The 55588-nt window shown below is 57.9% G+C and carries 58 protein-coding genes and 1 tRNA gene (2 of these 59 only partly in view); 37 read left to right on the forward strand and 22 right to left on the reverse strand.

Translation table 11 applies throughout. The features are described 5' to 3' along the window. The 7 genes in view from ABD720_RS04780 to ABD720_RS04810 are tightly spaced (at most 42 nt apart) and all read left to right on the forward strand, a layout consistent with a single transcriptional unit that may run on beyond the window. Positions 1-682, forward strand: the 3' portion of a protein-coding gene (locus ABD720_RS04780; protein WP_344762093.1) for a branched-chain amino acid ABC transporter permease. 359 nt of this gene lie to the left of the window's left edge; the window shows 682 of its 1041 coding nt (coding positions 360-1041); its start codon lies beyond the left edge, outside the window; the stop codon is at positions 680-682. A 24-nt stretch (positions 683-706) separates the two neighbouring features. Next, the gene (locus ABD720_RS04785) at positions 707-1879 is read left to right on the forward strand and encodes an ABC transporter substrate-binding protein (protein ID WP_344762094.1); all 1173 of its coding nucleotides are present in this window, start codon (positions 707-709) and stop codon (positions 1877-1879) included. A 28-nt stretch (positions 1880-1907) separates the two neighbouring features. Next, positions 1908-2705 (forward strand): ABC transporter ATP-binding protein, encoded by a 798-nt coding sequence (locus ABD720_RS04790; protein ID WP_344762324.1) that lies wholly within the window; start codon positions 1908-1910, stop codon positions 2703-2705. Between the two features lies 1 nt (position 2706). Then, complete coding sequence (locus tag ABD720_RS04795; RefSeq protein WP_344762095.1) at positions 2707-4521, forward strand: AMP-dependent synthetase/ligase; 1815 nt, start codon at positions 2707-2709, stop codon at positions 4519-4521. A gap of 5 nt (positions 4522-4526) precedes the next feature. Further along, positions 4527-5255 (forward strand): TetR/AcrR family transcriptional regulator, encoded by a 729-nt coding sequence (locus ABD720_RS04800; protein ID WP_344762096.1) that lies wholly within the window; start codon positions 4527-4529, stop codon positions 5253-5255. Between the two features lie 42 nt (positions 5256-5297). Continuing rightward, positions 5298-6083 (forward strand): enoyl-CoA hydratase/isomerase family protein, encoded by a 786-nt coding sequence (locus tag ABD720_RS04805; protein WP_344762097.1) that lies wholly within the window; start codon positions 5298-5300, stop codon positions 6081-6083. 38 nt (positions 6084-6121) lie between these two features. Next, positions 6122-7297 carry an acetyl-CoA C-acetyltransferase gene (locus ABD720_RS04810; RefSeq protein ID WP_344762098.1) on the forward strand — a complete coding sequence of 392 codons (1176 nt, stop codon included), beginning with the start codon at positions 6122-6124 and terminating at the stop codon, positions 7295-7297. 33 nt (positions 7298-7330) lie between these two features. Here ABD720_RS04810 and ABD720_RS04815 read toward each other — a convergent pair whose 3' ends face one another. From ABD720_RS04815 to wrbA, 6 genes are all read right to left on the reverse strand, one after another. Beyond that, positions 7331-8326 carry an aldo/keto reductase gene (locus tag ABD720_RS04815; protein WP_344762099.1) on the reverse strand — a complete coding sequence of 332 codons (996 nt, stop codon included), beginning with the start codon at positions 8324-8326 and terminating at the stop codon, positions 7331-7333. A 31-nt stretch (positions 8327-8357) separates the two neighbouring features. After that, entirely contained in the window at positions 8358-9146 is a 789-nt protein-coding gene (otnI, locus tag ABD720_RS04820; protein ID WP_344762100.1) for a 2-oxo-tetronate isomerase, read from the reverse strand. Between the two features lie 109 nt (positions 9147-9255). After that, positions 9256-9699: a hypothetical protein gene (locus tag ABD720_RS04825; RefSeq protein WP_344762101.1), complete on the reverse strand. Its 444-nt coding sequence runs from the start codon at positions 9697-9699 to the stop codon at positions 9256-9258. 14 nt (positions 9700-9713) lie between these two features. Further along, entirely contained in the window at positions 9714-11120 is a 1407-nt protein-coding gene (locus tag ABD720_RS04830; protein ID WP_344762102.1) for an FAD-binding oxidoreductase, read from the reverse strand. Continuing rightward, positions 11117-11536 carry a DUF2069 domain-containing protein gene (locus ABD720_RS04835; protein WP_344762103.1) on the reverse strand — a complete coding sequence of 140 codons (420 nt, stop codon included), beginning with the start codon at positions 11534-11536 and terminating at the stop codon, positions 11117-11119. Before ABD720_RS04835 ends, ABD720_RS04830 begins: the two co-directional genes overlap by 4 nt. Then, positions 11536-12144, reverse strand: coding sequence for an NAD(P)H:quinone oxidoreductase (gene wrbA / locus ABD720_RS04840; RefSeq protein WP_344762104.1), 609 nt, complete (start codon positions 12142-12144; stop codon positions 11536-11538). Before wrbA ends, ABD720_RS04835 begins: the two co-directional genes overlap by 1 nt. An 82-nt stretch (positions 12145-12226) precedes the next feature. On the opposite strand from wrbA, the gene ABD720_RS04845 reads away from it, so the two are divergent. Beyond that, on the forward strand, positions 12227-13528 hold the full coding sequence (locus tag ABD720_RS04845; RefSeq protein WP_344762105.1) for a YihY family inner membrane protein: 1302 nt from the start codon (positions 12227-12229) through the stop codon (positions 13526-13528). A gap of 6 nt (positions 13529-13534) precedes the next feature. On the opposite strand, the gene ABD720_RS04850 is transcribed toward ABD720_RS04845, so the two are convergent. Together ABD720_RS04850 and ABD720_RS04855 are read right to left on the reverse strand one after the other, a co-directional pair. Beyond that, positions 13535-14347 (reverse strand): alpha/beta fold hydrolase, encoded by an 813-nt coding sequence (locus ABD720_RS04850; RefSeq protein ID WP_344762106.1) that lies wholly within the window; start codon positions 14345-14347, stop codon positions 13535-13537. Position 14348: 1 nt separating this feature from the next. Beyond that, positions 14349-15668 (reverse strand): O-acetylhomoserine aminocarboxypropyltransferase, encoded by a 1320-nt coding sequence (locus ABD720_RS04855; protein WP_344762107.1) that lies wholly within the window; start codon positions 15666-15668, stop codon positions 14349-14351. Between the two features lie 175 nt (positions 15669-15843). Between ABD720_RS04855 and ABD720_RS04860 the strand changes: the two genes are divergently transcribed. The 3 genes from ABD720_RS04860 (at position 15844) to ABD720_RS04870 (ending at position 19352) form a co-directional block, all read left to right on the forward strand. Beyond that, complete coding sequence (locus ABD720_RS04860; protein ID WP_344762108.1) at positions 15844-16290, forward strand: CBS domain-containing protein; 447 nt, start codon at positions 15844-15846, stop codon at positions 16288-16290. 148 nt (positions 16291-16438) lie between these two features. Further along, entirely contained in the window at positions 16439-17443 is a 1005-nt protein-coding gene (locus ABD720_RS04865; protein WP_344762109.1) for an NAD(P)/FAD-dependent oxidoreductase, read from the forward strand. Positions 17444-17465: 22 nt separating this feature from the next. Continuing rightward, complete coding sequence (locus tag ABD720_RS04870) at positions 17466-19352, forward strand: MFS transporter (RefSeq protein WP_344762110.1); 1887 nt, start codon at positions 17466-17468, stop codon at positions 19350-19352. A gap of 42 nt (positions 19353-19394) precedes the next feature. Here ABD720_RS04870 and ABD720_RS04875 read toward each other — a convergent pair whose 3' ends face one another. The 4 genes from ABD720_RS04875 to ABD720_RS04890 are packed head-to-tail and all read right to left on the reverse strand — an operon-like array spanning position 19395 to position 21761. Beyond that, positions 19395-19739 carry a hypothetical protein gene (locus ABD720_RS04875; RefSeq protein WP_344762111.1) on the reverse strand — a complete coding sequence of 115 codons (345 nt, stop codon included), beginning with the start codon at positions 19737-19739 and terminating at the stop codon, positions 19395-19397. 1 nt (position 19740) lies between these two features. Beyond that, positions 19741-20184, reverse strand: coding sequence for a hypothetical protein (locus tag ABD720_RS04880; RefSeq protein ID WP_344762112.1), 444 nt, complete (start codon positions 20182-20184; stop codon positions 19741-19743). Between the two features lie 40 nt (positions 20185-20224). Continuing rightward, the gene (locus ABD720_RS04885; protein ID WP_344762113.1) at positions 20225-20827 is read right to left on the reverse strand and encodes a hypothetical protein; all 603 of its coding nucleotides are present in this window, start codon (positions 20825-20827) and stop codon (positions 20225-20227) included. A gap of 31 nt (positions 20828-20858) precedes the next feature. Next, positions 20859-21761 (reverse strand): hypothetical protein, encoded by a 903-nt coding sequence (locus tag ABD720_RS04890; RefSeq protein WP_344762114.1) that lies wholly within the window; start codon positions 21759-21761, stop codon positions 20859-20861. 292 nt (positions 21762-22053) lie between these two features. Here ABD720_RS04890 and ABD720_RS04895 point away from each other — a divergent pair, with 292 nt between their 5' ends. Both ABD720_RS04895 and greB read left to right on the forward strand, forming a co-directional pair. After that, positions 22054-22971 carry a 23S rRNA (adenine(2030)-N(6))-methyltransferase RlmJ gene (locus ABD720_RS04895; protein ID WP_344762115.1) on the forward strand — a complete coding sequence of 306 codons (918 nt, stop codon included), beginning with the start codon at positions 22054-22056 and terminating at the stop codon, positions 22969-22971. An 80-nt stretch (positions 22972-23051) separates the two neighbouring features. After that, positions 23052-23615, forward strand: a complete 564-nt coding sequence (gene greB / locus ABD720_RS04900; RefSeq protein WP_344762116.1) for a transcription elongation factor GreB — start codon at positions 23052-23054, stop codon at positions 23613-23615. Positions 23616-23617: 2 nt separating this feature from the next. Here greB and ABD720_RS04905 read toward each other — a convergent pair whose 3' ends face one another. The 4 genes from ABD720_RS04905 to ABD720_RS04920 form a co-directional block, all read right to left on the reverse strand. After that, positions 23618-25915 (reverse strand): RelA/SpoT family protein, encoded by a 2298-nt coding sequence (locus ABD720_RS04905; RefSeq protein WP_344762117.1) that lies wholly within the window; start codon positions 25913-25915, stop codon positions 23618-23620. A gap of 39 nt (positions 25916-25954) precedes the next feature. After that, entirely contained in the window at positions 25955-26158 is a 204-nt protein-coding gene (rpoZ, locus tag ABD720_RS04910) for a DNA-directed RNA polymerase subunit omega (protein ID WP_326939487.1), read from the reverse strand. Positions 26159-26180: 22 nt separating this feature from the next. Continuing rightward, positions 26181-26825 (reverse strand): guanylate kinase, encoded by a 645-nt coding sequence (gene gmk / locus ABD720_RS04915; protein ID WP_344762118.1) that lies wholly within the window; start codon positions 26823-26825, stop codon positions 26181-26183. A 107-nt stretch (positions 26826-26932) separates the two neighbouring features. Then, positions 26933-27844 carry a YicC/YloC family endoribonuclease gene (locus ABD720_RS04920; protein ID WP_344762119.1) on the reverse strand — a complete coding sequence of 304 codons (912 nt, stop codon included), beginning with the start codon at positions 27842-27844 and terminating at the stop codon, positions 26933-26935. Positions 27845-27995: 151 nt separating this feature from the next. On the opposite strand from ABD720_RS04920, the gene ABD720_RS04925 reads away from it, so the two are divergent. Genes ABD720_RS04925 through hemW form a run of 5 tightly spaced genes read left to right on the forward strand, consistent with a single transcriptional unit; the run spans position 27996 to position 32540 of the window. Further along, the gene (locus ABD720_RS04925; RefSeq protein WP_344762120.1) at positions 27996-29003 is read left to right on the forward strand and encodes a serine/threonine protein kinase; all 1008 of its coding nucleotides are present in this window, start codon (positions 27996-27998) and stop codon (positions 29001-29003) included. Positions 29004-29038: 35 nt separating this feature from the next. Then, entirely contained in the window at positions 29039-29968 is a 930-nt protein-coding gene (locus ABD720_RS04930) for a PP2C family protein-serine/threonine phosphatase (protein ID WP_344762121.1), read from the forward strand. A gap of 6 nt (positions 29969-29974) precedes the next feature. Beyond that, positions 29975-30709, forward strand: coding sequence for a ribonuclease PH (gene rph, locus ABD720_RS04935; RefSeq protein ID WP_344762122.1), 735 nt, complete (start codon positions 29975-29977; stop codon positions 30707-30709). Further along, positions 30706-31290, forward strand: a complete 585-nt coding sequence (gene rdgB / locus ABD720_RS04940) for an RdgB/HAM1 family non-canonical purine NTP pyrophosphatase (protein ID WP_344762123.1) — start codon at positions 30706-30708, stop codon at positions 31288-31290. The genes rph and rdgB overlap by 4 nt, the downstream gene beginning before the upstream one ends. Next, positions 31287-32540 carry a radical SAM family heme chaperone HemW gene (hemW, locus tag ABD720_RS04945; RefSeq protein WP_344762124.1) on the forward strand — a complete coding sequence of 418 codons (1254 nt, stop codon included), beginning with the start codon at positions 31287-31289 and terminating at the stop codon, positions 32538-32540. Before rdgB ends, hemW begins: the two co-directional genes overlap by 4 nt. A gap of 24 nt (positions 32541-32564) precedes the next feature. Here the strand turns inward: hemW and ABD720_RS04950 are convergent, their stop codons facing one another. Both ABD720_RS04950 and ABD720_RS04955 read right to left on the reverse strand, forming a co-directional pair. Then, positions 32565-33413 carry a transporter gene (locus tag ABD720_RS04950; protein WP_344762125.1) on the reverse strand — a complete coding sequence of 283 codons (849 nt, stop codon included), beginning with the start codon at positions 33411-33413 and terminating at the stop codon, positions 32565-32567. A gap of 110 nt (positions 33414-33523) precedes the next feature. Beyond that, a complete protein-coding gene (locus tag ABD720_RS04955) occupies positions 33524-33886 on the reverse strand; it encodes a translation initiation factor Sui1 (RefSeq protein ID WP_344762126.1) in 363 nt (120 codons plus the stop codon). Between the two features lie 239 nt (positions 33887-34125). Between ABD720_RS04955 and ABD720_RS04960 the strand changes: the two genes are divergently transcribed. From ABD720_RS04960 to ABD720_RS04990, 7 genes are all read left to right on the forward strand, one after another. Further along, on the forward strand, positions 34126-35271 hold the full coding sequence (locus ABD720_RS04960; RefSeq protein ID WP_344762127.1) for a sensor histidine kinase: 1146 nt from the start codon (positions 34126-34128) through the stop codon (positions 35269-35271). Between the two features lie 404 nt (positions 35272-35675). After that, on the forward strand, positions 35676-36938 hold the full coding sequence (locus ABD720_RS04965; RefSeq protein WP_344762128.1) for a tyrosine-type recombinase/integrase: 1263 nt from the start codon (positions 35676-35678) through the stop codon (positions 36936-36938). 74 nt (positions 36939-37012) lie between these two features. Beyond that, positions 37013-37927 carry a helix-turn-helix domain-containing protein gene (locus tag ABD720_RS04970; RefSeq protein ID WP_344762129.1) on the forward strand — a complete coding sequence of 305 codons (915 nt, stop codon included), beginning with the start codon at positions 37013-37015 and terminating at the stop codon, positions 37925-37927. A 90-nt stretch (positions 37928-38017) separates the two neighbouring features. Next, positions 38018-38206 carry a helix-turn-helix transcriptional regulator gene (locus tag ABD720_RS04975; protein WP_344762130.1) on the forward strand — a complete coding sequence of 63 codons (189 nt, stop codon included), beginning with the start codon at positions 38018-38020 and terminating at the stop codon, positions 38204-38206. Positions 38207-38221: 15 nt separating this feature from the next. Beyond that, a complete protein-coding gene (locus ABD720_RS04980; RefSeq protein WP_344762131.1) occupies positions 38222-40576 on the forward strand; it encodes a DNA primase family protein in 2355 nt (784 codons plus the stop codon). Between the two features lie 204 nt (positions 40577-40780). Further along, a complete protein-coding gene (locus ABD720_RS04985) occupies positions 40781-41218 on the forward strand; it encodes a hypothetical protein (protein ID WP_344762132.1) in 438 nt (145 codons plus the stop codon). Further along, positions 41215-41913 carry a hypothetical protein gene (locus ABD720_RS04990; protein WP_344762133.1) on the forward strand — a complete coding sequence of 233 codons (699 nt, stop codon included), beginning with the start codon at positions 41215-41217 and terminating at the stop codon, positions 41911-41913. The genes ABD720_RS04985 and ABD720_RS04990 overlap by 4 nt, the downstream gene beginning before the upstream one ends. Positions 41914-41973: 60 nt before the next feature. Here the strand turns inward: ABD720_RS04990 and ABD720_RS04995 are convergent, their stop codons facing one another. Next, a complete protein-coding gene (locus ABD720_RS04995; RefSeq protein ID WP_344762134.1) occupies positions 41974-42474 on the reverse strand; it encodes a CC0125/CC1285 family lipoprotein in 501 nt (166 codons plus the stop codon). A gap of 582 nt (positions 42475-43056) precedes the next feature. On the opposite strand from ABD720_RS04995, the gene ABD720_RS05000 reads away from it, so the two are divergent. Next, positions 43057-43362 (forward strand): hypothetical protein, encoded by a 306-nt coding sequence (locus ABD720_RS05000; RefSeq protein ID WP_344762135.1) that lies wholly within the window; start codon positions 43057-43059, stop codon positions 43360-43362. Between the two features lie 177 nt (positions 43363-43539). On the opposite strand, the gene ABD720_RS05005 is transcribed toward ABD720_RS05000, so the two are convergent. From ABD720_RS05005 to ABD720_RS05015, 3 genes are all read right to left on the reverse strand, one after another. Further along, a tRNA-Ser gene (locus ABD720_RS05005) sits at positions 43540-43629 on the reverse strand. Positions 43630-43804: 175 nt separating this feature from the next. Next, positions 43805-44368: an RNA polymerase sigma factor gene (locus ABD720_RS05010; RefSeq protein WP_344762136.1), complete on the reverse strand. Its 564-nt coding sequence runs from the start codon at positions 44366-44368 to the stop codon at positions 43805-43807. A gap of 329 nt (positions 44369-44697) precedes the next feature. Beyond that, positions 44698-45261 (reverse strand): RNA polymerase sigma factor, encoded by a 564-nt coding sequence (locus ABD720_RS05015; protein ID WP_344762137.1) that lies wholly within the window; start codon positions 45259-45261, stop codon positions 44698-44700. A 201-nt stretch (positions 45262-45462) separates the two neighbouring features. Here ABD720_RS05015 and ABD720_RS05020 point away from each other — a divergent pair, with 201 nt between their 5' ends. The 11 genes from ABD720_RS05020 to sctR all read left to right on the forward strand — a co-directional run. Beyond that, a complete protein-coding gene (locus ABD720_RS05020) occupies positions 45463-46695 on the forward strand; it encodes a hypothetical protein (RefSeq protein WP_344762138.1) in 1233 nt (410 codons plus the stop codon). Beyond that, a complete protein-coding gene (locus ABD720_RS05025; protein ID WP_344762139.1) occupies positions 46695-47063 on the forward strand; it encodes a hypothetical protein in 369 nt (122 codons plus the stop codon). The genes ABD720_RS05020 and ABD720_RS05025 overlap by 1 nt, the downstream gene beginning before the upstream one ends. Beyond that, complete coding sequence (locus ABD720_RS05030; RefSeq protein ID WP_344762140.1) at positions 47060-47494, forward strand: hypothetical protein; 435 nt, start codon at positions 47060-47062, stop codon at positions 47492-47494. Before ABD720_RS05025 ends, ABD720_RS05030 begins: the two co-directional genes overlap by 4 nt. Next, positions 47494-47817 (forward strand): hypothetical protein, encoded by a 324-nt coding sequence (locus ABD720_RS05035; protein ID WP_344762141.1) that lies wholly within the window; start codon positions 47494-47496, stop codon positions 47815-47817. The genes ABD720_RS05030 and ABD720_RS05035 overlap by 1 nt, the downstream gene beginning before the upstream one ends. Next, positions 47810-49906 carry a type III secretion system export apparatus subunit SctV gene (gene sctV, locus ABD720_RS05040; RefSeq protein WP_344762142.1) on the forward strand — a complete coding sequence of 699 codons (2097 nt, stop codon included), beginning with the start codon at positions 47810-47812 and terminating at the stop codon, positions 49904-49906. The genes ABD720_RS05035 and sctV overlap by 8 nt, the downstream gene beginning before the upstream one ends. 63 nt (positions 49907-49969) lie before the next feature. Further along, on the forward strand, positions 49970-51100 hold the full coding sequence (locus tag ABD720_RS05045) for an FHA domain-containing protein (protein WP_344762143.1): 1131 nt from the start codon (positions 49970-49972) through the stop codon (positions 51098-51100). Next, positions 51097-52476: a FliI/YscN family ATPase gene (locus tag ABD720_RS05050; protein WP_425547909.1), complete on the forward strand. Its 1380-nt coding sequence runs from the start codon at positions 51097-51099 to the stop codon at positions 52474-52476. Before ABD720_RS05045 ends, ABD720_RS05050 begins: the two co-directional genes overlap by 4 nt. Further along, positions 52473-52973, forward strand: coding sequence for a hypothetical protein (locus ABD720_RS05055; protein WP_344762144.1), 501 nt, complete (start codon positions 52473-52475; stop codon positions 52971-52973). The genes ABD720_RS05050 and ABD720_RS05055 overlap by 4 nt, the downstream gene beginning before the upstream one ends. 3 nt (positions 52974-52976) lie before the next feature. Further along, positions 52977-53540 carry a hypothetical protein gene (locus tag ABD720_RS05060; RefSeq protein WP_344762145.1) on the forward strand — a complete coding sequence of 188 codons (564 nt, stop codon included), beginning with the start codon at positions 52977-52979 and terminating at the stop codon, positions 53538-53540. Between the two features lie 24 nt (positions 53541-53564). Then, positions 53565-54956: a type III secretion system cytoplasmic ring protein SctQ gene (gene sctQ, locus ABD720_RS05065; RefSeq protein WP_344762146.1), complete on the forward strand. Its 1392-nt coding sequence runs from the start codon at positions 53565-53567 to the stop codon at positions 54954-54956. A gap of 2 nt (positions 54957-54958) precedes the next feature. Beyond that, positions 54959-55588: the 5' portion of a type III secretion system export apparatus subunit SctR gene (gene sctR, locus ABD720_RS05070; protein ID WP_344762147.1), read on the forward strand. It continues 24 nt past the right edge of the window; the window shows 630 of its 654 coding nt (coding positions 1-630); it begins with the start codon at positions 54959-54961; its stop codon lies beyond the right edge, outside the window.

A 55588-nucleotide genomic window follows, 5' to 3' on the forward strand; every position in this document is an offset into this window, starting at 1 on the left:
GCGGGTCAAAGGCCTGTACCTGGCAATTGCCACGATCGCCGCCGGATTCATGACGCATTTTGCGTTCTCGCACTGGGCCGGTATCACCGGTGGCAGTGGCGGCATGACGGTGCCGCCCGCACGGCTGTTCAGCTTCGAGCTCGATACCTCGTTTCGTTTGTACTGGGTCATCATGCCCGTCATGATCCTCATGGTATTCGGCGCGGCCAATCTGTTTCGCACCCGGATCGGTCGTGCCTTCATTGCAATTCGTGACCGCGATATTTCGGCCGCCGTGCTCGGCATTCCGCTGATGCCCTACAAGCTGATGTCGTTCGCCATTTCGTCGTTTTATGCCGGCGTCGCCGGTGGCCTGTTTGCGTATTTCTTTCGCGTCGTCACACCGGAAAGCTTTCCGCTGCTGATGTCGATCTTCTTTCTTGCGGCCGTCATCGTCGGTGGCATGGGCACCATCAGCGGCAGTATTTTCGGCGCGATTTTCATGACGCTGGTCCCTGAATTGCTCAAGCTGATCGTCGGCTGGTTACCGCTCGGCGACAACGCGACGCTGGTGCTGTCGCCGGTGCGCACGATAGTTTTTGGTTCGATGATCGTGCTGTTCCTGATCTTCGAGCCGCATGGTCTGGCGGAGATCTGGCGTCGCATCCGCCGTCTGTTTCATCTATGGCCGTTCCGGACATAGCAATCATAAAAAAATGGAGACAACATGTTGCGCATTCACTTGAAAAACTGGATCACCTCATTGGCCGTTACCAGCGTGCTGGCCGCGTCGTCAGCGGCCTGGGCGCAGGAAGACATCGTGCTCGGTGGCTCCATCCCGCTCACCGGCGTATTCGCCTTCGCTGGTATCGGCATTGATGCCGGCATCAAGGATTACCTGAAAATCGTCAATGATGCCGGTGGCATCAAGGGCCGCAAGATGCGCTACGTGCCGGAAGATACCGGCTACAAGGTCGATGCCTCCATGGCGGCCTTCAAAAAAATTACCAGCCAGAACAAGGTCAACCTGTACTACGCCGACTCGACCGGATTCTCGAAGACCGTCAATCCCGAACTCGAACGCTCGGGCGCGATGCTGATGACCGGCGCCTCGTTTGGCAAGGAACTCAACGATCCGAAAAAATATCCGCTGCAATTCATGGTTGGTCCCGACTACAGTGAAATGGTCGGCATCCTGCTCAACTACATCGCCAAAACCAAGCCGGGCGCAAAAGTCGCCATCGTCTATTCCGATACCGAATTCGGCAGGGACCCGATCGACGCCGCACGTGCCAGCATCAAAAAGCTCGGCCTGAACCTGGTCACCGAAATCGTCACCGCACCGGGCAGTGTCGATGTCTCGTCGGAAGTCATCAAGCTGCGTCGCGCCGATCCGGACTACACGATTTTTCATGGCTATGTCCTCGCGCCGATACCCGAGTTCATCAGCCAGTCCAAGGCGCTCGGCATGAAGACTGCGTTCATGGGAACGTTCTGGAGCATGGATAACTCGACCGTCATGAAAATGGGCGACAGCGCCGATGGCTTCATGGGCGTCATGCCGTACCGCTACTACTACGACACCGAGGGCAAGTCGCCGATGCTGGATAAAATCCGCCAGATGCGCCCCGACTACCAGAGCACAGCCTACACGCAGGGCTTCCTGTCGGCGATGCTGATGACCGAAGCAGTCAAGCGCACGCTGGATGCCGGCAAGCCGCTCGATGGCAAGAACATGAAGGCCGCACTCAACTCCATCAGCAACTTCGACACCGGCGGCCTGATCGGCACACCGATCACGATCAAGGGCAATTCGATTCCGGTCGGACGCATCTACAAGGCCGACATGAAGCAGAAAAAAATGCTGCCGGTGTCCGACTGGATCACGCTGGAACAATAAGGAATCCATTGTGACCACTCGCCCCGACATGGTCCTCGAAGTCAACAATATCGAGGTGGTCTACAACAAGACCGTGCAGGTCCTGCGCGGCCTGTCGCTGGCGGTGCCGCGCGGCAAAATCGTTGCGCTGCTCGGCAGTAACGGTGCCGGCAAGTCGACCATGCTTAAAGCCGTGTCGCGTTTGCTGGCGCTGGAAGATGGTGCCATGACCCGGGGTGAAGTGCGCTTTGACGGGCACGACATCAGTCACAGCGAACCGCACGAGCTGGTGCGTGCCGGCCTGTTTCACGTGATGGAAGGACGGCGGGTGTTCGAAGACCTGACCGTTGAAGAAAACCTGGTGGCCGCGACCTATGCGCTGTCCGGCCGGGGCGCGGTAAAGCCGGCGTTCGATCTGGTGTACGAGTATTTTCCGCGCCTGTTCGAACGGCGTACCGGGCTGGCCGGTTACCTCTCCGGTGGCGAGCAGCAAATGCTGGCCATCGGTCGTGCTCTGATCGCACAACCGACATTGATTCTGCTTGATGAACCCTCGCTGGGCTTGTCGCCGGTACTGGTGGAAACCATCTTCGAGATCATCGCCCGGATCAATGCCGAACGCGGTGTCTCGATGCTGGTGGTCGAGCAGAATGCCTCGGTCGCGTTGGCCGTGGCGGATTACGGTTACATCATGGAGACCGGCAAAGTCGTCATCGATGGCACGGCAGAAAAGCTGGCTACCGATCCTGATGTGCGCGAGTTTTATCTGGGCATCGGCGCCGAGGGTGGCACCAAGGGTTTCCGCGAATTGAAACATTACAAGCGCCGCAAGCGCTGGCTGTCCTGACATGAATGACATCCCCAACTACACACTGACGCAGGCGCAAATGCTGCGCCTGCACGCGCAACGCCGTCCTGATGCACTGGCCATCCGGCAAAAGAAATTCGGTATCTGGCAACCGGTATCGTGGGCTGCCTACTACCGTCGCGCCTGCCATGTCGGACTCGGGTTCAGGGCGCTGGGACTCGGGCCGGGTGCGCACATCGCGATCCTGTCCGAGAACCGGATTGAGTGGGTACTGTCGCAGCTCGGGGCCGGTCTGGTCGGGGCGATTACGGTGGGCGTGTATTCGACCAGTCCGTCGAACGAGATTGCCTATGTGCTTAACCACGCCGATGCCGAAGTCATCATTTGCGAAGATCAGGAACAGGCCGACAAGGTACTGGCCGTGATCGACCAGTTGCCGCTACTGAAAAAAATCATCGTGCTCGAAAAGAAGGGTTTCGAAGAAACCCGCGTCCTCGATCTGCAGCGCGTCATGAGTTTCCGTGCGCTGGAGGAAGCGGGCGTGCAACACGGCCAGCTGCATCCCCGTCTGGTCGATACCTGTCTCGATGCCCAGCAACTGGACGACACCGCGCTGCTGATCTACACCTCCGGTTCCACCGGCAAGCCCAAGGGCGCAATGATCAGTTACGCCAATATCGCCGCCATGGCCGAAGGCGCTGCCGAACGGCTGAACCTGAACAACCGAACGACCCATTTGTCGTACCTGCCGCTGTGCCACGTCGCCGAGCAGATGCTGACCGCGTTCGTACCGCTGTACCTGGGCTCGCGGGTCGACTTTGGCGAATCGATCCGTACCGTCCAGGAGGACCTGCGCGAAGTCGGGCCGTCGATGTTCCTCGGCGTGCCGCGCATCTGGGAAAAATTGCACTCCGCCATTTCGATCAAGATGCATGAGTCGGGTGCCATTCGGCGCTGGCTGTTCGCCACCGGCATGCGCACCTGCGCACCGTTCGCCGAAAAAGCAGCGCACCAGCGCAACCCGATGCAGCAGCTCGCATTTTCCATTTACTACCTGCTGATTTTCCGGGCACTGCAGAACTTCATCGGGCTGCGCCGGGCAAAGATAGCGCTGACCGGCGCGGCACCGATTTCACCGGTGATCGTGCAGTTTTTCCGGACGCTGGGGGTGCCGCTGGTGGAGGTGTACGGCATGACAGAATCGAGCGGGATGGTGCTCGGGCAGCGCCTCGATGATGTGTATATCGGCCGGGTCGGCTTGCCCATCATCGGCGTCGAGCATCGGCTGTCGGCGCAGGGTGAATTGCAGATCCGCGGTGCCGTGGTGTTCCAGGGTTATTACAAGAACCCGGAGGCCACTGCATCGACCATCATCGACGGCTGGCTGCATACGGGCGATGTGGTCAGTGCCGGCGAGGGCGGGCTGAAGATCGTCGATCGCCTGAAAGACATCATGATCACTGCCGGCGGCAAAAACCTCACGCCATCCGAAATCGAAAACACCATGAAGTCCAGCCACTTCATCAAGGAATGCATCGTCATCGCCGATGCCCGCAAATACGTCGCCGCGCTGATCCAGATCGACTACGACGCGGTCGCGCAATGGGCCGAAGCGCGCAACATGGCGTTCACGCATTACCGGTCGCTGATCGACGCGCCCGAGGTGCGTGACCTGGTACAGGCCGAGATCGACATCGGTAATGCGCGTCTGGCGCAGGTCTCGCAAATCCGTAAATTCCATTTGCTGACCAAGGAGCTGGACCACGACGACGGTGAAGTCACCGCCACCATGAAAGTGCGGCGCAGCAGCATCACCAGGACGTACGCCGGTGACATCGACGCGATGTATCGCTGAACATCATGGCCATCAAACCTGTGCCACCGACATCCTCGCCATGGAGCAAGAAACGCGACCTCGACCAGGAACGTGAAGTCAAACGCGCAGCGGTGCTGCATACCGCTGCGCAGCTGTTCAACGAAAAGGGCTTTCACGCGACCTCGCTCGATCAGGTGGCCGAGCGACTGCACATCACCAAGCCGACGCTGTATTACTACATCAAGAACAAGGACGACATCCTGTTTCAGTGCGTCAGCCGCGGACTGGAGATGATGCAGGAAGCCATCCGCGTTGCCGGTCTGTCCGGCGGCAGCGCGCACGACAAGCTGGTTGCGGCCATGCGGCAATACGCCGAAATCACCACGATGGACTTTGGCATGTGCGTGATCCGGGTCGGTGAAGATCCGTTGCCGCCCGAGAGCCGCAAGGCATTGCGTCGCATCAAAGGCGGCATCGACCGCGAGTTCCGCGAACTGATCCGGCAGGGCATCGCCGAAGGCTCGATGATCGAATGCGATCCCCGGCTGGCGGCTTTTGCGATTGCCGGTGCGTTGAGCTGGATCGGGCGCTGGTATCGGCCGGATGGACCCGAGTCGCCGACCGCGATCGCGGATCAGATGATCCATTTGCTGACTGCGGGACTGAGCAGGAAGCCGGTGGCAGCGAACGGCAGCGCGGTGACAAAGACGACCCGGGCGACCGGCAAGACGCCCGTGGTTGCAACGCGCAAGAAAAAAGCAGAACCGATTTAGTGACGCATTCAAGCCGATCAACCCAGCCAACCAGGAACCACCATGCAACCATCCGAGCCGCTCGTCATCCTGCAACGTGACGGCGCCATCGCCACGCTGATCCTGAACCGCCCGGGCAGCATGAACGCGCTGGACATTCCCACCGCACAGGCCTTGCTGGCGTGCTGTACCGAACTGGCCGCCGACGAGAGCGTGCGTGCGGTGGTGCTCAAAGGCGCCGGCAAGGTCTTCGGCGTCGGTGGCGATCTGTCGTCGCTGCGCACCGATTCGGCTGCCACGGCGATGACGCTGATCGCACCGTTGCATGCATCGATCCGGTTGCTGACATCGATGAACGCGCCGGTCATCGCCTGCCTGCACGGCACCGTGGCGGGTGGCAGCCTCAGCCTGGCGATGGCGTGCGACCTGGCGATTGCCGCCGATGACACGCGCTTCAACCTGGCCTATGTCAACGTCGCGGCCAGTTGCGACCTGTCCGGTTCGTGGCATTTGCCGCGCCTGGTCGGACTGCGCAACGCGATGGCCATCGCGCTGCTGGGCGACACTTTCGATGCAGCCGAGGCGTTGCGACTCGGTTTGCTGAACCGGATCGTGCCGGCAGCCGAGCTGGCGTCGGCCACGACCGCGCTGGCGCAGCGCCTCGGCGATGGTCCGACGCAAGCAATCGGCCGCATGAAGCGTCTGCTGCGCCAGTCGCTCGACAACACGCTATCGAGCCAGCTCGATCTGGAGCGCGACAGTTTTCGTGACAGCGCCGGGACCGCGGATTTCGCCGAGGCGCTCGATGCATTTTTCAGCAAGCGACGTCCGACGTTTGTCGGTCACTGAATTCGGTTTTTACAATCATTCCTCGAAAGGACATCACCATGGCAGAAGCCTATATCGTCGCCGCAGCACGCACCGCGGGCGGCCGTCGCGGGGGCCGTTTGTCCGGCTGGCATCCGGTCGATCTGGCCGCGCAAATTCTCGATGCGCTGGTGGCTCGCGGTGGCATCGATCCGGCGCTGATCGATGACGTGATCATGGGTTGCGTCAGTCAGGCTGGCGAACAATCGACCAATGTGGGCCGCAACGCGGTGCTGGCATCCTGCCTGCCCGAGTCGGTCCCGGGCACCTCGATCGACCGCCAATGCGGCTCGTCGCAGCAAGCGTTGCACTTTGCGGCGCAGGCCGTGATGTCGGGCACGATGGATGTCGTCATTGCTGCCGGCGTGGAAAGCATGACGCGCGTGCCGATGAACATGCCGAGTCAGCTGGCGCGCAAGAATGACCTCGGGTACTACATGAGCGATGCCCTCCGCGCACGCTATCCGGGACCGGACTTCAGCCAGTTCATCGGCGCCGAAATGATCGCAAAGAAATACGGACTGTCGCGCGAGATGCAGGACCGCTATGCGTACGACAGCCACCAGCGCGCGATTCGTGCCACGCGTGACGGGCGCTTCGCTGACGAGATCGTTGGCGTCGCTGCTCGCACAGCTGCTGGCGCAACAGGCGAGCTGCATCTGGTCGACGAAGGCATCCGTTTCGACGCCACGCCCGAGAGTATCGGCGGCGTGAAATTACTGTTTGAAGAAGGCTCGATCAGCGCCGCCAATGCCAGCCAGGTCTGCGATGGGGCCAGTGGCGTGATGGTCGTCAACGAGCGTGGCCTGAAAGCACTTGGCGTTGCGCCCTTGGCCCGCATCCATCACATCAGCGTACTCGGACACGATCCGGTGATCATGCTCGAAGCGCCGATACCCGCGACCTTGCGGGCGCTAAGCAAGGCTGGTTTGCAGATCGATGACATCGATCTGTTCGAGGTCAACGAAGCCTTCGCCCCGGTGCCGCTGGCATGGCTGCAAGCCACCGGCGCCGATCCGGCTCGCCTGAATGTGCATGGCGGCGCGATTGCGCTGGGGCATCCGCTCGGCGCTTCCGGGACCAAGCTGATGACCACGTTGCTGCATGCCTTGCGACAGCGCGGCAAACGTTATGGTTTGCAAACCATGTGCGAAGGTGGCGGCATGGCCAATGTGACGATTATCGAGCGGCTTTGATCCGTTCGATGAGCGTCCGACTAGCTGGCTGGATTACCGTCCAAAAAACGGATAGTTCGGATCGGTATACCCCGGTGTCGAGGTATGACCCGGATGGATCAGCGTATCGATGTAGGCCTCTTCCTCTGTCGTGATGTTGACGTCGATCGCCGGGTAGTAATCCTCCAGCTGCGCCAGCGTACGCGGCCCGGCGATCACTGAACTGACGATCTTGTTCGCCATCACCCAGGCAGTCGCAAATTGGCCCAGCGTGATGCCACGCGCATCGCTGCGTTCCTTGAGCTGCTGGGCAATCACCAGTGACTCCTCGCGGAATTCGGTATTCATCATGCGTGTATCGCCACGGCCGGCACGCGTGCCTTCCGCCGGTGCCTGGCCGGGCAGGTATTTGCCGGTCAGTACGCCACGGGCGATCGGGCTGTAGGGCACCACGCCGATACCGTAATGCGCGCAGGCCGGCAGGATTTCGACTTCCGGACCGCGATTGAGCATGTTGTAGTACGGCTGGCAGACGATCGGCAACGGCACGCCGGTCTGTTCGCACAGGCGCACGACCTCGGCGATGCGCCAGCCGCGGAAATTGGACAGGCCGAATGCGCGGATCTTGCCGTCGCGAATCAGGTCGCCCAGTGCGCGTACGGCTTCTTCCAGATTGGCATCGTGATAGTCGCGGTGCAGGTACAGGATGTCGACGAAATCGGTGCCGAGGCGCTTGAGCGAGGCTTCGGTTTCACGCAGTATCCAGTTGCGCGAGTAGTGGCCCTGGTTGGTTTGCTTGCTCATCGGGTTGCCGAGCTTGGTCGCCAGTACCCAGTCATGGCGGTCGCTGGCCAGTATCTTGCCGACCATTTCTTCGGAACGGCCCAGCATGTAGACATCGGCGGTATCGATGAAATTGATGCCGTGCTCGCGCGCCGATGCGACGATGCGCTCGGCTTCGTCGAACTCGGTCTGGTCGCCAAACATCATGGTGCCGAGGCACAGTGCGGAAACCTTCAGATTGCTCTTGCCCAGATTCTTGTAATGCATGGTGCGACTCCTTGTTGAGGACTATGACAATTCACTTTGCCGATTGCATCGCGTCCGCAAGCCAGCCCAGACCGTCTTCGGTACGTCCGCGTGGCCGGTACTCGCAACCGATCCAGCCGTCATAGCCGAGTTCGTCGAGCAGACGGAACAGGTACGGATAATTGACTTCGCCATCGTCCGGTTCATTGCGGCTGGGGACGCTGGCAATCTGTACGTGGCCGATGTCGTCGATGTGTTTTTTGAAGGTCGTCGCCAGGTCACCTTCGACGATTTGCGCATGGTAGAAGTCCATCTGTACCTTGACGTTGGCCGCACCGGATTCTTCACGCAGTGCATGTGCCTGTGCTTGCGATGTCAGGAAATAGCCGGGCATGTCGCGTCCGTTGATCGGTTCGATCAGCAGCATCAGACCATGCATGCCGACTTCCTGCGCGGCGTGGCGCAGGTTGGCCAGATACACCGCCCGATGCGCGGCCAGATCGGCGCCCGCAGGTACCAGTCCGGCCATCATGTGTATCCGTTTGGTGCCGAGCGCGCGTGCGTACTCGATGCCGCGTGCAACGCCGGCGCGGAATTCTTCTTCACGGCCGGGCAGGGCGGCGATGCCGCGTTCGCCGGCTGCCCAGTTACCAGGAGGCAGGTTGAACAGCACGTTTTCCAGGCTGTTTTCGGACAGCCAGGAAGCGACTTCCTGTGGCGTGTGATCGTAGGGAAAAAGAAATTCGACCGCCTTGAATCCCGCGGCTGCCGCCGCGGCAAAGCGCTGTGGAAAAGCGACTTCGTTAAACATCATCGTCAGGTTGGCTGCAAATTTTGGCATGGTCATCCTCTGAATGGGGCATGGCGCCCGAAGGTCGGTTTGAATGTATCGATCTGCTGCCTGGCGCACGGGCTTGACGCTAGCAGGAGTATGGCACCACCCGTCGTGTTCAGACCTGGCAATCCAGCGCGTATTTCTGTTCCAGTCGCTGCGATTTGCGGCGGGTTTTTTCTGCGCTGCGGTTGGTTGCAGCTGCTGCATCTTCTCGCGCCCATTTGGATTGCAGCGCCAGCGCATCACACTTCTTGCGGTGGTTGCTGGCGATGGTGCGGGCGTGGTTGCGCTGCTTTTGTTCTGCGCGTTCGGTCTTGCTGCGGGATGCCGCGAGCGCGCCGAGTTGCCTCTTGTCGGCATCGGCGCGCTGCTGTGCCGCACGCAAGTCGGACTGCATTGTCGCGGGCTGGCGCAGGTCCGATTCCGGCAACGGCTTGCCGCCGGGGCAGGCGGTATCAGTGTAGGTCACGCTACCGTTGCTGTCGCAGCGGAAGGCGGCATGGCTGCCTGCCGAGGCGCCAATAAAAAGCACCGCCAGTGCGGCGCGCGCAAGGGACATTGAGACGGTCATGGTCAGACGACTTTCCCGGGATTCATCAGGTTCAGGGGATCGAGTGCAGTCTTGATGCGTTCCATCAGGCGCATTTCGACGTCGGATTTGTAGCGGCGGATCTCGTCGCGTTTCATCGCACCCAGGCCGTGTTCGGCCGAAATCGATCCGCCAAAATGGTCGACGCTGTCATGCACCACGCGGTTGATGTCCGACTGGCTGGCAATCAGGGCGTCGCCAGCTTCGCCTTCCGGTGGCGAGACGTTGTAATGCAGGTTGCCGTCGCCCAGATGGCCAAACGTGACCAGCCTGCAGCCGGGGAACTGCGCGGCCAGCAGGGCGTCGGTACGGGTGATGAATTCACCGATCAGTGAAATCGGTACCGACACGTCATGCTTGATGTTCTTGCCTTCATCGGCTTGCGCCAGCGGGATGTGCTCGCGCAGATTCCATAAACCTTTCGACTGTGCCATCGAGGATGCCACCACGGCATCGTGGATCACTTCCTGTTCGAGAGCATCGGTGACAAGACGCTCCAGTGTGGCTTCGGCATGTTCGGCGGATTCGTTGTCGGAGATTTCCAGCAGCACGTATTGCGGTGACGATTGCGGAAACGGCAGGCGCATTTGCGGATAATGCTTGACCACCAGTTGCAGGCAAAAATCCGACATCAGTTCGAAACCGGTCAGGGTGGCGCCGCAATGGCTTTGCGCCAGCGACAGCAGTTTCAGGGCCGCATTCGGCGTGTGCATCGCCGCCAGTGCGGTCAGTCGCGCCTTCGGTTGCGGGAACAGTTTCAGCACGGCGGCGGTGATGATGCCCAGCGTGCCTTCGGCGCCAATGTACAGGTCGCGCAAATCGAAGCCGGTATTGTCCTTGCGCAGGCCGCGCAAACCGCTCCAGATTTCACCCTGGGCGGTGACCACTTCGAGGCCGAGGCACAGCTCACGCATGTTGCCGTAGCGCAGAACCGCCGTGCCACCTGCGTTGGTGGCGAGGTTGCCGCCGATGGTGCAACTGCCTTCGGCTGCCAGCGACAGCGGGAACAGCCGATCAACGTCGGTGGCAGCGTTCTGGATGGTCTGCAGGATGCAGCCGGCTTCGACCGTGATCGTGTTGTTGATGATGTCGGTAGCGCGGATGTGGTTGAGTCGCGTGAGCGACAGCACCACGGCGTTGCCGCTGTCGTCCGGTACGCTGCCGAGCACCAGGCCGGTGTTGCCGCCTTGCGGGACCAGCGGCACACGGTATTGGTTGCACAGTTTTACCAGCAGGGCGACTTCTTCGGTGCTGCCGGGTTTCAGGATCGCCAGAGCCTTGCCGGTAAAACGGCGCCGCCAGTCGGTCAGGTAACCGGCCATGTCGGTGTGGTCGGTAACAACGTAATGTTCGCCAATGGCGCTGCGGCAATCGCTCAGGAAATCATTCATTTGGGTGCTTTTTCGGTGGCGGTTTCAATGGCTTTGTCGATTGTTTCGCGGGCGATTTTCTTGGCGGCTTTTTTGTACGGCTTCAGGTAATAAATGACCGAAAAAAAGTAGATGCAGACCAGCGCCACTTCGATCCAGCCGAGTGTCGCAGACAATGGCACGCGGTCACTGGTGGCGCGTACTATGCCTTCGGTAAAATAGATCAGGATCAGCATGGACGACCATTGCAGTGTGTAAACGTCACGTTTGATCACGCCGCGCAGAGGCAATATCAGCGGGATGACCTTCAGCACCATCCACGACCCGTTCGGTCGCAGCGGCGCCAGCCACATTTCCCATGCCACGCCAAGAACGATCAGGCCGATGAGGCTGGACACCGCTGCTACGTAGCAGGACTTCTGGAAGGAACTTTGCATTAGTGGCTCCGGAGTTTTTTAGCGGTCTCGGCGAGGCGGCGGCCCAGCGCGATGGTCAGGGTCCGACTCTCGTCGGACAGCGGCTGGTTGCCATTGATGCCGGACCAGTGGCTGGCGCCGTAGGGCGTACCACCGGAAGAAGTCGTCATCAGTTCGGGATGGGTGTAGGGCAAGCCAAGCACCATCATGCCGTGGTGCAGCAGCGGAATCATCATGGTCAGTAGTGTGCTTTCCTGCCCGCCATGCAGGCTGCCGGTCGAGGTGAAGACACAGGCCGGTTTGCCGGCCAATGCCCCGCCCAGCCATTGCGCGCTGGTGCCATCCCAGAAGTATTTCAGCGGCGACGCCATATTGCCAAAGCGGGTCGGCGAGCCGAATGCCAGCCCGGCGCACTCGTCGAGGTCGCGCAGTTCGACATACGGTGCACCGTCGTCGGGAATCTCCGGCATGGTCGCTTCGGTGACGGTGGAGATTGCCGGTACGGTGCGCAGCATGGCATCGCAGCCGGGCACGCTTTCGATGCCCTGGGCCAGCAGTTCGGCCATTTTGCGGGTCGCGCCGTGCCGGGAATAATACAAAACCAGAATGGATAAGTTGGGTGAGTTCATCCTTGATATTATAGGGCGCTTTGCTTCTGGCCCAATACGGCGCGTGCCCTGCGCCGACCTCTCGGATTAAATCTCTTTTCGTATGGTTTCAAAACGTTCGCTGACACTTCGCGGTATCACCTGGTCGCAGCTGCGCGACCTGTTTCGCTTCGCCGCGCGCCGGCTCGACGAAGAGCATTTGCCGCAGGTCGCCGGCAGCCTGACCTTCACGAGCGTGCTGGCGCTGGTGCCATTGCTGACCATTGCGCTGGCGATTTTTACCGCCTTCCCGCTGTTCAATACGTTCCGTGCCTCGCTGGAAGCGTATTTCATCCAGAACCTGATGCCGAAGGCGATTGCCAACACCATCCTCGGTTATTTGACTCAGTTCGCCGCGAAGTCGACCGGCCTGTCGGCCATCGGTGGCGGCGTGCTGATCATCACCGCAGTGGCGATGATGTCGACCATCGATCGGGTCTTTAACCGCATCTGGGGGGTGCGGGTGTCGCGCCCGTTCCTGCAGCGGGTGCTGGTGTATTGGGCGATTCTGACGCTGGGGCCGCTGCTGATCGGCGTGTCGATTTCACTGACATCCTATCTTTTCAGCGCGACCAACGGCGTCGTGCTGGTCGTGCCGATGGTCGGTGCGGTGGCCTACACGCTGATCTCGGTGGCGCTGACCACGGGAGCGTTTTCATTGTTGTATGTGGCGGTACCGAATCGTTCGGTTGACTGGTCCGATGCGTTCTGGGGCGGTCTGCTCGCAGGCGTCGCATTTGAAATTGCCAAGCGCCTGTTCGCTGCCTATATCGTCAAGTTTCCGACTTACACGATGGTGTATGGATCGGTGGCGGCGGTGCCGATTTTTCTGTTGTGGATCTACATGTTCTGGATGATCACGCTTGCCGGCGCGTTGCTGGCGGCGGCACTGCCGGTGGTCAAATATGAACGCTGGTGGTTCGTCGCCCGGCCCGGCAGTGCCTTCGTCGATGCGATTACGATCCTGCGCTTGCTGTACCGGTCGCGCCAGGCGGCATCCACGTCGGTGGTCGACGCGAACATGATACGCACCGGCACGCGGCTTGGTTTTGACGAGTCGGAACAACTGTTGCAGCAGATGCTGGAGGCCGGCTGGGTCGGACGTATCAAGACCGACGCACCGAAGCGCATGCGGTGGGGCAAGTCAAACGCCGGCAGCCAGGATCGCTGGGTGTTGCTGGCCAATCCCGGACAACTCAAGCTGGCCGACATTTATCGCTTGTTCGTCTTTGATGCGTTCGGTGCGTCACCGCTGGCCTCGCATGTCGAGAACGCCGTCGAAAACGGCCTCGACATCAGCCTTGCCGACTACTTCAATGACGAACCGGTGCGGCCATTCCATCTCTCGTCGGTGGTGCGCAGCTGACGAAAGTCAAGTCCGGCCCACCGCAAAATCAAACAGGTGCGCCAGTACCGCATCGGGTTGTTCGGCCATCAATGCGTGTCCGCAATTGTCCAGCCGGACGACTCGTGCGGCAGGCATCGCCTTGATCAGCGAGGCAGTGGCACGCGGCGGCGTCATCATGTCCTGTTGACCCAGCAAGAACAGTGTCGGGCAGCGCACCGACGCGGCAGCGATGTCGCCATTGGTGTAGCTGTTGCAGGCCACGAAATCCGTATGAAAAACCGGCGCCGGGTTGCCTGCCGCAATATGCTGCATCAGGCGCCGGTTGCCGCCGATGACCGAAAATCCGGGTCCCGGTGACGACGGTTTTTGGGCGATACCGGAGTGCGACCAGATGTTGACCATGTCGATTGCATGCTGTTCGTGATGCTGTGCCTCGTCGAGCAAAGTATCCGACACCTTCATCGGATACGCGCTGCCGACCAGGGCGATTTTATCCACGCGCGACGGCGCACGGCAGGCGGTTTCCAGTGCCACCAGCGAACCCATGCTGTGGCCGATCAGCGTGGCGGTCCTGACGCCGGCGGCATCGAGCAACTTCAGCAGCCAGTCGCTAATTTCGCCGACCGACGCGAGTGGCGCGCCTTTGCTGCGGCCATGGCCCGGCAGGTCGAGCGCCAGCACACCAAAGCCATGATGCGCAAAATAGCGTGTCTGCAGCACCCAGACCGAGTGATCGTGCTGCGCGCCGTGTATGAACACCGCAGTCGGCAGGGTGGCATCGAAGGGCTTTCCACCGGTGTAGCAATAGGCGTCGCGGTCATCAACAGTGAGCAGCATCTCAGGCTCCTTTCGGTACGCGTTGCGATGCCTTCAGGCCTGCGGCCAGGTCGTCGATCAGGTCGTCGACGTCCTCCAGTCCGATCGACAGGCGCATCGTGCCTTCGGTAATGCCGGAGGCGGCCAATTGGGCATTGGGTACCCGAAAATGCGTGGTCGAGGGAGGATGGATCACCAGTGATTTGGCATCGCCGACATTGGCCAGATGCGAGAAGACTTTCAGCGCCTCCACAAAACGCTGGCCGGCGGCGCGGTCGCCCTTGATGCTGAACGAGAACACCGCGCCGCAGCCTTTGGGCAGCAATATTTTTGCCAGGGCGTGATCGGGATGCGACGGCAAGTCGGGATACGAGACCGATTCGACGGCATCGTGCGCGACCAGAAATTCGACCACCTTGCGGGTGTTGGCGACATGCCGGTCCATGCGCAGTCCGAGGGTTTCGATACCCTGCAAAATAGCGAACGCATTATGCGGACTCATGACCGCGCCGAAGTCGCGCAAGCCTTCGCGACGGGCGCGCAAGGCAAACGGCGCGACCGTCGATTCTTCCGAGAACACCATGCCGTGGAAGCCGTCATACGGTTCGCACAGCTCGGCGAAGCGGCCAGTTTTTTCATACGCCTGCTGCCAGTCGAAGGTGCCGCCATCGACCAGCAAGCCGCCGATGGCAGTGCCATGTCCGCACAGGAATTTGGTCGCCGAATGAAACACCAGATCGGCGCCATGCTCGAACGGTTGCAACAAGTACGGCGTGGTGAAGGTGGAGTCGACCATCAGTGGCAAATACTGTTCATGTGCCAGTTCGGCCACGCGGTCGATGTCGAGGACGTCGAGTCCGGGATTGCCGAGCGTTTCGGCAAACAGCACCTTGGTGTTCGGCCGGATGGCAGCACGCCAGGCATCGATATCGCGCGGATCGACGAACGTGGTCTCGATGCCGAAGCGCTTCAAGGTGTATCCGAGCAAATTTTGTGACCCGCCGTACAGCGCGCGCGAGGCGACGATGTGCGAGCCGGCGCCGGCAATCGTGACCAGCCCGAGATGCATGGCAGCCTGGCCGCTGGCGGTGGCGATGCCGGCGACGCCACCTTCGAGTGCGGCGATGCGTTCTTCCAGTACGGCATTGGTCGGATTCGAAATGCGCGAGTACACATGGCCTGCGCGTTCCATGTTGAACAGCGATGCGGCGTGATCAGAGTCCTTGAAGACGAACGAACTGGTCAGGTAGATGGGCGTGGCGCGTGCGCCGGTGGCCGGGTCAGGGGCGGCGCCAGCGTGCAGCGCGAGGGTGTCGAAACCGGGATAGTGCGGACCGCTCATGGGCTGTGTCTCCTGTCTTGTATGGATCGAATCGTAGCATCGGAATGTACTGAGGTTGATCTTGTCGACCATTGCCCATGATTGATCACATTCATGCCGCCGAACCGCGCTAGATTTTTCGACGTGCTTGCGCTACTCTCCAGAGGACAGAACAACAACACGCCGGGACACGCCAATGAAAGTATCTGAAATCCTGCAAGTCAAAGGAAACATCCTTTACACCGTTACTCCCGAGACACCGATGCTGCAGGCCGTGATCACGATGGCGGAAAAGGATATCGGGTCCCTGGTGGTGATGGAATTCGGCGAACTGGTCGGCATGTTGAGCTTTCGCGAAGTCATGAAAGCACTGCATGAAAGCAATGGCGAAGTCGGCAAAGGGACAGTGCGCAAGCACATGGATGACCATCCGATCACCGTCACGGCCGATACCGAAATCAATGAAGTGCGTCGCCTGATGCTGGAGCGCCATGCGCGGTATGTGCCGGTGATGGATGCCCGCACATTACTGGGCATTATTTCGTTTTATGACGTCGCCAAGGCGGTCGTCGAAGCACAGAGCTTTGAAAACAAAATGCTGAAAGCGTACATACGCGACTGGCCCGCGGAAGGCGACGAGTAACTCTGCTGCTCCGGTCCGAAGCATGACAAAAGTGCCGTTCACGGTTGCCAGTGCGCAGCGATGAACGGCTTTTTAATGTCCAGCTGACTGTTCGATCAGCGCTCACCACAACCAGAAAATTCCACTCACCCTCATCAGGAGTACAGGCATGCATATCGCCATTATTGGTGCCGGTTTATCCGGTTTGACTTGCGCCCACCGTCTGCAGGAGCAGGGACATCGCGTGACGGTCTATGAAAAAAGCCATGCCGTCAGCGGTCGCATGAGTACCCGCAAAACCGACCTCGGCGGTTTCGATCATGGCGCACAGTACTTCACGGCAACCAGTGCCGCATTCAAGAAAGACGTCGCTGTCTGGACCAAAGCCGGCTGGGTCGCGCCGTGGCAAGGCAAATTCGTGGCGCTGGAAAACGGCAAGTCCAAACCAGCCGGAAAATCGGCACCGGACAAATCGACCCGCCATGTGGGCGTCCCCGCCATGCGCGCCGTCGGCGAGCAGCTGGCGCAAGGGCTCGATATTCGGACCGCGCAACGGGTCGGTCGCATCGAAAAATTTGGCGAGCAGTGGCTGCTGGAAGTGCATGCCGACACGGTGCCGATTGCAGCCAGCGCCGGACCGTTCGATGCAGTCGTTGTCGCGGTGCCGGCGGATCAGGCCGAGCAATTGCTGTCGGTCGTGCCGGCCTTTGCCAGGCAGGCAAAGAAAGCCAGGCTGGTGCCATGCTGGACGATGATGCTGGCCTTCCAGGAAGGACTTGACCTTGGCTATGACGGTGCTTGGGTATCCGGTTCGCGGCTGGGCTGGCTGGCGCACGATGCGTCCAAGCCGGGGCGCCGTCCCGGCGAGCATTGGGTCTGCAACGCCACCAGTGCATGGAGCATCGAACACCTTGAGGACGATCCGGAACGCGTCAAGGAAAAATTACTGAAGGCGTTTCATGAGGCTACCGGCAGCCACGTGCAGCCGGTCTATGCAACGGTCCACCGCTGGCGTTATGCGCAGGCACAGGCTCCGCTGGACGCGGATTGCCTGTGGAACAAGAAGCTGCGCATCGGCGCGTGCGGCGACTGGTTTAAGGCCGGACTGGATGGCGCCGGGCGAGTCGAAAATGCCTACCTGAGTGGCACGGCACTGGCCGCAAGCATCGTCTGATCCATCGTTTTCCGGGCCGCCCATGAGCAATAAAAGCCAGTTTTCATTGATGGCCGAGCGTCGCTTCGGCCCTTTTTTCTGGACCCAGTTTCTGGGCGCCTTCAACGACAATGTCTTCAAGACGGCGCTGCTGACGATCCTGACCTACGAAGCGATGAGCTGGACAGCGATCGACCCGGCCTTGCTGAACAACCTGATTCCGGGTTTGTTCATTTTGCCGTTCGTGCTGTTTTCTGCCACGGCGGGGCAGCTGGCCGACAAGTTCGACAAAGGCCGGGTAGCCCGTAGCGTCAAGTTACTGGAAATTGTGATCATGCTGGTCGCCGCTGGCGGATGGATGACGCACAACCTGTTCCTGCTGATCGCCGCGATCATCGGCATGGGATTGCATTCGACGCTGTTCGGTCCGGTCAAGTACGCCTATCTGCCACAGCACCTGAAAACCAGCGAACTGGTTGGCGGCAACGGCCTGGTCGAAAGCGGCACCTTTGTCGGTATCCTGCTGGGCGAAGTGCTGGGTGCGGTCCTGGTGGTGCACAAGCCGTGGGGTGTCGAACTGGTGGCGTTCGGCACGGTGGCGATTGCGCTGGCGGGCTGGCTCTGCAGCCGGGCAATTCCTGTGTCGCCGGCACCGGTGCCGGGTCTGGTGGTGAACTGGAATCCCCTCAGCGAGACCGTGCGCAATTTCAAGTTCACCCGCCAGAACCGCGCGGTATTTCTGTCCGTGCTGGGCAACTCGTGGTTCTGGTTTTATGGCGCGATCATTCTTGCGCAATTTCCTGTCTTTGCAAAAACTTACCTGCACGGAGATCACACGGTATTCGTGCTGTTGCTGACAATTTTTTCGCTCGGGATCGGTGCTGGCTCGTTGCTGTGCGAACGGCTCTCCGGCGGCAAGATTGAAATCGGGCTGGTGCCGTTCGGCTCGATCGGCTTGTCGGTGTTCGGAATCGACCTGTTCCTAGCCAGCACGGCCTATACCAGCACCGTCAGCGTCGACCTTGTCGGCTTTATTGCACAACCCGGCAGCCTGCGCATCCTGTTCGACTGCCTGATGATTGGCTTGTTTGGCGGCCTGTATATCGTGCCGCTGTTCGCGTTGATCCAGACCCGTTGCGACCCGCGCTATTTGTCGCGCACGATTGCCGGCATGAACATCATGAATGCGCTGTTCATGGTGGTGGCGGCGTTGCTGGCGATGGTGCTGCTCAAGGCCGGCTTCACGATCCCGCAGTTGTTTCTGGTTACCGCCGTGTTGAACGGGTTGGTGGCCACGTATATTTTTTCGGTGGTGCCGGAATTCCTGATCCGGTTCATGGCCTGGTTGTTGATCCACACCATACATCGCGTGCAATTAATTGATGTCGACCGGATTCCGCACCATGGGGCGGCTGTCCTTGTTTGTAACCATGTCAGTTACGTCGATGCGATCGTCATCATGGCTGCCAGTCCGCGCCCGATCCGGTTTGTGATGGATCACCAGATATTCAGGATTCCCGTGCTGTCCTGGATGTTCCGGAATGCCAAAGCGATCCCGATTGCGCCCGCCAAAGAAGATGCGGCATTGATGGAACAAGCCTATCTGGACATTGCCCGGGCACTCGACGATGGCGATCTGGTCTGTATTTTTCCCGAAGGAAAACTGACCGTGAATGGTGACATGAACACATTCCGCGGTGGCATCATGAAGATACTCGAACGCTCGCCGGTGCCGGTGATTCCGATGGCCTTGCGTGGACTGTGGGGCAGCTTGCTGTCGCGCGGTGATGGCAATCCGTTTGGCCGCTCGTTTCAGCGCGGACCGTGGTCCCGGCTGGCGCTGGCCGTGGGCCAGCCGTTATCGCCGTCGGAAGTCACGCCAGAGAGTCTCCAGGATCGGGTATTGGGCTTGCGCGGAAACGTCAAATAGGAGCGATGGCCGGCGTGGATCAGGTAATTGATCAGGCCCACGCTAGTAGATGACCAGCACGTCGTTGCTGCAGCAGTCGACCAATCGTTGATACACATCGGGCAGCACATTGATGCAGCCCTTCGTGACCCTGACGCGTTGCTCCACCCGGTTAGCATTGAGCCGGTCAACCCGGCGCTCCTTCGGATTGAGCGTGTAGACGCGATGAATGGCCCACAGGTTTTTACGATCCTCCTGAAAGACAAGCAGGTCGCCGCCGTAGCCTTGCTCGCTAATCTGCTGTTGAGACAATGAAAATGTTCCGGACGGCGTCCGCTCGCCGACCAGCGCCGGAAAACACGACCCCATGAAGCAGATCGAGGCTGCTGCCAGACTGACCAGCACCATATCAACCCAGCGGCTTCTTGCTCGCCATCGGGATAACTGGCGGTGCAGGTGTTACGGGGATGGCAGGCAGCACCGGAGCAGGTGGAATGAACTTTGCCACCGGACGGACAAAAATATATTCGCCGCGGCCGATTGCCGGAATGACTTCAAAGCCACTGCAGACCAGCTCACCGCCGGATGGATCGTTTTCACATTCCAGCGGCAGTGCCCGTGGCCAGATGGTGGCCGCTGTCGGGAAGCCCGGCAGATAGTTGGGCACATGGTAGAGGCCATCGCCCACCGGGCCGGCAAATTCGGTTCCGGTGGTCGAGATAGCCGGGGTGCCCGATCCGAGCGGCATCCTTTTTACCAGGAAGCCACCATTCGCCGGCAGTCCGTCGGACGCTTGCGCGCCGCAGCAGAACAGGACGCTGGAAATAACAAGTGATGCAACTTTGGTTTTCAAGATAGCTCCTTCATGCCGTATTGAGTTTGCGAGCCAGGCATCAGTAGCGATACGTATTGTCGCTACCGCCGGCATCGCTCAAGCGGGTGGGGGAGGTAGATACCGCCGAGACGGCAGTTGCGGAAGACCGGTCGGGACACCGCACGCCGGTGGCTTCGAATGCTTCCTTGTTGAGCGCATCCATGCACAACCGCGCCAGCGCGGCACCCTTGAAACCCATGTTCCAGATTTCGCGTGCGTTTTTCAGCATCAGACAATTGTTGTCGGTCCAGCTGCTGCCGATGCTGAATCCGAACGACACGGCACTCGCACCCATCGATACCGAGCCCATGCACGTGTCGTTGCTGCTGGTGAGTGCAGGAGCGACGGCAGTGGCTACCGGGTTGCGCGATTGTGCTTCGTAGGTTGCATGGCTATCGATGGACAGGGATTGGCCCTGACTGCCGACGCCTTGCGCGCTGCCGCCTTTGCTGGCCGAATTCGATGATGCGCCTGCGTTGGCATTCGACGATGTGGCAGCGTTGGCATTGCTGGACTTTGCAGGCTTGCCGAGACCATAAGTCGGTTGCAGTGCTAGCCCGTCAGCCCATGCGGCACTCATGCCACAAGCAGCTGCCAGAAAGATGACTGTTTTGATGTTCATGATGTTTTCCCGGAGTGGTGAGCAGAGAGGTTCAAGGTGCGGTGACCTTGCCTGTGGATGCCGACAGGTTGGCGCGTACAAAGTAGTCGCCCGAGCTACCGAGATTGGCGATGCCGGCGGCGTTCATGCCGTCCAGCTTTCCGATGTCCGTGGCGCCACTCACGTAGCCGGTTTTTTTATCCGAAATCTTGACTGTCGTCGTGCGGATGCCGCCGGTCGAGCCGGTTTGTGCCGGAACGGTGGTGGTCAATTTTTCGTAGTGCAGCGCCAGATCGAAACCAGACGTGGTTCCCGCTGCGAAGGCGCTGCCCTGATTGGTGTCCGCCACAATTCGGTTGTGCGTATCGGTGCCTGATTTTCCGCCGTTGTATCCGTCGGTGACACCATGAATAGCCGCTTGTCCGTGAACTGCCGCGCTGACGTCGCCGCGTGACGTTGCCGAACCGGTGCCGGAACCTGTGCTGATGTTGTAGGCTTGACCTGAGCTCTTGGTCTCGGTTGCGCCGGAGATACCTGCATTGACAGCCTGATAACAGGGCAGATAGTTTGCTGACGCGGTGACCTTCGCCATGCCGGATTCCTTGTTTTGCGCAAACGATGTCGATGTACCATTGTTGCCCAACGAGAAGTTGCCTTTGACGACATTTTGAATCGCCACAACGCCGCTGCCGCTGGCAGAAGGCTGGGTGGCAAACGCTGCGCCATGGAGGGTCATTGCAGTCAACATTACAGCTGTGATTTTAATTTTAGACATGATCGAAGTACTTTCTATAGTTATTAGATTGGCATTTTTGTTGTTACTTCGATAAGTGGCGGGTGTGCACGGGAAGTTCGGTGCGAAATAAGGAATTGTTGAAATGACACTATTTTTCACAATGTTTTGCCGAGGTAAATCAATCGCAGGGGTTCCTCCTGTGGTGAGCGATGACTGCATAGACGCGCATCGGGGTCGCTATTCGGCAAGCGACTCGGCACATCGCGGTGAAGGAGTTGGCATCACCCGGGCGATCCGGGAAATTGCCTGGCAATGTGCTGATGGTTGAAGCGACGCAGAGCCGCAATCCTGAAGTCGACAGGGCGCTGACTTCAGCCGGGGCATGTTTCGCCGCGGCGAATGCAGTTGCAGGTACTTGAACAGCCCGGGACTTGTTAAAATGCGCCATTCGCCAGCATGGTCATGCTGTTCGGCGCTCCCTTTCATTCCTTTACCAAGATCGATCACTGTTATGTTGAGTTACCGCCATGCCTTTCATGCGGGCAATCACGCCGACGTTCTGAAGCACGTCGTTACGATGCAGCTGTTGCGTTATCTCAATCAAAAAGACACGCCTTACATGTACATCGACACGCATTCCGGTGCCGGAGTCTATACGCTGGACGGCGGCTACGCCGCCAAAAATGCCGAATTCGAAAGCGGTGTCGCGCCGCTGTGGAGCCGCAAGGATTTACCACCGCCACTGCACGAGTACATCCAGCTCATCAAGAAAATGAACCCGAGCGGCAAGCTGCGCTACTACCCCGGCTCGCCATACGTGGCCGACCAGACCATGCGCGAAGCCGACCGCCTGCGCCTGTTCGAACTGCATCCTGCCGATGCTCGCATCCTGCAAGACAATTTCCGTAAGGTCGAAGCGCATGCTGCCGCGCAGGGCGAGCGCACCACCGTGCGCGGCAAGCGCGTGATGATTCAGAAGGGCGATGGCTTCCTTGGATTGAAAGCCCTGTTGCCACCGCCATCGCGCCGTGGCCTCGTACTGATCGATCCTCCCTACGAAGACAAATCCGACTATCGCCGGGTCAAGGACACGCTGCAGGACGCGCTGGTGCGTTTTGCGACCGGCACCTATGCGGTCTGGTATCCGGTGCTGCACCGGATGGAGTCACGCCAGTTGCCCGACAAGCTCAAGCGTCTGCAGGCCAACGGCTGGCTGAACGTCACCCTGACGATCAGTACGCCGGGGCCGGATGGTTTCGGGTTGCATAGCAGCGGGATGTTCGTGATCAATCCGCCATTTGGTCTGGAAGCCATGCTCAAAGACCTGATGCCGTTTATGGTCAAGACGCTGGGGCGTGACAGCGGCGCTGGTTTTACCCTCGAAACGGGTGCCACGGCGGTGCCGTACACGGGTACGCGCCGCGTCTGAGTGGCCGGTGCAAGGACCAGTGTTGTGTTGGTCGCGCCTGGCATTGAACAATCTTTTTTCACCATGTCAGCGATCAAATCATGAACAAGGCCTTTGTCAGGGAAGCTGATGGTGATGAGGACGATGACGAGGTCGCATTACCGGCGATTCCGGCCGGCACCCGTAATTACATGACGCCTGCCGGATTCCAGCGGATGAAGTCCGAGCTACTGAAGCTGATTGATGTCGACCGGCCTGAAGTCGTGCAAATCGTGTCCTGGGCCGCGTCGAATGGCGACCGCTCCGAAAATGGCGATTACATTTACGGCAAGCGTCGCCTGCGGCAGATCGACGGGCGCATCCGCTTTCTGACCAAGCGCCTCGACTTCGCCGAAGTGGTCGAGCCGAGCGTGCAGTTCGGCAACGCGCAGATATTTTTTGGTGCGACGGTGCGCTACGAGAATCACGCCGGCGAGGAGCACACGGTGACCATCGTCGGCATCGATGAACTCGATCCGTTGCATGGCAAGATAAGCTGGATTTCACCGGTGGCCCGCGCGATCACCAAGGCCAGCGTAGGCGATACGATCACCCTGAAGACGCCGTCCGGTATCGAAGAACTGATCATTCTGGAGGTCAGTTATCCGGCACCGTTAGTCGAGTAAGTTTATCCCGGCGGGTTGGCCCACTGGCCACGTTCACGCAAGATGCGTGTCACCCCCGGAATGCGTTTGACGTTGCGCATCAATCTGGCAAGGTGCACACGGTCTTCCACCTGTATCGTGAAACGCAATTGCGTCATCAGCGAGTCATGATCGTCGTCCATGCCGACGAACGTGATGTTCGCATCGGATTCACCGATCTCTGCAGCCACCCGCGCCAGCACACCGCGTTCATTGGTCACCAGCACCACGATGCGACAATCAAAGCGGCGATTGAGTTCTTGTCCCCACTGCACTTCGATCCAGCGTTCCGGCTCCTTGCTACGACCACGACGTGCGACATCGCATTCCTGACTATGCACCACCAGGCCCTGATCACGTTTGAGCTGACCGTCTATTCTGTCACCGGGAATCGGCTGACAACATGGTGCCAGTTGTACTGCCACGCCTTCGCTGCCGTAAATGATGACCGGGTCAAGTTTTACTGGCACGTCGTCGTCGGTGCTGGTAACACGTGCCTGCAACGGTTGTCCTGCCGTGTCGTTCAAGCCCATGATATGCCGCGCCACCAGTGCCGCCATGCGTTTTCCAATGCCGATGTCGGCATGCAGTTCATCCAGCGATTTGGCGCTCGACTCATTGAGCAGGCGTTCGAGCGTGGCTGGTGGAATGTCCGAATCCAGATTCAGTGCGGCCAGTGCCTGAGCGAGCAACAACGATCCCAGTTCCACGGATTCCGACAGATTGATCGTGCGCAGATGGTGGCGGATCGCGGAGCGTGCCTTACCGGTGCGAACGAACGTCAGCCAGGTCGGGCTGGGTCGCGAACTGGCCGAGGTAATGATCTCCACGATGTCACCATTGCGCAGTTCGGTGCGCAACGGGGCGTGCTCGTGGTTGATGCGCGTGGCAACCGTCTGGTCGCCGATGTCGGTATGAATCGTGTACGCAAAATCAAGTGCGGTAGCACCGCGCGGCAGGGCGATGATTTTTGATTTGGGTGTGAACACATAAACGGAATCAGGGAACAGGTCGACCTTCACATGCTCCAGAAATTCAGCCGAGTCGCCGGTCTGCTTCTGGATGTCGAGCAGTGATTGCAACCACGCATGCGTGCGCTGCTGCAGGTCGGTCAGGCTACCTTCATTATCCTTGTAGAGCCAGTGCGCGGCCACGCCCGATTCGGCAACACGGTGCATTTCCTGGGTACGAATCTGGAACTCTACCGGTGTGCCATACGGACCGATCAGCGTCGTATGCAATGACTGATAGCCATTGAGCTTGGGGATGGCGATGTAGTCCTTGAACTTGCCTGGCATGGGTTTGTACAGCGCGTGCAAGGTACCCAGCGATACATAGCAGTGGGCGAAATTCTCGACCACAATCCGAAAGCCGTATACATCCAGCACCTGAGAGAACGACAGGCGCTTGTTGCGCATCTTGCGGTAGATGCCGTATAGCGTTTTTTCGCGGCCATACACCTGCGCCTCGATACCCGCTGCAACCAGCGTGTTCTTGACCGATTCCATGATCTTGCTGACGACTTCGCGACGATTTCCCCGTGCTGCCTTGACCGCCTTGGCCAGGGTCCGGTAACGGATCGGATGCAAGTGCGAAAACGACAGGTCCTGCAATTCACGATAAATATTGTTCAGGCCGAGACGGTGCGCAATCGGCACATAGACTTCCATCGTCTCGCGGGCAATGCGGCGCTTTTTTTCGGCGGTCATCGAGCCGAGCGTGCGCATGTTGTGCAGCCGGTCGGCCAGCTTGATCAGGATGACCCGCACGTCGCGCGCCATCGCCAGCAACATCTTGCGGAAGTTCTCCGCCTGCGCTTCGATCTGGCTCTGGAATTCGATTTTTTCGAGCTTGGACAAGCCATCGACCAGCGCGGCGACCGGTGAACCAAAGCGCTCGATCAACTCTTCTTTTTTGACATCCTGGTCTTCCATCACGTCATGCAGCAGAGCCGCCATGATCGCCTGTGCATCCAGTTTCCAGTCCGCGCAAATTTCGGCGACAGCAATCGGATGGGATATGTACGGCTCTCCCGACACCCGCATTTGGCCGAGGTGCATCTCATCCGAGAAGCGATAGGCTTCCTTGACCTTCTTCAGGTCAGAAGGCGACAGGTATTCGGCGAGTTTGGTGTTGAGCTGGGAAACAGATGCGACCCCCGGTGCTGTGGGTGTACCGGGGTCGGGAGAGAGGAACGTGCTTGAACTACGGATGCCAGCGCGGTCCGGCGGGGTTCGGCTGGTCAACGCCGAAATCAGAGAGTCTGCAGGTGTCAGGTCCATGCCGGTAAAGTAGCCGCGCCAGAGTGATATTAACTGTGATTAACTTGGGACTTTCTTCAACATTTCAATACCGACTTTACCAGCGGCAATTTCACGCAGGGCGATGACGGTTGGCTTATCCTTGGCATCCACTTTCGGGGTATGTCCTTGCAGCAGTTGGCGCGCACGGTAGGTAGCGGCCAGTGTCAGCTGAAAACGATTAGGAATGTATTTTGTGCAATCTTCGATGGTAATGCGGGCCATAGGTACTCCTGAAATTACGATGTCAATTTAACGCGGCATGGATGCCCAGTTGGGCGAATAGAGAAGCGTTGCGCGCGGCCTGTTGCGGGAACCTGCAGCGTGTTGCCTGAACGATCGCTGTAAGCTCTGATAAAGCACGTGCAAAGTCTTGATTAATAATAACATATTCAAAGTCGCCGGCATGCGCGATTTCGCCGCCAGCAGCCAGCAGCCGACGCGTAATGACATGCGGTTCATCCTGTCCGCGTTTTTTGAGGCGCTCCTCCAGCGCATCGATCGATGGCGGCAAAATGAAGATGCCAACAGCGTGTGAAAATTGCTTTTTGACTTGATGGGCGCCCTGCCAGTCGATTTCGAGCAAGACGTCGCTGCCGGATTTGATCTGGCTGGCGATCATTACGCGTGAGGTGCCGTAATAATTACCATGGACTTCCGCTGATTCCAGAAATTCACCGGCATCCCGTCGCCTCATGAAATCGTCGGCAGTGGTGAAGTAGTACTCGCGCCCGTCCTGTTCACCCGGGCGCGGTGCGCGCGTGGTGTAAGAGACCGACAGCTTCAACGCTGGCTCTTGCGCCAGCAATGCATTCACCAGTGTGGATTTTCCTGCACCCGAAGGCGCAACCACCATGAACAAACTCCCGGCGGAGGCGTTGTCGTCATGCATATGTGTCCTTAAATATAGGTCAGTCACGAAAAATTACCGTGACCTTGGATAAGTCGATGATCGTTTGTTTTGCCGCAGAGGCCAAGCGATAACCGGTCGGAAAGCAGTTATTCCAGATTTTGTACCTGTTCGCGCATCTGGTCGATCAGTAGTTTGAGTTCCATCGATGCATCGGCAAGTTCCTTGAGTGCTGCCTTGGAGCCAACCGTGTTGGCTTCGCGATTGAGTTCCTGCATCATGAAGTCCAGACGCTTGCCGACCTGACCACCTTTTTTGAGGATGTGGCGCGTCTCGGCCAGGTGCGCGGCGAGTCGCGACAACTCTTCGGCAACGTCAATACGTATACCGTACAGCGTGACCTCCTGACGTATCCGTTCAACCACTTCGTCATGCGACAGGTTCGCGCTGACGCCTGGCTTTTGCAGCGCAACGCCGAGTGCTTCTTCCAGGCGCTCGATCGATTTTTGCTGGAACTGCGCGACGACTTGCGGTACCAGCGGCGTGATGCGGCGCACGATTTCGTCCATGGCATCAATGCGAGTAATTAGTGTCGCCGCGAGTGCCTCGCCTTCGCGCGCTCGTGACTCCACGAATGCCGTCACTGCGTCGCTGATCGCGGCGGCAGCGTCCGCCTGCAAGGTATCTTGCCCCATCTCGGCTTCTTCGATCACGCCCGGCCAGCGCAGCAGATCGCTCACCGACATGGGTGGCGCCGACGAAAACTGCGAACGTACTTCGGCCTGCAACATGGCAAGCGACTTCAGCAATTCGGTGTTGATTCGTTGGGTGGCGCCCGTCGCCGTTTTGCGGCCAAAACTGACGCGACACTCGACTTTGCCGCGCGTGATGCGACCGGTGATCGTTTCGCGCAACATCGGCTCGAAAGCACGCAGGTCATCGTTGATCCGGAACTGCAGATCCAGGAAGCGGGAATTCACGCTCTTGACCTCGATAGTCAGGGTGCCACCCGAGCTTTCACGGGTGACGACTGCGTAGCCGGTCATGCTGTAGATTGTCAAAATCAGGTCCTCGGTTGTTCTTTACAAATCAGTGATTTATCCACACAATCGAATGGGTAGTATTGGTCGTTCAGGGTTCAGCCGCAGGTCGTTGCAACAGGTCGGTGCGGTGGCTTTACCAGTGACATTCCCGAAATTTCCATAGGAAACCATGGCAGCACAAAACAACGCACCCCTGCCTGACGGGCTTCAAATTTCTGGCTACCGCATTGTAAAGAAAATTGCATCCGGCGGGTTCAGTATTGTCTATCTGGCCTACGACGAAGATGGTAATGCCGTGGCCATCAAGGAGTACTTGCCGAGCTCGCTCGCACTGCGCCAACCTGGCGAATTGTCGCCCTCCATTTCGCCTGAAAATTTGCCCATTTTCAGGATAGGATTGAAATGCTTTTTTGAAGAGGGCCGGGCGCTGGCCCGCATCTCGCATCCGAATGTGGTGAGCGTTATCAATTTTTTTCGTGCCAACGATACGGTCTACATGGTGATGGCTTACGAATCCGGCCGGTCTCTGCAAGACCATATTCTGCGCCGGCGCGACAAGGGTGAAAAGCCGCTGGTGTCGGAGCGCTTTATCCGCAAGATGTTCAGCCAGGTCATGAATGGTTTGCGCGAAGTCCATACCAATAAATTGCTGCATCTGGATCTGAAGCCGGCAAACATTTACTTGCGGGTCGATGGCACGCCCATCCTGCTCGATTTCGGCGCAGCGCGACAAACCCTGAAAGCAGATTTGCCGAAGCTGTATCCGATGTACACACCCGGTTTTGCGCCGCCCGAGCTGTATTCCAGAAATGGCAACCTCGGACCGTGGACCGATATTTACAGCATCGGCGCATCCATGTTCGCCTGCATGGTCGGCGCGCCGCCTCAGCCTGCCGATCAGCGCAAGATCAACGACAAGATGGACGGCCACCTGCGCAAGCTCGAAGGTATCTATTCTTCCGAGCTGATCCAGATGATCCGCTGGAGTCTGATGATCGATCCGCTGGAGCGGCCACAAAGTGTGTTTGCGCTGCAAAAGGCGTTGCAGGAACCGGTGCCTGAAAAGCATAAGGAAGGCACGGTGCAGATGTTGAAGCACAAGATTCAGGCGCTGTTTGGCGGCACCAAAAAAGCCGATGTCCCTGTCGCGCCGCCGGTTCGCGAACATCCGCATTGATGCAGTGATGCCATGACCAATCATGAGACCAGACCATGAAATTTTCTGTATTTCAGGAAAGCCATATCGGTGGCCGCAAGATCAACCAGGACCGGATGGGTTACAGCTTCACGCGTGACGCGCTGTTGCTGTTGCTGGTCGATGGCATGGGAGGCCATTTGCACGGCGAGATCGCGGCGACGGTCGCGATGCAGATGGTCGGCTCGCTGTTCCAGCAAAACGCCAAGCCCTACGTCAAAAAGCCGGAGCAGTTTCTGGAAGACAGTTTTTTTGCGGCGCATCGCGAAATTCATCGCTACCGTGTCGTGAACAATCTATCCGAGACCCCACGCACCACCATCGTCGCCTGTCTGATCCAGCACAACACGGCATTCTGGGCACATTGCGGCGATTCGCGTTTGTACTGGATGCGTGACGGCCAGATACTGGCGCGTACACGCGACCACTCTCGCATCGAAACCCTGATTGCACAGGGCCGGGCAGATCCTTCCGAACGTGCCACGCATCCCGATCGCAACAAGCTGTTCAATTGCCTTGGCGCACCCAACATGCCGATCGTCGAAATTTCCCGGCGCGCCAGTCTACAGGCTGGCGATGTGATGTTGCTGTGTTCCGATGGGTTGTGGGGGGTACTGCCGGATCACCTGCTGGCGCAATGCCTGCAAAACAATACTATCGTGCGCGCTGTACCCGAGTTGATTAGCACTGCCACGGGCATTGCCGGCAAGAACAGCGATAATGTCACCGCGCTGGCAATGATGTGGGAAAGCGATGCCAGCGCCGACGGTCCGAACACCATCACCACCAACATCTTGCCGGTGGGTGCTGTTACCACCACGATTCAGTCAGCACATCCGACCGAGCCAGACTCGGCGGAAAGTTATGACGAACGTGAAATTGAAAAAGCCATCGAAGAAATTCGTGGCGCCATTGAAAAATCTTCGCGCATCACTTCCAGGAATTAAGCACACATGTCGTCTTCATCTCGTCCCAGCGGTCGCACCGCTGACGCACTGCGCGCAGTGCGTATTACGCGCCATTACACCAAACATGCCGAAGGGTCGGTCCTGATCGAATTCGGTCACACCAAAGTCATCTGCACCGCCAGTATCGAAGACAAGGTGCCGGGCTTTCTGAAAGGCAAAGGACAAGGCTGGATGACCGCCGAGTACGGCATGTTGCCGCGCTCCACCCATACCCGGATGGCGCGTGAAGCAGCCAAGGGTAAACAGTCCGGACGCACCCAGGAAATCCAGCGCCTGATCGGTCGTTCGCTGCGCGCCGCGTTTGATCTGTCGGCATTCGGCGAGCGCACCTTGCATCTGGATTGCGACGTGATCCAGGCCGACGGCGGCACCCGGACTGCGGCGATCACCGGCGCGATGGTCGCGGCGCACGATGCGTTTTCGGTTCTGGTCGCCAACGGCATGCTCAGTGCCATACCGTTGAAGCATTTTGTCGCAGCCATTTCGGTGGGCGTGTTCCAGGGCGCACCGGTACTCGACCTCGATTACGACGAAGACTCGACCTGCGATACCGACATGAATGTCGTGATGACGGATGCCGGTGACTTCGTGGAAGTGCAGGGCACTGCCGAAGGTGTGGCGTTCGATCGCGCCACGATGAATCAGTTGCTGGATCTGGCCGATAGTGGCATTCGCACATTGATTGCGCTGCAAAAGCAGGAGCTTGGCCTGCCAGCATGAGCAAAACCCTGATCCTCGCCTCGAACAATGCCGGCAAGCTCGCCGAGTTCCAGTCCCTGCTCGGGTCGATCGGTTTCGACGTCCACGCACAGGGTGAATTTGCGGTACCCGAAGCCGACGAGCCACATGCGACGTTTGTTGAAAACGCGCTCGAAAAAGCCCGGCACGCATCGCGCCTGACCGGATTTCCGGCCTTGGCTGATGACTCCGGTGTTTGCGTCAATGCGCTGGGAGGACGTCCCGGTGTTCAGTCGGCACGCTTCGCCGGCGAGCCAAAATCCGACCTGCGTAATTGTGAAAAGCTGATTGCCGACCTGGCCGTACATGCAGACCGTTCGGCCTACTACTACTGCGTACTGGTCTATGTGCGGCATGCGGATGATCCGCAACCGGTGATTGCCGAAGGCCGCTGGAATGGTGACATCGTTACGGTACCGCGCGGCACCGGGGGCTTCGGCTACGATGCCTGGTTCAAGGTCGCCGGGCTCGACAAGACCGCTGCCGAACTCAGCGCGACAGAGAAAAACCAGCTGTCGCATCGTGCCCAGGCGCTGCGCGTGTTACTCGACAAGTTGCGATGATTCCGATTATTCCGATCCACGACATCCGTTCGCGGCCAACGCAACCCGCTGGTCCCGCCGACGCTGCCGCCGCCGCCAACGCGTACCTGCGACCAGGCATACTGAACCTGTCCGCATTGCCACCTCTGGCGCTCTACATCCATTTTCCATGGTGCGTCAAAAAATGTCCGTACTGCGATTTCAATTCGCATGAGGTGCAGGGCGGTTTTCCGGAAGAGGCGTATCTGGATGCGCTACGCGCCGACCTGGAGAGTGCGTTGCCGCTGATCTGGGGCCGCAAGATTTACACGATTTTTATTGGTGGCGGTACGCCGAGTCTGATGTCGGCAGCCGGACTCGACCGGTTGATGTCGGATGTACGCACGCTGCTGCCACTCGATGGCGCTGCCGAGATCACGATGGAAGCCAATCCGGGCACCTTCGAGGTCGAGAAATTCCGCGCGTATCGCGCCAGCGGTATCAATCGGCTGTCGATCGGTATCCAGAGCTTTAACCAGCAACATCTGCGTGCCCTTGGGCGTATCCACGATCACGACGAAGCCCGCCGCGCCGTCGACATCGCCCACGCGACCTTCGATAACTTCAATCTCGATCTGATGTACGCACTGCCGTCGCAAACCATGGCGGAGGCGACCGAAGACATCCGCACCGCGCTGGCCTATGCGCCACCGCACCTGTCGCTGTACCACCTGACGCTGGAGCCCAACACCGTCTTTGCAAAGTTTCCGCCGAACGTGCCCGATGACGATCTGAGTGCAGAAATGCAGGACATGATAGACGACGTCACTGGTGTCGGCGGTTACCAGCACTACGAGGTTTCGGCGTACGCACAGCCCGGTCGTCAGTCACGGCACAATCTCAATTACTGGCAGTTCGGTGACTATCTCGGGATCGGTGCCGGCGCACATTCAAAGCTATCGTTCCCGCACCGGATCATTCGCCAGGCGCGCTTCAAGCAACCGAAGTCGTACATGGACAATATGGCGCGTGGCAACGCCATTCAGGAAGAAGCCGAGATCGCGCGCGGCGAACTGGGTTTCGAATTCATGCTCAACACACTGCGCCTGACCGGCGGATTTGACGTGAATCTGTTTTCGGAGCGCACTGGGCTGGGCCTCAATGCGGTCGAGTCGGCATTGCTGTCAGCAGAAGCCAAAGGGCTGCTGTATCGGGACCATAAAACCATATGCCCCACGTTACTCGGGCAGCGTTTTCTGAATGATTTGCAGCAGATGTTTTTGCAGGACTAGTGCGGCTCCCGACGCCGCACTTTCTCAGAACCGGGTAGATAAGCCAACGGTCCAGCTAGTGTCGACGGTATTGCGGTTGAGTCCGCGGGCAAACGCGGTGTCGACCTGTGTGTCGTTGGTCAGCAGGTAACTGAGACCGGCTCCGATCGTCATCGTCGAGCCGCCATTTTCTGCCCGCGCAATCTGTGGCAGTGCCACTTCGGTAAAGATCGCCAGCCGGTCGCTCATCGATTTGCCAAGCTGTACCCCGAGCAGTGCGCTGGCAAAACGCTCGCCAGTCGGTTTCTTGTCCCAGACCAGGCCGGGCATCACGTTCAGCGACATCGCATTCGGAAGAGTCCATTCGAATGGCATGTGCAGTGTGGGGCGCACGCCATTGCCGCGAAACTGTGGCGAGCCCGAGTCGACATCCAGCTGAGTGATGACGCCGATCGATGGTCGCGTGCCCAGTGCATCGCTGATATGCCACTTCATTCCTAACGAAAGATCACCTGCGCCGCGCTGGGTTTCGCTGGTGGAATCGGTACGCGTCGTATTGACGACCCGACCGTCGCTGCCAAGACGCAGTTCCAGCGAGTTCGTGACGCCAAGGCGCAACAAGGTCGGCGTGGACAACGTGCGGTCCCTGACGCCATCGCGGCGATTATGTTCGCCTGCGATGCTGGTTTCGATTTGAAACCAGCCGCGGCCAACGACATCACTGGAATCAGTGAAGCCGGGTTGGTCACTCAGGATCGTGTCGGCGGTTGCAGCGGATACCGTGAGCACCGTGGTTGCCAGCGTTAGTGCCAGCAGCGCAGTGCACAGGATGTTCAGGCTGTTGTGCTTGTCATCGACTGCATTGCACGTGTTCGGCAAGGCGGCTGTTTGCATGCGCTTCTCCTTCATTATTTTTTTGAAAACGCCATCAGCGTTCCATTGCGACGGGATGCTGACGGGTTCATGTGGGTGCTACCGGACTTGCCAAATTCGCAGCCAGGTATTCAGCCACCGGCCCGTTTCACCGAAAACCCTTGCTGCTTCAATGTTGCGATCACCCGCTCGCAATGATCGCCCTGGATTTCGATGATGCCGTCCTTGACTGCGCCGCCAGATCCGCAGCTGGTCTTGAGTTGCTTGCCCAGCGCCGCCAGGGACAGCGCATCGAGCGACACGCCTTTGATCACCGTAACCGCCTTCCCCGCGCGCCCTTTTGTTTCGCGAGAGACCCGTACGACACCATCGGGCGAGGCCTGGCTGACCGCACTACGGCAAGAACAGGAGGCCACTGGCTGGCGGCAGGACGGACACATGCGGCCCGTTTCGGTGGAGTAGACGAGGCCACCGCTTGCGGATGTCGATTTCATGGATGAGTGTGTCGGAGAGAAAGCCAGAGTTTAATGGATAGTACGTGGGAGTCGTCTTAAATACGCAGGCTATCTGCGCCGTAAAAATAGAGTTCTGAAAAATGTGGCGGTAGTGCACGACACGGCAATGTTGGCATGCGCGGAGATATCTACAATTATGCCTGCCATGAATAAACCGACGTGTTATCCCGGCTAGCGTATGGTGTCTGCTCCAAGAGGCTTTCAGTAAAAAACTACCTATGAGACTCGCTGCCTTTATCGCCACGAATATGGACATCATCGTTGACGAGTTTGTTCGTTTTGCACGCACTCTCGAGCCTGCCGCGCTGGGTGAATCGGTAGCAGAGTTAAGCGATCACGCCCGCGAGATTCTGCTGGCGATCGTCCAGCAATTGCCTCGCCACGAGACACCAAAGCAAATCCACGAGAAGTCAGTACGGCATGTTTCAGAGACAGGTTTGCCGGATACGGCGGCGGCGCAACATGGCGCCGCTCGGCAAGTCAGCGGATACACCCTGCCGCAGCTGACGGCCGAGTATCGGGCCTTGCGTGCGAGCGTGCTGGGCTTGTGGATGCCGACGATCAAAACACTCAGCAAAGCAACCGCTTCAGATATGTCACGTTTTCACGAAGGGATCGATCAGGCATTGCAAGAATCAGCGATCAATTTCGCGAATAAAAACAATCAAACTCGCGATACTTTCCTGGCAATATTGGGGCACGATTTACGCAGCCCACTTGCCACGATGACGCTGGCTGGCGCCCTGTTAACCCGCACAGATGAAGGCACAGAGCGAACCGCACAAATCGGCGCGCGCGTCAAACGCAGCGCAGCGGCCATGACAACGATGGTCAATGACCTGCTTGAGTATGCCCGCACCGAACTCGGCGGGAAAATACCGGTTTGCCCGACCCTCGGAGACTTGCACGATATCTGTCAGAGCGCGGTTGACGAAGCGAGTGCGGCGCATCCTGACTGCGAATTCGAGTTGATCGATGATGGAGAAACGATAGGCGATTTTGACGGACCGCGGCTCGCGCAGGTATTCTCGAATCTGCTGAACAATGCTGCGCAGTACCGTAGCGATCAACGGCCGGTGACACTCGAAGTCAAGAGCGATGCGAGTGGGTGGGACGTGACTGTTACCAACTTCGGACGTGAAATATCGTCGCAGGCACAACGCGTCATCTTCGATCCGCTGGTGCAATTGTCGGTGTCCAGCGATCAGAAAGGCCCCGCCTCAACCAGTTTTGGGCTCGGCTTGTTCATTGCACGCGAAATCGCAGTGGCTCATGGTGGCTCGATCAGCGTTCAGTCGAGCGAGGCGCTTGGAACTGTGTTTACGGTTCGGCTGCCGCGTGTGCTTGCGACTGGCATTTCGTAAAAGTTGGCGATTGAACTGTCGAGTATCTCGGTACCGTCCTACCGGTCATCTCCGCTCGGATTATTTTTTGACGTAGACATTGACAACGCGACAACGCAGCGAATGCGAGCGGACTGTTGAAAGCATGCGCAGTGTTGAACTGTTCAAGCGTGGTGTTTTTTGGTTGGGTAGGGAGGATGTCGGGCTGGTAGGGGAAACGTGAGGATTCTCACATCTGTGCTGGCGGAGGCGGTGTCCGCCATGGTCGATTATTGGGCGGTTTCAAAATACCTCGAAAGTCAAAAAAACCTATACAAATCAAAGATAGTTTGCGGTCTTGTTGTGCCGGTCGGTTTTAGGGCATATCATCTAGTATCATGCTTTATGGCGGGTAGGATGGGGGGTAGGAGTATCACGGAGGGTATATGCCACGATTAGCAAAAGAGTTGGGAGCGCTGGAAGTCAAACGACTGACCGCACCTGGCTATCACTTTGTCGGGAAGGTGGCCGGACTGGTTTTGCAGGTGTCTGACACTGGCGCACGGTCCTGGTTACTTCGCGTGAAAATTGGCAATAAGCGGCGCGAGATTGGGCTGGGTGCATATCCAGGCGTGACGCTGGCAACTGTGCATGAAACCGCGGCGCAATTACGTAAGCAGATCAAAGACGGCGCGGACCCCGTACTAGAACGAGCCAACGCACGCCGAGGTGTGATTCAAAAACAAATTGAAGATAAGGCAAAGGCCTGGACTTTTCGCCTCTGTGCAGAGGCATACATCAAAGCTACGGCACCGGGGTGGCGTAACGCCAAGCATGAAAAGCAATGGACTAGCACCTTGGAGAAGTACGCCTATCCGACTATCGGGGAAATGCTTGTGAGTGCGATTGCGTTCGAGGACGTGCTGGCAATTGTCGAGCCGCATTGGATGACCCGAAACGAAACCATCAACCGCGTACGCAACCGCATAGAGCTTGTGCTGGACTGGGCAACTGTGCGCCGCTATCGAGAAGGCGATAACCCGGCGCGCTGGAAAGGTAACCTCGATAAGCAACTAGCTAAGCGGCGCAACGTCGCACCCGTAAAGTCGCACCAAGCGCTACCGGCAGAAGCAATGCATGGCTTCATGGTGCAACTGCGCAAGCTCGATACGACCGGGGCACGTTGCCTGGAATTCGCTGTGCTGAATGCGAGCCGATCCGGCGAGGCACGTCTGGCTACTTGGGATGAAATCGACCTGAGAACGCGGACCTGGACTATCCCAGCGGTGCGAATGAAGTCGCAGCGCGAACACAAAGTGCCGCTTTCAGACCAGGCTGTGAAGCTACTTGAATCGCTACCAAGGTTTGATGATGAACCGCTGATTTTCCCTGGACGTAAAGCGGGCACGCCGTTGTCGGATATGACCCTAACAAAAATACTGCGTGATATGGCAGTGGGCGCGGTGCCTCATGGGTTTAGGTCTACTTTCTCAACCTGGGTGGCATCGTCAACCAGCTACCCGTCCGAAGTGCGCGAGATGGCACTGGCTCATGCGGTAGGAGATCACACGGTAGCGGCATACCAGCGGTCCGACTTGTTCGAGAAACGGCGCAACCTCATGTGTGACTGGGCGAACTTCGCAGACACCCCGCAAATAGAGTCCGACAACATTATCCAGTTGCGAAGCGCATCGCCTTCGAGGGTGTAGGGCTATAAAAGAAAAACCCGGCTGTGTGAGGCCGGGCGAGTGCCACAGAAAACGATCAGGGATTCCACAGCAATATGAACAGCTACAAGCATAGCATTGATGGCGGGCGCATCTCAACCGATAGCGCATTAACCGGCGCACGCCTCAAAGCCGAACGCGAGAGGCGAAAGGTAACCAAAGTTGATTTAACGTCTTGGGCCGGGATCACGCGTCCGACGCTTGACCATATCGAAGCCGGGGGTGAAAGCCGCGATCTGCAACGGATTTGGGATACGCTGATTTTGGGGCGTCCAGGCGAACAAAAGAAGCGCGGCCCGCCCCGGGTTGCTCGGGCGTACAAATTGCCGCCTGAATGGCTGGTGCTGATGCGCGACCTTGCCCACTATGCACAGCCTGATGACGCATCCGTGAGGGCGTTCCTGGAGATAGTGGATGCTATGCTGGGCAGTGACGTCGGCGGATATGACCGTGCCGCATATACAAGTACCGCCGCGTTGTTCGATGCGCGGATTGCTGCTATTGCCAAAACTTATCCACGATGGCATGAAGCCTTGAGCGGCTGGCTTTTACATAGTGCCGCCACTAATGTGCACCCGTTGTTCTGCAGGATGGCAAGGCGTGCTGAAATAGCACGTGTAGCGATTGGGCGTGGGGTGAAACCAAGCAAAGTATTTGGGCTTGTGAAGGTGGGGCATCCTGCGGGTGTTCCGCAACGAGTGGCCGGGGTGAAAACCTATATCGGCACGGGGGCAACCCAGAACGATGACGCCGTGCGCCTCGCGTACCTGCACATAATGAATGCTATTTCCGAAGCAGAAGCGATCAAATCCGCAGTGCTGACCTGCTACGGCGACACTACGGCAATTAGGGTTATCGGTGTGCGCCTGAAGAAAGCCAGGGCAACCGGCACGGCAGAGGTTAGCCCATCCAACTTCCCAGTTTCTGTAGAGATCGCCGCAATCAAAAACAAGTACAACGTCGAAATGTAAAGTTTGCATTTCGACGGTCAGAACTCCGCCTGAATACGGATGCGACCGCCTGATGATGGCCTCACTTAAACAAGAGTGGGTGAGGAAATCATGAACAAAGAAATCGACGTTCAATTGCGTATCAAGACCGTTGCCGAAGTAACGGGACTATCAAAGCCCAGCATCTACCGGCTCATGAAATTGGGCGTGTTTCCAAGGCCGCGACGCGTTGGAATTTCTGCGGTCGCCTGGTCTAGTGCGGCCATCGTTGCTTATATCGATTCACGTAGCGCAGCCTGACGGATGGGCAGCGGTATGAACGAAATCAAAAACGATCAGATTGCCATGTTCGATGGCGGCAGGCGGGTGGCGCTAACTGTATATTCACGAACAACAAACCCAAAGCCGATAGATGCAGGGCAACCAGAGTGGAATGAGGTTGTTGAGACGTTGAGCAAGCACGACGTTCGTGAAGATAAAGAAGGCAGGTGCATCTCGTTCCATCAGCTCATGCCGGGAGCTACACGGGCAAACGCAAACGTAGAACTTGTATCTGCCTACGTAATCGATAGCGACGACGGGGCCGGATTGGACGAAATAAAAAAGCCGCTCACTGGTTTGGAATACGTGATTTATTCGACGCACAGCCATACGCCGGATAAGCCTAAATATCGTGTGGTATTTCCTCTGAGCGCCCCTGTAGGTCATGCCGACTGGGACTATTTTCGAGGTGCCGCCGATGCTGAACTCGCGGGCGGGCACAACGACGGGTCAACGAAAGATGCATCACGGCTTTACTACACGCCAAGCTGCCCGGAGAGCAGGGCCGAACATGCCTACTTTGAACACGTGCGCGGCGAGGCTATTGATAGCGCTGCAATGATCGCAAAGGGTAGAGCACAGAGCGCACGTAGTCTGCCCGGTCTGCCACAAATTAAACCTCGTAAGTATGCGGCGTCAGTAGCCCGTAACGCCGATGTGCTGGGTGTGTCCGGTCCGGTGGACCTTGAACGTGCTCGGTCTGCTTTGATGGCGATTCCGTCCGATGGTGGGCGGTATGAGTGGCGGGGGAGTGTGTGGGGTTTTGATGCAGCAACGAACGGCGAAGACCAGAATTTTTTGCGTGGTTGGAACGCTCAGTCGGCGGACAAGTACCCTAACTACCGGGAGGCATTGGAGAAACTTCTCCGTTCTGATACCAAGCGCGAAGGTGGTGTCGCCGCTGGAACATTGTTTATGCTCGCCAAACAGCACGGATGGACAGACCCAGCGCACAGCAAGCGCATCGCCGCCAGCCCGGATGAAACAACACGACTGGGTAACGTTATGGAAACCCTGAACGACGCGGGTAATGCTGACCGGATTGTCAAAGCCGCAAACGGTAACCTTCAGTATTGCCGAGACCTGCTTAAATGGCTTGTCTGGACGGACGGGCACTGGCACTGGGATATCAAAGGCGACGTGGTGCAGTTCGCTACCGCGGTTATGCGCGGCATTTATACCGAAGCACGCGACGAGGCCCGAAATGATGATGCGAAGCGGTTGGCCCAGCACGCTGGCAATAGTTGCTCGCTGCGTGGCCTGACGGCGGGGGTCGAATTAGCGAAGTCAATGCCGGGTGTGTCGGTTGGTGCATCGGAACTCGATGCGGACCCCATGGTGATCGGCGTAGTGAACGGCGTTGTTGACCTGAAAACCGGAGAGTTCCGCCAGGCATTGCGCGAGGGACTCATAACGCGCCTCATGAACGTCGAATGGATCGCCGGTGCGACCTGCCCGCACTGGGAGGCTACGCTCCACAGCATATTCAACGACAACCGCGACGTAGTTGATTTTGTGCAGCGTGCTATGGGGTACACGTTGACCGGCCGGACGACGGAGCAGTGCTTTTTCTTTCTGTATGGGACAGGGGCGAACGGGAAATCTACCGTGCTCAACGTGCTGCGGGAAATCCTTGGCGGCTATGGCATCCAGACCTCGCCGGAAGTGCTCATGGCGAAAACTGCGGCGAACGCATCTGGCCCTACGCCGGAAATTGCGCGACTGGCGGGGCCTCGCTTTGTTGCAGCGAACGAGACCGAGGAGGGGCAGCGCTTTGCCGAATCAATGGTCAAGCAACTGACGGGTGGTGATGCTGTCACTGCGCGTGTCTTGCATGGTGCGCCGTTTGACTTCGTGCCGGTTTTTAAGCTGTGGCTGGCCGGGAATCATCGCCCGGTAATTCGGGGTGACGACCACGGCATCTGGCGGCGCATGGTGATGATCGGGTTCGACCGGAAGTTCAGCGGGGAAGAGCAAAACAAGCACTTGCCTGACATGCTGCGGAAAGAGTATCCAGGCATCCTCAACTGGCTTATCGCTGGTTGCCTCGCCTGGCAAAAGCATGGCCTTGATAGGCCCGCTGAAATCACCCGCCAGGTTGATGCCTATCGGTCCGACATGGACCTCATGGGGAACTGGATCGACGAGACGTGCATCGTCGAAGCCACTGCGGTCATCAAGGCTGGTGCTGCTTATACGAGCTATAAAAATTGGTCTTTCCAGAACGGCCACCGCTTTATCAGCAACCAGAAATTTGCCCAAAAACTGAAGGACCGAGGGTTCGACAAGGGGCACGGAAAAGCCGGAACGCACTACTTCGGACTGGGCTTTCGACAGGGGCAATTCTAGGCCGGTGACGGAGGTGACGGACAACGACCTTTTTCAATGTTTTTCTCTATATAAATTCTCTTATGGGAAACATAGGAAATGCTCAATGTCCGTCACCTCCGTCACCACGCAGCGCACACCCGTCGAACAAATAGTCCCAAACAGTTTCATTACGTTCGCGGGGCCTTGCCCGCGTCGAACAGATCACGACCGGAAGGAAACACCATGAAATTATTTGCAAATAACCTCGCAGCACAACGCCAAGCCAGCCTTGCCAAACAAGAACAGGACCGGGCCAAGCGGACCGAGCGCGACCAACATGCAGAGCAGTCATCGAACGAGCGGTTCATTCCCCTGACGGACCGCGTGCAAAAAATGATCGACAAAATGCCCTTGCCTATCCAGTGCGACGGGGTGCCGATGGCCCTGTTCGTTGAAAACCTACGTGGCAAGTTTCGAGGCCAAGCCAGCGCCCCGGCACTGGGTAAAGCGTTACGTTCGATGGGCTGGATTAGAACCCGCCAGTGGCGCAACGAGAGCGACGGATTCAGTGCCCTATGGTTCCCACCAGACAAGCCAGATAAACGCGCCACAGCCCCGCTATCGCAGCCAGCAACGCCAGACCAAACCCCAGTCGAACCCCTGAAAGGATCAGCACAATGAATACCAAGTTCACCCCGTCCGAGAAGTTGGCAGCGCTCCCAGAGTCAACTCCAGGTCGCCAGTTTTACGATGCGTTCCAGAATGCCATCCGACGTTCGCCAGAGAATGAAGCAGTGATGGTCACCGCCGACCGTGACGAACTAAATGCAGTAGCCTATCTTGCCGACATCGTACAAACGGCCATGTACACTGGCATCGCATCTCACGACGGCATAGCGTTATCGAGAGTTCCCGCTCTGCTTGCCGCAGCGGTAGCGCGTGGGGTAGGTGCTCGCTGTTATGAACTCGCCTCTGAACTCCAGCCTGAGGACGCCAAGACCAAGGCTGCGCAGTTGTCTGAGTGGGTGCGTGGTGAATTCCTGCCATTGTGCGACGCTGCCCATTACAAGCTGCAAACCTCGGAAGGGTGGATGATCGAACGCGACGCCTGGCTAGATGGGCAAGGATATTCCGCACTGGACGAAGTATTTCAATCCGTGAACAAATGGTTACCGATTCTGGACACCTGGTATGAAGCCGCGTGCTTGCCGCACCGGGTCGAAGTGTTCCAGCAATACGAATTCCGGTACGACTGGACGAGCTACGACGAAACACGGTCTTACCTTGGCGTGTTCAATATCGGCGTTTCTGGCATGCCGTCAATGTGTTTTAGCAAGACGCCGGACCCGACCCCTGCGGACCAGACGGCCAGCTAAGTTGATATGATCGCGCCGCGCCAAGATGGGCGGCGTCACCTCGGTTATTTGCAGTTCTTCCTATTTGCCTTTTTCCCCAAGCACCTGAGGTCCAAGATATTTCAGGACGGACTTTGCGTCATATGCGGTGCCTATGCCTTCCGGTTTCACCCCCTTGAATGCTTTGATTACGAGTGTCGAGTTTGGTAATTCAATTGGCACGATGGTTGATGGTGTATATCTAGTCGTTGTTGTTGCCAAAGCGGTTGAGCCATAGCTATTGATCGTCGTATTACTTGTACTGTTTCCCGGCGTCACCATTGAAATTGACCGAGCGTTGTTTGCGGTACTACCGACGACAAAATAGTCAAAGCCGTGTTCAACGGTCAGTTCTGCCGCACGATACAAGGCTTGCATAGAAGTAACTTGTTTGCTTGTCATGCCGTTATTGTCCACACTGATAGAGAAAGTATTTTCATCAATGCGGGAGTCGGTGTATCCGCCAAGCAGCCCATATTTTCCGTATGGCGTTGCACAAGCCGCGAGTAAAACAGCCATCAAGATTGCTAATAGTTTTTTCATCGACTTATTCCCTTATTAAATTTTTTCCAATGCACGATGGGTCCGGTGTGAGGTTGTTCTGGTGGCGCACTAGGAGGCATAAGTTGCAGTCGGTGTGGTGGAGGTGCGAACAGTTCAAGCGCGTGCAAGCCGTCGTATAGCCGCTTGATTGCTTCAGGCTGTGGCTGCGTTGGTGAAAGTGTTGGCATGGCTAGGTTAGCTACCGTGGATTGCACAAGAGCATGTAACTTAACGTTGCTTATCTGTAATGTCAAATTGAAAACATTGCCCCTCAGTGTTGCGATCACTGGGGAGCTTTGGGATTTCGGCTGTCGGTAAAATGGCGTACCTCAGAAGCGACGGGGTGGCTTGCTTTTTTTGGTGTCCATGCCGGGGTGGTACGGGGTGGGGGGGTAGGGGTGCTGGATGGGTAGGGGCGAAGCGTGAAGATGAACGCGTGATAGCGGGTGATGGCAGGCAATGCTGGCTATTTACAGGGAGTTAAGGTATAATACCTATGTGCTAACGAACTAGCACAAGCAGCGAAGCAGGGTGCTTGAACACCCTGCCCGCCTAAATCACCCACTTGAAACGGACAAGCAAATGACCTACCAGAATTCTACATCGACCGCCGCCCGCATCCTTCAATGCGAAATCGACGTTGCGATGGGCGCATCGCCAAGCAACGAAGTTTTAAATGCACTGGCAGGCGCTACAGCGGCAACCGTTGAGGCCGTGACCGTCGAGAGTACCGCCACCCGTGCGCGTGCATGGGCAGCGTGGAACCATGCCGTCGAGGTATTCGAGGCACTGAAGCCACAACTTACCCCGAACGCCTTCCACGCGCACGCCGACGCCCTGATGCGTATGTCGTTCAAATTGGATTTGTTGGATGAAGCGGTGCACTGATTAGCAGTCATTGGCGCGACGGAGACCCGGTGCAGTTCGCCGGGTTTTTTATTGAGCGATCAAACAATGACGTTATTGATGTATCAGCCAGGCTTGAACAGCGGCAATCAGTCTTAAATTCTTTGGGGGGTAGGATGGTGGGTAAAGCGGGATTTGATAGTTCTCTCATAGGAGAACTGGCGGAGGCGGTGAGATTCGAACTCACGAAGGGCTCACACCCTCGCCAGTTTTCAAGACTGGTGCCTTCAACCGCTCGGCCACACCTCCGCTGGAGCCCGCATTATGCCATTCGATCAGGGCCGACACCAATTGAAATTTCGGGCGGAGTGGAAATACCAGCGTGACACCCATCGGAATCGCTGGTTTTTCGGTGCGCTGCGGCCGACTGGCGCCAACTATTCACTTCTTCAAGCGAATTCTGACCATGCCTGTCGATGTCAACTCAATCAATGATCATGCGGATCTGGTCACGAACCCGGGACACTCGCGACCGAACGGTACCAATCGGGATATGCATTTTTTCTGCCGCGACTGCGTAGCTCGATTCGTGTTCCAGCACAGCTTCGAAGGTCTCGCGTATGCGGTCCGGGAGGGTTGATAGCATTTGTTCGACACGTTCAGCCAATTGCTGGTTTTCAATTACATCAGCAGGGTTACCCGACATATCGACCATATCGTCGATCAGGCTTTCGTCCGCATGTTTGGATGCAGCGGCGTAGTTGCGACGAACATGATTGCGGGCGAGGTTGAGAGCGATGCCGAAGAGCCAGGTGGATGGCTTTGATGCGCCTGAAAAGCGGTCTGCGCAGCGGACGCTTTCGACGAAGGTGTTTTGAACGACATCGCGTGCATCTTCGATGTTGCGTACGTAGCGTTGTACAAAACGTATCAGATGGGAGTAGTGCTGTTTGAATAATAGATCGATGTCGACGAGGCTCAGCGGGCTGGTGTGTACGTACGCGGATTGTTCAGTGGAAGTGTGCTCTTGCTCGAGTAATGAGGTCATCGCTATCTCCTGAATATCGCGCCGGCAAAGGGGCGCAGATGAGAAGAACTAGTGCAACACTCATGCCAAACATTGTTTTTTTGCTAAGTGATTATAAAGAAAGGAGTTTTTGTCGAAATGGCATTTAATGATCAAGAAAGCATCTAAAAATGGCTAGGTCGGGTTTAGAGAAATTCCGTGCTGGCCATTTGCACGTCTTTTTTGTCTTCGCCTGCCGACGTTGATTCGGTGTCGTGTGCATTCATTGATGAGTGCCGTTACACCCTATCGAGTTGCAAGCGAAGGCTCCGCGTTGACGTCATCCTATTGAACATGCCGTGTCAGTAATCTCACTTGACCGACATGCGGATCTCGTTTTTTACCCGCGATATGCGCGATCGCACGGTACCTATTGGGATATTCATCATGATAGCGGCGTCGGCGTAACTGGCTTCGTGTTCCAGAACGACTTCATACGTTTCCCTGATGCGCTGAGGGAGTTTGTCCAGCAGGCGTGAGACACGGTCGGCCAGTTGTTGATGTTCAACGACCTCCGCCGGGTCATTGGAAAAGTCGATGACGTCGTCAAGCAAGCTTTCATCGGCATGGCGTGCGGCAGCAGCATAACTGCGGCGAACATGATTGCGTGCCAGATTCTGTGCAATGCCGAATAGCCAGGTGGAGGGTAGCGATCCACCGTGGTATCGATCTGCACAACGTATTGTTTCGACGAAGGTGTTTTGCACCACGTCCATCGCATCATCGATGTTACGCACGTAACGTTGCGTGAAGCGTAATAAAAAAACGTAATGCTGTCTGAATAACATGTCTGGATTGATCACCTGCCGGCTGACAGTGAGTTCGGCAGGTGGTAATTCATCGGTTGCCTGCGGGCATTCTGATAACGTCTCCATTGCCATCTCCGTGTTTTTTTTAACCGAAAAAGTATCCACAGGAAAACATTGCAACAGACGTGCCCGGCATTCTTCCTCGCTATGTTGATAAGAAGAAAGGATTTTTTATCAGACGGTTTTTCGGTTTGGTGAATCCATCCAAAAATGACCGCATCCACTATGGAAAATCTCTATTTCTGAAACGGAACTATCCATCTGAAAATGCTACTCAACAGCATGACTCCGATTATCCAACCCGTTCGCACCCAATACGTTCCGGACAACTCGGCGAAGAGTCCAGGCTTGCCCGCGGTGAGCAATCGCGCAACGACCGAGATGACCGAAATCGCTCAGTTCCAGCAAGAGGCCTCGGCATCAAGCCTCGCGCAGCATCAGATGCAAGTCGGTCAGCGAACACTGATCAACCGTCTTACCAATCCTCGCGACCGCAAATCAGGCGCAATATCTGGTGCCGAAACCGCAGCAACTGGTAAAGAAGGCAATGGTGTCAAAGGAGCTGGTGTTCTCGCTGCTGAGGGCATGCCGGAGTCCGATACCGTGACATCGCGTCGTGAATTCGGGCAGAAGGAGATGGATCGGTTCAATCAGTTCATGCTAGACGGCGGCCATGGACAGTCCAGGGAAGATCTGGAAGAGCTGAAAAAAAAGCATGCGGAATCCGTCAACGGTGGCATGGATGTCGCTGATGTGTTTCGCCGACAGTCGTCGACTGGAAAACGCGAACTATCCGACTTGACCGTGATCATGACCGGTTCGGAATATGGCAAAGGCGCGAAGACGATCGATGCTCCCGGATTGCTGGCACATATCGAAAAAAACCATGCCCCCAAGGACGTGGATACAGCGCTGGCCGATTTACAGAAGCTTGTCGGCGCCGAAGCGCGCAAGCGCGTGCCCGATGGGCCGGGGCCCGAGAGTCATCGCAGTTTTACGTTGTGTGCGGCGTTTCATCAGATGGTCTCCAGTCGCGCGATTGCGTCTGACATGTGTAGCCGGATTTCAGCTCTTGGTGTCCCGCCGCGTACCACCGCCGCTGAGGCGGGACGACTCTTGTTGAAAGCACCAACACTCGATGATCGTACCGCCGCACCTTTGGTGAACAGGGTGGCCAATATGGACGCGCTTTCCACAACCGACAAAGCCGCAGTTTGCCGAGTAGTGCGCACCGCTGTAGCTGACCTTCCGACGACCTTGTGGCCACTTGATGGGCTACCGCAACGGCAGAATCTGCTGAACAAATTTGATGAAATGTCGATGACGGAACACCCGTCACCTCATCCGTTTCAGTCGGCGTTTCCGCGCAGGGAGCAGACCCAACGCGCTCGCATCATGAACAAGGCGATGCTCGGTCAACGCCCACGTGTTTCAAACCCGCTCCCGTTGGACTCTGACGACGCATCCGAAGATCAAAACTCGTCCTTAATGAGGAAATAATGATAGATCCGTCAGGGCAGTCATCCGGGCTTGAACAAATTGCCATCGATCTCGCTGCGGCTGCGGTGGAAGCAGGCGCGGTGGCCAGGCAGTCGCTGGGAGCGGGCATGGGCATGTTTGCCTATCCGGGTGAGGGATGTCTGATAGTTGGAATTGGTTACCAGCGCGATGCATTGAAGCCGGACACGATCATTAACGTACTCAGGCGGCGTGATCAGGTACCGGATCGCTTTGCCGCATGGTTGCCGGCGCAGTTTGCCAACGGCAGCTTCTATGTGTTGCGACGCCTGCCGTACTTCGGACACGGTCCGGCGCACATGCCGTCGGAGAACGATCTGGACAACGCGCTCGCGTTGCTGGTGCCATGACAACGATTGTCCGCACAGGCGGACCTGGCAGCGGGCAACCAATCAACGTCGAAGGCGGCGAAATCCATCCGGTCGGGTTGCCGACACCAATAGCGAATGTATCAGTCTCCCTTCTGGAAGCGCGCGAAGCCGCCGCCTCGGTGCATGTCACGACACGTGAGACGCAAAGTGCGATCGCACCGTTGACCACCTTGCTGGGCCTGGCGCTGACAGCCGGTAGTCCGGCATGGCGTGGTGATCCGATTCCAAAAATGCGGGCGTTACAGAAAAAATTGCTGGAACGCGGCATGCAGGTAGAAGGCGAAGAGCGGGATCATGCACTAGCGGCAATCTCGGTCGTGGAAAAAAATATCCAGTTGCGCCTGCGGTTGCATCAACTGCACATGTCCGATTTGCAATTAACCGGTAGCGGGGAGGGTGGAAAGTCATGATGAAACGAAAAAGAACAGCTCCACCATCGATCGAACAAACTCTGGCGATTGGCTTGATCTGGGGCCATCTGAATACCCGTCAGCTGACAGATGCCTATCAACTGGCGCGCGGTTGCGGGGCCTTGTGGCCAGACGATCAGCGCTTTGCATTGATGGCTGCGTATGCCGCCGTGGAGTTGGCAGAACCGCTGGACGCCGCCATGGTGCAGGCCATGCAAAGCACCGGTCACGAGGCATGGACTAATCTGATTTGGCGTCGTGCGTATTCGCCTGACGATGACGACAGTTTGGTTAGTGGTAACGCGGTCGGTGCACATGAATAATCTCGTACTTGCCCTTAACGCGTTTGCGGCGCGGGCGGCCAAGCGGGCCGAGCTGTTTGCAGCTGCGCTGATCATGTCGATCGTGTTCATGCTGGTGCTACCGATGCCGATCTGGTTGCTCGACATCCTGATCGCGATCAATTTATGTGTGGCTGGTCTGATGGTCGTGGTCTCGATGTACATGGAAGGGCCGACGGCTTTCTCTACCTTTCCTGCCGTCTTGCTGTTGACCACACTATTCCGTCTGGCATTGGAAGTGGCAACCACCCGCCAGATTCTGCTGGAAGGCACTGCCGGACACATCGTCGAGACCTTCGGTAACTTTGTGGTCGGCGGCAATCTGGTGGTGGGGCTGGTGGTGTTCCTGATCCTGACGGTGGTGCAATTCATCGTGATTACCAAAGGCTCCGAGCGGGTCTCGGAAGTGGCGGCGCGCTTTACGCTGGACGCGATGCCAGGCAAGCAAATGTCGATTGACAGTGATTTGCGCGCGGGTTTTTTGACCGCCGATGACGCACGGCGCAAGCGTGCCGAACTGGCCAAGGAAAGCCAGTTGCACGGTGCGATGGACGGTGCGATGAAATTCGTCAAGGGCGACGCGATCGCGGGTATTTTTATTGTCATGGTGAACCTGATCGGCGGGATTTCGATTGGTATTTTTCAGCGTGGCATGACCGTTGGCGAAGCCAGCAAACTGTATTCGATCCTCAGCATTGGCGATGCCCTGATTGCCCAGATCCCGGCTCTGTTGATCTCGCTGACAGCCGGCATGATCACCACCCGGGTGTCCGATGACAATCGCGAACACGATTCAGGTGGCAAGAGCAATATCGGCCAGGACATCGTGAAAGAAATGTTCGCCGAGCCCAAGGCGCTGGTAACGGCCAGCGTCATCATGGTGTTGTTCGGCATGATTCCCGGCATGCCAACGCTGATTTTCCTGACGCTTGCGTTGCTGCTGTGCGCCGGCGGGATGCTGGCCATCCTCAAGCCGAAAGCAGAAGCCGCGAAGAAGCGTGAAGCCGAAATGAGCAAGGTCGTCGGCAAGCCAAGAATTGTGGACTTGACGACCTTCGAGTCAACCAAACCATTTATCTTGCGCATGCCGAAAAGCATGGAAGGCACACCCGAGGCCGAATCGATTTCGGATGCCGTTCGGATCATGCGCAATACCGTCATGGGCACGCGTGGAATTCCGGACATGCACACCATCGATTTTGAGTACCGCGACAACATGCCGGCCGGGCGGATTCATTTTCTGATGGCGGAAGTGCCGCTGGTCGATGTCGAAATGCGCCTCGGCTGGGGTGCAACGATCGAGTCATCGGAGCGCCTCGCCGAGCTTGGATTCGAGGCGACGGATGATGGCGTGGCGGGAACGCGGCGCCACCGCACCTGGGTCAGGGTTCCCGCTGGAGATGCGCTGGGCACGGCTGGCGTGGTGTATCAAACCTGGGAAACCGTGCTGGCAGCCGATATCGAAGTCGAGATGATGCGCAACTGCCAGATGTTCATGGGGGTGCACGAGGTCAATCGCTTCATGCGCTTTGCCGATCGGCGCTTCCCCGAATTGGGGAAAGAGCTGGCTCGCAGCGTGACACTGCCGCGCTTGACCGAGGTCATGCAACGCCTTGCCCGCGAAGGCGTCTCACTGCGCAATGCGCGACTGATCCTGGAGACGATCCTGGACTGGTCGACCAAAGAACGTGATCCCGACATCCTTGCCGATTATGTACGCCTGGCGCTCAAACGCCAGCTGTGTCACGAGGTGGCACGCGATGGCCTGATCGAAGTCATTCTGATGTCGCCAGAAATGGAAGACCTGTTGCGCGGCGCCGTGCGGCAAACCAGCCAGGGCAGTTACCTCGAACTGGAGGTCGAAACCGAGCAAGCGATCCTGGACCGGCTGGGAGAACTCATCGGTACGGGCGGCACCGCAGCGGCCCCACCCGTATTGGTCACTGCGGCAGATATCCGGCGCTCGGTGCGCAAGCTGATCGAGGAAGAGTTTTTCTCGGTACCGGTATTTTCCTTCTCGGAGCTCACGCAACACGCGCGCGTCCAGCCGCTGGGAATGATCGAGTTGTAAAAGGAACCATCACTTCCATGGTGTCACTTATTAATAAGAAAACATCATGGTGAGGAAACGATCATGGACAATGAACTGCGCATCCTCAATGGCCTGCATCGTGGCGCAACATTGCCACTGGACGGTTCTACGCTCCTGTTGGGCGCGCACGAAGACGCCGATGTCGTGATGGTCGATCCCGGTATCCTCCCGCATCACGCCAGTTTGCAGTACAGCGACGGTAGCTGGATGCTGAGTCCGGATGCCGGTCCGGTCTTCAGTGCCGATATGGCAGAACCGCAAGCGCTGATCGACCTCTCGACCGGTAGTTTTTTTCGCATTGGTGAAACGTGGCTGGTCATTTCCGATCCCCATGCGCCGTGGCAAACGATGCCCGCAATACCATTGCCGGAGACGACAGTCGATGCGCTGGACGCAGCGCATGACGTTACCGATCCTGAGGAAGTTGTGCCAATGGACAGCGCGTTCAATGGCGACGCCGAAGACTTGTACGACGCCGTGCAGGATGCCGAACAATTTCCACAACGCGTCTCTGATCCCCTCGAAGTGCCTTCCGTGGAAACCGTTCCCGTGCGCACCTCGTACATTGCCAGAAGTTGGCGCAACTGGATGATGGTCCCCGCCGGCTTGCTGGTGGCGTTGTCAGCGGTTGCAGCTTACGGCTATTCGGCCAAGCCTTCGATACCGTCGCTGCATGGTGCGTTGCGCCTGTCAGCCAATATCAGCATGCCGCCGGACCGATCGCTTCCCGGTGCAGAGCGCATGGAGAAAGGCGCAGAGATCGTCAAAGTGGTGTTGCCAGCGCGGTTATCACCGGACGAGTTGCGGTCGGCATTTCGCAAACGCATGAAAGATGCTGATCTGCTCAAGCAATTTGACCTCGATCTGACTGACGAGGGCTGGTCGATGCGCGCCCATCTGGACGATGCTGAAAGTGCCCGCTTCGAGCGCATTCTGAAAGCCTTCGTGGCCGAGCACAAGATCAGCTTTCCGATCAGTGCCAAGGTCGGCAGCGCCGAATCGATGTTGCCATTCAAGATACGGCAGGTCGTCAGCGGTACCAACGCCGGCATCGTCACCGGCACCGGTGAGCGGTTCTATGTGGGTGACGAATTCCAGGGAGTACGGCTGGTATCGGTCGTCGAAAATCGGCTGACGTTCATGGGCAAACGCAAGATCGAGGTGGTTTGGTGACCACTCTGGCACCAGTCGAACTGGCTACGATGGAGCAGGCGCTCGCTGGCATCAGCGAGCGCAGCATCGGCTGGCTCGCCGGCTTGCCTGCCAAGCCGGGCTTCACCAGTTGCGGCAAGGTGGCCCGGGTGCTGGGCACCGTCATCGAAGCCCATATGCCACCGGTACAAATCGGAGAGCTGTGCAGTCTGGTCAATCCCGGTTCGGATGTCGCGCTGCTGGCTGAAGTGGTGGGCTTCAATAATCATGCTGCCTTGCTGTCGGCGCTCAGTCCGCTCGAAGGCGTATCGAACCGCACCCGTATTACGCCGTTGCGCTGCAGTCATTCGATCGAAGTCGGCGAACACATGCTGGGATGCGTGCTCGATGGCTTTGGCCGCATGCAATTTCGTACCGCCATCATGCCGCCGGAACAACCGGGCTGGCGGGTAACGGTGCCGGTGATCCGCGATGCGCCCAAAGCCACCGACCGGCCGCGCATTGCGACTATTCTGCCCACGGGCGTGCGGGCGATCGACGGCATGCTGACCATGGGGCGCGGCCAGCGCATTGGCGTGTTTGCCGGTCCCGGTTGCGGCAAGACTACGCTGATGGCATCGATTGCCCGTGGCTGCGCCGCCGACGTCATCATTTTCGGACTGATCGGTGAGCGCGGCCGCGAGCTCAATGAATTCCTGCAGCATGAACTGGACGACGAGCTGGTGCGCAAGACCATTATCGTCTGCGCAACTTCCGACCGAACTTCGATGGAACGCTCGCGTGCGGCATTCAGTGCAACGGCAATCGCCGAGGCATTCCGCGCGCGCGGCAAGAATGTCCTGTTGCTGATCGACTCGTTGACCCGTTTTGCACGGGCCCAGCGCGAGATCGGCCTGGCCGCCGGTGAACCACCGGCGCGCGGCGGATTTACGCCGTCGGTCTACACCATGCTGCCACGGCTGATCGAGCGCGCTGGCAGCACGCAGGAAGGATCAATCACGGCAATGTACACCGTGCTCGTCGATGGCGAAACCACCTCCGACCCGATCGGCGATGAAGCCCGCTCGCTGCTGGACGGACATATCGTGTTGACCAAAAAGCTGGCGGAACAAGGCCATTACCCGGCCATTGATGTCCTCGCCAGCATCAGTCGCGTGATGAGCAACGTTGCCACGACGGAGCAGCGCAAGGCCGCCTCGCGCTTTCGCGAACTGATGGCGCGGTACGACGAAATGGAGTTGCTGATTCGCCTGGGCGAGTACAAGCAAGGCGGTGATCCGGTGGCCGATGCCGCTGTCAGGTTACGTCCCGAACAATTGCAATTCTTGCGTCAGGACACCCGTCATCTGACGCCCTACGACCAGATGCTGCAGCAACTCAAGGCGCTCGCCGAGTGAGCGTCGATGACGCCATCGACCTGTTTGCACTGACGTCGCCACGACGTGAACCGGTCGATGTTGCCGAGCCAAAGCGCCAGGACAAAAGTCTGCTGAAACTGATCGGCGTCCATAAACGGCGACTCGAATGGATGGAGTGGCAATGCCGGCAAGCGCTTGTCGACTGGCGTGAGCGTCGTCATGTCGTCACGCAGATCAAGCAGGAATGGCGCGACGCGAAGCAGCATGCCACGGATTTCTGGGCCGGGGCGCGTGCCGAATTTTTCAGGATGGAGATCTCCAGCGGAAAATTTCGTACCGCAAAAGGTGCCTACGAGCGCAAGAAACTCGATGCCGAAAAAGTTCATGTGCGCGCCCGTGAAGCAGCAAATGAAGCCCGCCAGGCCGGACGGACGTATTTCGTGGCCAAGCAGGAACTGCGCGCGGGCCACCTGCGCAGCGAGAAGCTCGACATTCTCCAAAAAATCATCCATGAGAAAAATAACCCTGTGGAGTAACTGATGACTCTTGCAAAGGTAGTGAGCAAGCCGGCACCGACGCCCGTTGCAAAGAGCGATCCGGTACCTGTACCCGCTCAGGATGCGTCGGCCTTTTCGGCAAAATTAAAAAAGGCAAATGCCGATCAACAGGGCAAGAACGCGCGGCAAAAACGCGATGAGCTCCGTGCAACGGCGGCCGAGGATGCCAGCGCTGCCAGGAGCGTGATCCGCGAAGGTGACGAGCTGGCCATCCGCGCTGCCAGCCAGCGCCAGCAGCAGGGCGGTGATGATGAGTCCGGGCAGTCCCTGGCCCGGATCGCCACGCAGGATCTGGCCGGCGATGTTGATGCCAGTTTTCTGGTGGATCAATTGGCGCCACTGACTGCGAACGACGGCATGTTCGAGGTATTGATTCCCAGTGGCGCGAAGTTGTCCATTGCATTGAAGGCATCGGCAAATCGCGTCCAGATTCTGATTGGCAGCGATTCGGCGAGCCTGGGTGATCAATTAAAGCGAAAAAAAATGGAACTGGAGCAACGTTTAGGGCGACGTATAGGAAAGGATGTCGTTCTGGCTGTCCTCTAACCGCGCTGCCTGAAAGTCATTCCCATGCCTCCAAGCGAATTTGCAGCGTCTCAAGAAGCTCCTCCGCTTCCCGTCAAAAGAAACCGCAAGCCCCGCAAGGCACCGGTCGAACTGGTCGATGTCGTCGACTTGCCCGACACGATCATCGAACTACCCGCTGAAACAATCGCGCCCAAGCCGCGTCGCAAACGCACTGTTCGTACAGTCGATGCTGCGCAATCGCTTGAATGCGATCTCGACCCGGCGCCAGTGTCCACGCAGGAATCCGAACTGGAGAACCCGTCATCACTGCCCCGGCAGATCGATGCGAGAGATGGGGCAGCGACAGAATCAGAGCCCGTATCGCAATCAGACATATTGCACGAACCCGACCTCGAATCTCCTGCAATCGACGTACGCAGCGCCAATTTGAACCTGCCACGGGTTACGACCGAAGTTGCGGCGCTGACGCGCCTGATGGGTAGCGGTCGTTATGCGCTGTTACCCGCGCTTGGTGCCGAGGCATTGCTGGGCTTGCGACTCGACAACCAGATTGCCAAGGAGGCAGATCCCTATCAGGCGCTGGTAGTCACTGGTCCCTGGGGCGAGATTGAATTGAGCGACGGCGTGCGCTTGTTCGCCGCACTTACCGGAATCGACCTGGGACAGAGCGCCGTCGAAGTGCCGCAATCACAGTGGCTCAGCGCAGCGGTACTCGGCCGACTCGATGCGACGCCGTTACGTGACATCACGGCGATTGCGCGTGGGTTACTTGTGTCGGAGCAGCCTTGTCAGACCCTGCGTCTGAGTTTGCGTAGCGGAAGCCACGCCTTCTCGCTGGCGGCCCGTGCCAGCAGCGCTTGCTGGGTTGATTTTCTGTCGCGCGGCGGCTGGCAGCGTGATCGCACCGCTGTCGATGACCATCTTGATACGTCTGTTGCGGTACCGGTCGTGATTGGCTGCCACGCGCTGGCCAAATCCGTCCTGGAGGAGGTCGCAGTGGGCGACATCATTCTGCCGGATACCTGCTGGTTCGATTGCGCTGGCAATGGCGTGATCCTGGTCGGCGGCTGGCAATTACAGGTTACCTACGCCGCACCGGCCGGCTTGGCCATCATCAGTCTGGAGACGCGCATGGATCCCATCAATACGACCCCCGGTAATGCCGACGCTGATCTGTTTGTGATCTCGCCTGTGTTGCCTGTCACAGCGGGCGCCAGCAAACTCGATGTGCTTCCGGTGCAGCTGCAATTTGAAATGGGTCGATGCCAGACCACGCTTGGTGCGCTGCGCACACTGACCGCCGGGATGGTGTTGCCAATTGAAGGCGGCTCACCGGCCGTCATTTCCATCACTGCGGGCGGGCGCGTGATGGGGCGGGGTGAACTGGTCGACGTCAATGGCCAGCTGGGAGTTCGCATCGTGCACTGGAGCTGACGATGAATACGAACCAAATGGATCTGGTCTCGCTAGCGATCCTGATGGCGATGCTGTCGCTGGTGCCGCTGATGGTGGTGACCACGACGTCTTTCCTGAAAATCTCATTGGTCATGCTGGTCACCCGCAATGCACTCGGCGTGCAACAGGTGCCACCGACTCTGGCCATTTATGGCATTGCCTTGTCGCTGACCCTGTTCATCATGTCGCCGACGGTTCAGGAAATCGGTCGTCGGGTAATGGCAATCGAAGCCGAGAATTCCACCGTCAAGCATGGCCTGGCCGACGCACAGGTCGCCTTCGAACCGCTACGCACTTTCATGATCAAGCACTGCAAGCCGGATCAGCGGGAGATTTTTCTGGCGAGTGCAAAAAAGCTCTGGCCCAAGGAATATGCCGCCGAAGCCACCTCGTCCGATGTGCTGGTGCTGGTGCCTGCCTTTGTGGTGTCGGAGCTGCAGACCGGCTATGAAGTGGCGTTTTTGATTTATATCCCGTTCGTGGTGATCGATTTGCTTGTGTCGAATTTGCTCATGGCGCTGGGCATGCAGCAAGTCAGTCCGCAAACCATCACGGTACCGCTGAAATTGCTGCTGTTCGTGATGGTCGATGGATGGGGCAAGTTGCTCAAT

It is taken from the genome of Actimicrobium antarcticum, from assembly GCF_039536745.1.
Taxonomy (GTDB): Bacteria; Pseudomonadota; Gammaproteobacteria; order Burkholderiales; family Burkholderiaceae_D; genus Actimicrobium; species Actimicrobium antarcticum.

What these genes read in the sequence shown, in the direction of transcription:
- ABD720_RS04845 (WP_344762105.1), top strand. Translation starts at nt 12,227, where the DNA reads ATGGTTTCAAAACGTTCGCTGACACTTCGCGGTATCACCTGGTCGCAG.
- ABD720_RS04890 (WP_344762114.1), bottom strand. Translation starts at nt 21,761, where the DNA reads ATGCAGTCATCGCTCACCACAGGAGGAACCCCTGCGATTGATTTACCT.
- rph (WP_344762122.1), top strand. Translation starts at nt 29,975, where the DNA reads ATGTCGTCTTCATCTCGTCCCAGCGGTCGCACCGCTGACGCACTGCGC.
- ABD720_RS04985 (WP_344762132.1), top strand. Translation starts at nt 40,781, where the DNA reads ATGAAATTATTTGCAAATAACCTCGCAGCACAACGCCAAGCCAGCCTT.
- ABD720_RS04955 (WP_344762126.1), bottom strand. Translation starts at nt 33,886, where the DNA reads ATGAAATCGACATCCGCAAGCGGTGGCCTCGTCTACTCCACCGAAACG.
- ABD720_RS04960 (WP_344762127.1), top strand. Translation starts at nt 34,126, where the DNA reads ATGAGACTCGCTGCCTTTATCGCCACGAATATGGACATCATCGTTGAC.
- greB (WP_344762116.1), top strand. Translation starts at nt 23,052, where the DNA reads ATGAACAAGGCCTTTGTCAGGGAAGCTGATGGTGATGAGGACGATGAC.
- ABD720_RS04965 (WP_344762128.1), top strand. Translation starts at nt 35,676, where the DNA reads ATGCCACGATTAGCAAAAGAGTTGGGAGCGCTGGAAGTCAAACGACTG.
- ABD720_RS05015 (WP_344762137.1), bottom strand. Translation starts at nt 45,261, where the DNA reads ATGGAGACGTTATCAGAATGCCCGCAGGCAACCGATGAATTACCACCT.
- ABD720_RS04805 (WP_344762097.1), top strand. Translation starts at nt 5,298, where the DNA reads ATGCAACCATCCGAGCCGCTCGTCATCCTGCAACGTGACGGCGCCATC.
- ABD720_RS04925 (WP_344762120.1), top strand. Translation starts at nt 27,996, where the DNA reads ATGGCAGCACAAAACAACGCACCCCTGCCTGACGGGCTTCAAATTTCT.
- ABD720_RS04885 (WP_344762113.1), bottom strand. Translation starts at nt 20,827, where the DNA reads ATGAACATCAAAACAGTCATCTTTCTGGCAGCTGCTTGTGGCATGAGT.
- ABD720_RS04810 (WP_344762098.1), top strand. Translation starts at nt 6,122, where the DNA reads ATGGCAGAAGCCTATATCGTCGCCGCAGCACGCACCGCGGGCGGCCGT.
- wrbA (WP_344762104.1), bottom strand. Translation starts at nt 12,144, where the DNA reads ATGAACTCACCCAACTTATCCATTCTGGTTTTGTATTATTCCCGGCAC.
- ABD720_RS04875 (WP_344762111.1), bottom strand. Translation starts at nt 19,739, where the DNA reads ATGGTGCTGGTCAGTCTGGCAGCAGCCTCGATCTGCTTCATGGGGTCG.
- ABD720_RS04930 (WP_344762121.1), top strand. Translation starts at nt 29,039, where the DNA reads ATGAAATTTTCTGTATTTCAGGAAAGCCATATCGGTGGCCGCAAGATC.
- ABD720_RS04980 (WP_344762131.1), top strand. Translation starts at nt 38,222, where the DNA reads ATGAACGAAATCAAAAACGATCAGATTGCCATGTTCGATGGCGGCAGG.
- ABD720_RS04855 (WP_344762107.1), bottom strand. Translation starts at nt 15,668, where the DNA reads ATGAGCGGTCCGCACTATCCCGGTTTCGACACCCTCGCGCTGCACGCT.
- ABD720_RS04975 (WP_344762130.1), top strand. Translation starts at nt 38,018, where the DNA reads ATGAACAAAGAAATCGACGTTCAATTGCGTATCAAGACCGTTGCCGAA.
- ABD720_RS05060 (WP_344762145.1), top strand. Translation starts at nt 52,977, where the DNA reads ATGACTCTTGCAAAGGTAGTGAGCAAGCCGGCACCGACGCCCGTTGCA.
- ABD720_RS04990 (WP_344762133.1), top strand. Translation starts at nt 41,215, where the DNA reads ATGAATACCAAGTTCACCCCGTCCGAGAAGTTGGCAGCGCTCCCAGAG.
- ABD720_RS04950 (WP_344762125.1), bottom strand. Translation starts at nt 33,413, where the DNA reads ATGCAAACAGCCGCCTTGCCGAACACGTGCAATGCAGTCGATGACAAG.
- ABD720_RS04895 (WP_344762115.1), top strand. Translation starts at nt 22,054, where the DNA reads ATGTTGAGTTACCGCCATGCCTTTCATGCGGGCAATCACGCCGACGTT.
- ABD720_RS04790 (WP_344762324.1), top strand. Translation starts at nt 1,908, where the DNA reads ATGGTCCTCGAAGTCAACAATATCGAGGTGGTCTACAACAAGACCGTG.
- ABD720_RS04800 (WP_344762096.1), top strand. Translation starts at nt 4,527, where the DNA reads ATGGCCATCAAACCTGTGCCACCGACATCCTCGCCATGGAGCAAGAAA.
- ABD720_RS04995 (WP_344762134.1), bottom strand. Translation starts at nt 42,474, where the DNA reads ATGAAAAAACTATTAGCAATCTTGATGGCTGTTTTACTCGCGGCTTGT.
- ABD720_RS04835 (WP_344762103.1), bottom strand. Translation starts at nt 11,536, where the DNA reads ATGCAAAGTTCCTTCCAGAAGTCCTGCTACGTAGCAGCGGTGTCCAGC.
- ABD720_RS05020 (WP_344762138.1), top strand. Translation starts at nt 45,463, where the DNA reads ATGCTACTCAACAGCATGACTCCGATTATCCAACCCGTTCGCACCCAA.
- ABD720_RS05000 (WP_344762135.1), top strand. Translation starts at nt 43,057, where the DNA reads ATGACCTACCAGAATTCTACATCGACCGCCGCCCGCATCCTTCAATGC.
- ABD720_RS04870 (WP_344762110.1), top strand. Translation starts at nt 17,466, where the DNA reads ATGAGCAATAAAAGCCAGTTTTCATTGATGGCCGAGCGTCGCTTCGGC.
- rdgB (WP_344762123.1), top strand. Translation starts at nt 30,706, where the DNA reads ATGAGCAAAACCCTGATCCTCGCCTCGAACAATGCCGGCAAGCTCGCC.
- ABD720_RS04785 (WP_344762094.1), top strand. Translation starts at nt 707, where the DNA reads ATGTTGCGCATTCACTTGAAAAACTGGATCACCTCATTGGCCGTTACC.
- ABD720_RS04905 (WP_344762117.1), bottom strand. Translation starts at nt 25,915, where the DNA reads ATGGACCTGACACCTGCAGACTCTCTGATTTCGGCGTTGACCAGCCGA.
- otnI (WP_344762100.1), bottom strand. Translation starts at nt 9,146, where the DNA reads ATGCCAAAATTTGCAGCCAACCTGACGATGATGTTTAACGAAGTCGCT.
- sctQ (WP_344762146.1), top strand. Translation starts at nt 53,565, where the DNA reads ATGCCTCCAAGCGAATTTGCAGCGTCTCAAGAAGCTCCTCCGCTTCCC.
- ABD720_RS05045 (WP_344762143.1), top strand. Translation starts at nt 49,970, where the DNA reads ATGGACAATGAACTGCGCATCCTCAATGGCCTGCATCGTGGCGCAACA.
- sctV (WP_344762142.1), top strand. Translation starts at nt 47,810, where the DNA reads ATGAATAATCTCGTACTTGCCCTTAACGCGTTTGCGGCGCGGGCGGCC.
- hemW (WP_344762124.1), top strand. Translation starts at nt 31,287, where the DNA reads ATGATTCCGATTATTCCGATCCACGACATCCGTTCGCGGCCAACGCAA.
- ABD720_RS04865 (WP_344762109.1), top strand. Translation starts at nt 16,439, where the DNA reads ATGCATATCGCCATTATTGGTGCCGGTTTATCCGGTTTGACTTGCGCC.
- ABD720_RS05010 (WP_344762136.1), bottom strand. Translation starts at nt 44,368, where the DNA reads ATGACCTCATTACTCGAGCAAGAGCACACTTCCACTGAACAATCCGCG.
- ABD720_RS04830 (WP_344762102.1), bottom strand. Translation starts at nt 11,120, where the DNA reads ATGAATGATTTCCTGAGCGATTGCCGCAGCGCCATTGGCGAACATTAC.
- ABD720_RS05025 (WP_344762139.1), top strand. Translation starts at nt 46,695, where the DNA reads ATGATAGATCCGTCAGGGCAGTCATCCGGGCTTGAACAAATTGCCATC.
- ABD720_RS04860 (WP_344762108.1), top strand. Translation starts at nt 15,844, where the DNA reads ATGAAAGTATCTGAAATCCTGCAAGTCAAAGGAAACATCCTTTACACC.
- ABD720_RS04970 (WP_344762129.1), top strand. Translation starts at nt 37,013, where the DNA reads ATGAACAGCTACAAGCATAGCATTGATGGCGGGCGCATCTCAACCGAT.
- ABD720_RS05030 (WP_344762140.1), top strand. Translation starts at nt 47,060, where the DNA reads ATGACAACGATTGTCCGCACAGGCGGACCTGGCAGCGGGCAACCAATC.
- ABD720_RS04815 (WP_344762099.1), bottom strand. Translation starts at nt 8,326, where the DNA reads ATGCATTACAAGAATCTGGGCAAGAGCAATCTGAAGGTTTCCGCACTG.
- ABD720_RS04825 (WP_344762101.1), bottom strand. Translation starts at nt 9,699, where the DNA reads ATGTCCCTTGCGCGCGCCGCACTGGCGGTGCTTTTTATTGGCGCCTCG.
- ABD720_RS04850 (WP_344762106.1), bottom strand. Translation starts at nt 14,347, where the DNA reads ATGCTGCTCACTGTTGATGACCGCGACGCCTATTGCTACACCGGTGGA.
- ABD720_RS04795 (WP_344762095.1), top strand. Translation starts at nt 2,707, where the DNA reads ATGAATGACATCCCCAACTACACACTGACGCAGGCGCAAATGCTGCGC.
- rpoZ (WP_326939487.1), bottom strand. Translation starts at nt 26,158, where the DNA reads ATGGCCCGCATTACCATCGAAGATTGCACAAAATACATTCCTAATCGT.
- gmk (WP_344762118.1), bottom strand. Translation starts at nt 26,825, where the DNA reads ATGCATGACGACAACGCCTCCGCCGGGAGTTTGTTCATGGTGGTTGCG.
- ABD720_RS05035 (WP_344762141.1), top strand. Translation starts at nt 47,494, where the DNA reads ATGAAACGAAAAAGAACAGCTCCACCATCGATCGAACAAACTCTGGCG.